The following is a 56,164-nucleotide window of genomic DNA, read 5'->3' on the forward strand; positions in this document are numbered from 1 at the left end:
CAGGATGACGATCTTCGTGAACGGGTGGCTGACGATGCCCGCGAAGTGGGCGAACGAGATCTCGGAACGGAGGCTCTGTTCGAACAGGTACAGCAGGAACGGCAGGAACAGGAACAGCACGAAGCCGCTGATGCGGTGCAGGATCGAGACGATCGCCGACGGCGGCTGCCTGTAATTCATCGTGATGTCCGTAATGCTCACATTACGGATCGGCTGCCCTCTTTTTTGCACGTTTTTCACGGCTTCAGACATTGGAGCGACTTCCTTCTTGGGTGGGTGATGGGACCGGTTTCATGCAACCGCAATGCGGCACGCATGACCGCCTACCGGATTATCGTAAAGATCTTCTATACTGTCCAATATATGGATCGTTTTGAATCCATATTTAAAACAGATACCGGCAATGGAATTACGACATCTACGCTACTTCGTCGCGGTCGCGGAAGAAGGCAACGTCACGCGGGCGGCGGAAAAACTGGGCATCGGCCAGCCGCCGCTGAGCCAGCAGATCCAGGCCCTCGAACGCGAGCTCGAGGTGCAGCTTTTCCACCGCACGGGCCACGGCGTCGTGCCGACCGAAGCCGGCAAGGCGCTGCTGGTCGACGCCAAGCGCCTGCTGGACGATGCGCAGCACGCGGCGCAGAACGCGCAACGCGCCGGCCGCGGCGAGACGGGCCAGCTGCACCTCGGCCTGACGGCCTCGGCGTCGTTCCACCCGATCGTCCGGGCGCTGATCCGTGCCTACCGCAACACCTATCCCGGCATCGCGCTGACGCTCACCGAGGACACGACGGCGCAGCTGCTGGCCCGGCTGGACGAAGGCCGGCTCGACCTGGCCCTGCTGCGCCCGGGCACGCATACCTTCGCGGGCGTCGCCCTGCACCAGATCGCCAGCGAGCGGATGAAGGCCGTGCTGCCGGTCACGCATCCGCTGGCGACACGCCGCCGGATTCCCCTGTCGGCCCTTGCCGAAGATTCCTTCGTCCTCATCCCCCGGGTCGCGAGCCCCATGCTGCACGACGAGATCGTCTCGGCATGCCGGCAGGCCGGATTCGATCCCATCCACGGCCAGCAGGCGCCGCAGCTGTCGTCCGTCGTGAATCTGGTCTCGGCCGAATTCGGTGTGTCGATCGTGCCGGCGTCGGTCAGCCAGATCCATGCCGAAGGCGTCGCGTTCGTCGACATCGCCGATGCGAAAGCCGTCACCAAGCTCGCGCTGGCGTCGCGGGTTGCGGATCGGTCGCCCAAGGTGATCAATTTTTTAACAATTGCCAAACAGGTAAGCACGGACGCCCTGCGCCGTTGAAAGTGCCTGCGTCAAGCGCATAAATTCTGCCGATTGTTGCGTTTTTCCGTCTTATGTCTTATATAAGAGTTGAGGTACAATAGCGCCCAGCACAGGCGGCGACCCCGCTTTCCTGATTTTCAAACCGACTGAAAGAGCATGTCATGTTAGCTGCATACCGCGACCACGTTGCCGAACGCGCACAACTCGGCGTTCCCCCGCTCCCCCTCTCGGCCGCCCAGACCACGGCGCTGGTCGAACTGCTGAAGAACCCGCCGGCGGGCGAAGAAGCATTCCTGGTGGACCTGATCACCAACCGCGTTCCGGCGGGCGTGGACGACGCGGCCAAAGTGAAGGCCGCTTTCCTGAACAACGTCGCCAAGGGCCTTGATACCAGCCCGCTGGTCTCGCGCGAACTGGCGACGCGCCTGCTGGGCACCATGCTCGGCGGCTTCAACATCAAGCCGATGATCGACCTGCTGGACGATCCGGTCGTGGGCAGCGTGGCCGCCGAAGGCCTGAAGAAGACCCTGCTGATGTTCGATTACTTCCACGACGTGAAGGAACTGGCCGACAAGGGCAGCGCCAACGCCAGGGAAGTGCTGCAGTCGTGGGCCGACGCCGAATGGTTCACGTCGCGTCCGGCCGTCCCGGAAAGCATGACGCTGACCGTGTTCAAGGTCACCGGCGAGACCAACACCGACGACCTGTCGCCCGCTCCGGACGCCACCACCCGTCCCGATATCCCGCTGCACGCGCTGGCCATGCTGAAGAACCCGCGCCCGGGCATCAACCCGGAAGAGCCGGGCAAGGTCGGCCCGATCAAGCAGATCGAGGCATTGAAAGCCAAGGGCAACCTGGTCGCCTACGTCGGCGACGTGGTCGGCACCGGCTCCTCGCGTAAATCCGCCACCAACTCGGTGCTGTGGTTCACGGGCGAAGACATCCCGTTCATCCCGAACAAGCGCTTCGGCGGCGTGTGCCTCGGCACCAAGATCGCTCCGATCTTCTACAACACGATGGAAGACGCCGGCGCCCTGCCGATCGAGCTGGACGTGACGAACATGGAAATGGGCGACGTCATCGAACTGCGTCCGTACGACGGCAAGGCCCTCAAGAATGGCGAAGTGAYCGCCGAATTCAAGGTCAAGTCCGACGTGCTGTTCGACGAAGTGCGCGCCGGCGGCCGCATTCCGCTGATCATCGGCCGCGGCCTCACCGCCAAGGCGCGTGAAGCGCTGGGCCTGGCCCCGTCGACGCTGTTCCGCCTGCCGCAGAATCCGGCCGAATCCAACCGCGGCTTCTCGCTGGCCCAGAAGATGGTCGGCCGCGCCTGCGGCCTGCCGGAAGGCCAGGGCATCCGCCCGGGCACGTACTGCGAACCGAAGATGACCACCGTCGGCTCCCAGGACACCACCGGCCCGATGACCCGCGACGAGCTGAAGGACCTGGCCTGCCTGGGCTTCTCGGCCGACCTCGTGATGCAATCGTTCTGCCACACCGCTGCGTATCCGAAGCTGGTGGACGTCAAGATGCACAAGGAACTGCCGACCTTCATCGAGAACCGTGGCGGCGTGGCGCTGCGTCCGGGCGACGGCGTGATCCACTCGTGGCTGAACCGCCTGCTGCTGCCCGACACCGTCGGCACCGGCGGCGACTCGCACACCCGCTTCCCGATCGGTATCTCGTTCCCGGCAGGCTCGGGCCTGGTGGCCTTCGCCGCCGCGACCGGCGTGATGCCGCTGGACATGCCGGAATCGGTGCTGGTCCGCTTCAAGGGCGAGATGAAGCCGGGCGTCACCCTGCGTGACCTGGTCAACGCGATCCCGCTGTACGCGATCCAGCAGGGCCTGCTGACCGTCGACAAGAAGGGCAAGAAGAACATCTTCTCCGGCCGCATCCTGGAAATCGAAGGCCTGCCGAACCTGAAGGTCGAACAGGCATTCGAACTGTCCGACGCATCGGCCGAGCGCTCGGCCGCAGGCTGCACGGTCCACCTGGACAAGGCACCGATCATCGAGTACATGAACTCGAACATCACGCTGATGAAGTGGATGATCGCCAACGGCTACCTGGACCGCCGCACGCTGGAGCGCCGCATCAAGGCCATGGAAGCCTGGCTGGCCAATCCCGAACTGCTCGCGCCGGACGCGGATGCGGACTACGCCGCCGTCATCGAGATCGACCTGGCCGACATCCATGAACCGATCGTCGCCTGCCCGAACGACCCGGACGACGTCAAGACCCTGTCGGACGTCGCCGGCGACAAGATCGACGACGTGTTCGTCGGCTCGTGCATGACCAACATCGGCCACTTCCGCGCGGCTTCGAAACTCCTGGAAGGCAAAACCGACATCCCGGTCCGCCTGTGGGTGGCGCCGCCGACCAAGATGGACCAGCAGGTGCTGACGGCCGAAGGCCACTACGGCACGCTGGGCCGCACTGGCGCGCGCATGGAAATGCCGGGCTGCTCGCTGTGCATGGGTAACCAGGCGCAGATCCGCAAGGGTGCGACCGTGATGTCGACGTCGACGCGTAACTTCCCGAACCGCCTCGGCATCGACACCCGCGTCTACCTGGGTTCGGCCGAGCTGGCGGCAGTATGCTCCACGTTGGGCAAGATCCCGACCCGCGAGGAGTACATGGCGCACATCGGCGTGATCAACGAGAACGCCGACCAGATCTACCGCTACATGAACTTCGACCAGATCAGCGAATTCCGCGAAGTGGCGGATTCCGTCGAAATCTGAGTCGGGTCTTCCTGACCTGACCAAACAGGGCTTCCCCGCGGGGAAGCCTTTTTTCATGGCCGCGTTCCAAATCTAACCCGGTAGAATCCCCCCTTTCGCGCGTTCGCCCATCGTCCCTTGCACAGTACCGTCCATTTTCCACCGTTCGGCTTTCGCCAGGACCTGCCCCGCTGGCGGCACCTCGTCGCGCCCGCGTGGGTGGCGGGGCTGACCGCCGGCACGCCCATCGCGGCGCAGCCGTCCGGCGCGTGGCGCCTGTTCGAAGTCGGCTACGGCGAGGCCGATGCATTCGCCGTCGGGCACATCCCGGGCGCCGGCTATGTCGATACCACCTGGTTCGAGCGCGAACCGCTGTGGAACAGGATTCCCGACGCGGAACTGGCACGGCTGCTGTCCGGCCTCGGCATCCGCCACGACGTCACCGTAGTGCTGTACGGACGGAACCTCCTCGCGGCCGCGCGCGTCGCGCATCTGCTGCTGGTTGCCGGCGTGGCCGACGTGCGCCTGCTCGACGGCGGTTTATCCGCCTGGAACCGCGCGGGTCTCGCGCTGGAACAGGGGCCGCAGCAACGCTACCCTGCCGCGCACGACTTCGGCACGGCGTGTCCGGCACGTCCCGACTACGTGGTCGACATGAACCAGGTCCGCAACCTGCTGGCGCGCGGTGACGGCGCGCTGGCCAGCATCCGCACCTGGGCCGAATTCGTCGGCAAGACCTCAGGCTATTGCTACATCGACGCGCGCGGCGACATCCCGGGCGCGCTGTGGGGCCGCGCCGGCGACGACGGCGACGTCAACAGCATGACGGCATACCTCGACGGCGATGGACGCATGAAGCCCGCGGCGGCCATCCGCCGGATGTGGCACGCCGCCGGCATCCATGGCGACCGCCGCACGGTGTTCTTTTGCGGCACCGGCTGGCGCGCGTCGCTGGCATTCTTCCATGCCTGGCTGATGGGCTGGGAGCACATCGCCGTGTACGACGGCGGCTGGTGCGAATGGAGCCGCGACGGCGGCAATCCGGTCGTGTGCAGGATGGATTGCCGGGCAGGCTAGTCTTGCCGTATCCAGCGCTGCGTGCGTCCGATCCACGGCATACCGATATATCCCCGCACGTTCATCGCCCTGCCTCCCTCGGCCAGCGTGAGCTTGCAGTTGTACTTCTTGCCGTTCTTGGGATCGACGATATAGCCGCCATCGAAATCGTTCCCTGCGGCGTGCAGACCACCCATGATTTCCATGCCGATCACCGGCTTGTTCCTGAGCGCCCCTTCGCATCGATCGCACACGGGATTCGCGTTTTCCCCCGGTTCCGGAAAAAGCCGCTCGATACGTCCGCTGAACTCGCCGTCGCGCTCCACGATCCGGATGAGCGCGCGCGGCTTGCCGGTTTCATCATCAATATTGCGCCACAGTCCGGCCGGCGACGAATGCTGCGCCGACGCGCCGACCGAGATCACAACGCTCACCAGCAACATCCCCCAATGTCCATGTTTCATCATCTGTCCTTCGTTCATCAGAGCGTGAAGCGCAACTGCGCAAAGATCAGACTGTTCTTTGCCAACGCACCATACAGGCTGTGATGTGGTCCAAAAAAATAATCGCTCCCGGCAAGTACGCGCCAACGATCGCTGATTTCGTAATTGAATTTCGTCCGCCAGAGTCCGCCACCGGAATCGCTCATGAGGACCGCACTGGTTTCGGCGGCCAACTGGTCGTTCCACCAGCGCGACGCGAGGCGCAGCGTCATGCCGCGCTGCAGGTCGGCGACCTGGTTGCTGGTGCTGGCCTGGCGCCAGACGACTTCGCGTACGAGCGGCTCGGCAATACGATCCGGACTGAGGAATCCCCGCACTTTTTGCACGACCAGTTGCACACCGACCGTCGTTACCTCGCCAACGCTCAATTCGGGCCCGGCAACCAGTGAGAGCTGGCCTTTCTTGTGGTTCCAGTCGGTGGCGCCCGTGCTCGCGGTTTTCGTGTACGCGCTTTCGGCGCGCCAGACCATGCCGTTTCCCGTCACGTTCAGGTCCGCGCCCAGCACCCGCATGGGACTGTTATGGAGTGTCACGACCGCGCCATGCGCGTCCACGCCCGTCAGTGCAAGGTCGGGCAACAGGTCGGCCCCTTTGAAGTAGGAGATGGAACCGTCGACCGGTCCCCTCGTGACGTCCCATTTGATGGCCCATTGATGGTCCCGCGGCGGCGCCAGCGTCGCGTACCGGACCCCGGCAATCGATTCGAGTGGAATCACATGGCTGGACGCATGCGGCATGAACACCCCGGACAGGCGGCCACTCTCCGATTTGAGGATGACTTGCACCGCGTCGGCCCCGGAACGCTGGTCGCCGTCTTCCGGCGTCAACATCGTGAAATCGCGCGGGGTCAGGTTATCGGTCGGATTGATGCCGTCCGCCCTTCCCCATGCCATGATCTGGCGCCCAATCTTGACCTGCGCCGGACCGGTCCTGTAGCTCCAGTAAAGCTCGCGGACACGGCCATCGCGGCCCGTCGCATGGTCTTGCGCACGCAGCCATCCGTCCGCGACGACGGTTCCGAGCGCCGCGGTGCCCAGCTCCGTACGCACCCAGGCGCTGGCCTGCCCCGCGCCGCTGCGTCGATCGAGCTGGCGCGAGCCGCTGGCGCCATCGGCGCGGAGCGAAACCGTGGTGTCCTGTGACACGGCACTTTCCTGCGCGACGGCCGAACCGGCGATGCCAAGCACCGCCAGGACGGAAGCGACCGGCCTCATTTCTCCAGCTCGCCCGGCGTGAACAGTCGCGCGGACACACCCTGGTCGGCCTTGAACGCATTCAGCTGGATACTGGTGCGGTGCCCGGTCTGCAGATTTTCCGCTTCGGCCAGCTTGGCTTGCCAGCGTCCTTCCTTGCCCACCTGTTCGATCTGGCTGAACTGCATGCGTTTGAGCGGTTGCATGCCGAGGTCCCACGTCTCCACGCGACTGGCCACGTAATTATCCGTCCTGATCCACGACACCCGCCGGGAGTAGCCGGAGTTGTTGCGCACGGCCTCGTTCGCGGGTACCGATTCGATCACGTAGTGCGGCACGGCGCCGATGGTTTCCTCCCTGAGCAGCTTGTGATTCCATTCGTCGGTCTTGTAGCCGATGACATCGCCATAACTGAAATCGGTGCCGACGAAACTGTCTTTTTTATTGGCGGCGGACAGCCTGCGCACCTTGCCCAGTGCGGGCAGGTAGATCCACATGTCGTCTTCACCCTTGTCGTGTTCGATCATCAGTGAAGCCGTCCCCTTGATGTCCGCGGGGGCGAGGAAGCGTACCAGGCGCATATTGTCCTGGCCATTTTCCTGCAGCAGCGTGGCGCCACTCGTGGTGCGCACCCGCTTGCCCCCGTCGCGACTGATCAAGGTAAACGTGGCATCGCTGACCGAATCCTTCAGCCTGGTCGCGGCCGCATTCTTTTGCATGATGGACAACGCGCCGGACGGCTCGGCGCGGGCACCGGCGGCCACCAGCAGCATCGCACCCGCCCCGATCACCAGTACGCTGACGAGCTGCCACAAGGGCCGGCGCCGAGCGTCGTTGAAGATGAAGCGCGGCTGCAGGTACAACACCATCGCCGGAACCAGCGTCAGGGATGCCATCACGCTCACCAGCATGGCCAGCACGATGAACAGCGAGAGCCACAGGTGAATGTTATAACCCAGCGACAGCGCCAGCACGCCGTAGCCCCCGGCAACCGCGGTGGCCACGAACAGGGCCGCCTTGCCGGCGGTGGCAAACGTATTGCGCATCGCCACGTAGCGGTTTTGGCCCGACCGGATCTGTTCGCGCAGGCGATACAGGAAATAGATGGCGTAATCCGCTCCGATGCCGACGGCCATCGCCGAGATCAGCGAGTTGGGAATATTCAGCGGTATGCCCAGTGCGCCCATCACGCCGAACACCGCCAGCACGGCCATCGCGAGCGGCAGCAGGACGATGAATCCGGCCAGCAGCGAACGGAACGCCAGTGCCGAGATGACGAAGATGGCCAGCGCGATCTGGATGATGTTGAGGATCTTCCCCTTCACCATCGTATCGGTCAGCGCGATGGTCTGGACGATGTCGCCCCCCAGGCTGATCTTCACGGACGTCCCGAATACCCTGGTCATATGGGCGGTAAGCCCGTCGAGCAAGCGCTTGACTTCCGCGTTGCTGCCGGTCTTGAGCAGGATCGTGATCTTGGCGCGGCGGTAATCGGAATCGACGTACGAGTCGAAGTCGCCGGGCTCGCCCGACATCGAATAGAGCAGCAGATACTGGGCGACCGTCCCGGTATCGCCGGGCAGCACGCCAAATGCCGGCGCGTCGCCGTGGACGGCCAGGTTCATGCGCTTGATGTAATCCACGATCGATACGGTCTTGCCGACAATGGCGTCCCGCTCGGCGACATGCTGCGTGCTCTCGATGGCGGCAAGGACCGCCGGCTGCTTGATGCTGTCCGGGGCACCGCCGTCGACCATGATGTAGAGGCTGTTCGTACCGCCCAGCTGGCGGTTCAGGAAGGCATCGTCTTCCTGGATGTCGAGCTTGCTGGAGAAGTAGTTCTTGCCCGCATTATCGATGACGATGCCCTGCGTACCCACCAGGAAAAACACCGTCAGCACCCCGCTCACGAGCATCAGCCGGCGCCTGTTGGCGGGCACGATGACCTGGGTAGCGATCCATTCCGGAATGCGGTCCCAGATGCGGTTGCGTTTTTCGGTCAGGCGTTCGGTGTCCGACGGCGGCGCCAGCAGGGAGCGCACGGCGGGTATGAAGGTCATCTCCAGCAACACGGCACTGACGATACCGACGCCGGTAAAGAATCCGAATGTGCGAATGGCGGCGATCTTGAAAGCCAGCAGCGAGAAAAAGCCGAGGGCGGCGACGCCGCCGGCAATGATCATCACGGGACCGGTGCCGACCAGCGAATTGATCACCGCCTGGCGGTTCGCTTCGACAGGATTGAGCGCGCCCGTGCGGCGCAGCGCTTCGTATTCCTCGTAATAGCGCTTGAGGAGTTGTACCGCGTGTCCCGCCGCCACCGCGAGAATGAGGATCGGCGTGGGTGAATTGAAGATGTCGAACGACTGCCGCAGCATGCCCATGAAGCCGGCGCCCCACACGACCGCCATGAGGGCCGTGACGAGCGGCAGGATCAGGCCCTGTCTCGTGCGAAAGGCTTCGAAATGCAGCAGTCCGATCACGAGTAGCGCGATCGGAAACAGGAAGTTGATACGCGCCGCGTATTGCTCGGTCTTGTCGAGATACACCGGGCTGCCGCCCAGATGGATGCGAACGTCCGGCCCGGCTTCGGCGTCGACGATGTCCTTGACCGGCTGGACCATATTGCGAAACCCGTCGGGCCGTTCCTTCATCTCCACCAGGATGGCGGCGGTGCGCCGATCGGCCGACACGGCCGTGTCGAGGTAGACGGGATTGGCGGCCAGCGCGGCTTTCAACTGGGCGATGGCGGCCGCGTCCACGGCACCGCCGGACAGCAGCGGTTTCGCCTCGAAGCCATCGGCGGTGCCTTTGATGCCTTTGGCCTGCCGGGCCGCCAGGCTGACCAGTGTGGAACGCACGACACCGTCGGAAGCCTCGAGCTTGCGCGTTATCCGGCTCACCCGGTCAAGCACCGCGGGCTGAAAAATGTCGCCCTTTACCGGCGTGATGCCGATCAGGATGAGGTACTTGGAACCGAACATCTTGTCGATGAGGCGGCTCTGCTGAATATAGGGATGGCCTTGCGGCGCGATGGTGGCGGGGTCGATTGCCACGCGCAGGTTGGACGCGAAGAACGCCAGGGCGGCGGTTGCACACAGAGTCAGGGCAATGATCCATGACCGGAAGCGCAGTACGCCTTGTGCGTATTTGAGCATGATGGTTATTTCTTGTGTTGTGAATTCGTGAGAAAGGCGTCAAGCGGAGATCGCCTGTTCCTGCTCGATGGCCTTGAACAGATCGACGATCTGGCGCACCAGCTGGTGCTGGATGTAAAGGCTGGCGGGCGTACGCACGACGGGCGGCACGTTCAGCGGCAGCACGGTAGCGATCTCGCCCGTGACGCTGACGCCGCCATCGATCTCCTCGATCCGGTAGCAGCCGCTGCTTTCCATGTTGCCGCTCACGGTGGTCCAGCTGATCCTGCCCTCTTCCTCTTCCATCACGTGCTGGGTCACGTACTCGCCCGCCATTTCCAGTCCAAACGCGCTCTGGCGCTCGAGCGTCCAGGCAAAGCGCGCCTGGCCCAGCGCCTTGATGTCGGCCACACCCGGGGCGAATACGCCGGTGCGCGCGATATCGCTGGCGGCACGAAACACATCCGCCGCGTTGCCGCGAATGGTCATTTTCTTCTTGATACTTACACTGATGCTCATGCTGTGTTTTCCAGGGTTGAAAGTTGAACTGCGAGCTTGCGCAACATCGCAGCGACGATACGTCGATGAAATGGTTCAATCAGCTTGATGTAGCACTTCCCCAGCCCGTTGTGCACGTCGACGATGGTGCTGACCGTGATGCTCAACCCATCCGCTTGCGGCTGGCGCAATAGCGACAAACGCACGTCGAGATGGCTGTCGTCGATCTTGAGCACCAGTTCGTCCTCGCCGATGCTGTCGATGACGAACAGGTCGAGCTTGTCGCCGGCCTTCCAGCCGACGTTGTCGTGCACGTGGTCGAGCGCGCCGAACCGGCCCACGTCCTTCAGGCCGGCCAGGCGCGCCAGGCGATTGCGGATATCGAGCAGGACGTTAATCCAGCGCGGGGCCTGCGATACCGAGAGGTGGTACAGTTCGGCCATGTTGCGCCGGGTCGATCCGATGCGAATTTCGTAGGCGTCGGCAAAATAGGCGTGCGCCGCCCGCCGGCCCAGCGCACACTGGGCCGGCACCGTGCATTCCCGGGCTTTCACGCCGCGTCCCGCGTCTGTGCCAGCATTACGCGGCCAGTTCCGCGTGGCGGGAAAACAGGGCGTCCATCGAAGCGTTGACGAACTCCTCGTGATCGCGCAGGTTGTCGATATCGCGCTTCAGCACGCAGCGCAGCATCGCTTGCGTGGAGGCCGCAACCTCCTCGTCGTCGGCGATCACCGAACGATAGAAACAATGCGGCGCCAGGTAAGTCGCGCCGATATACGCGGCCGTTTGCTGGAAAGGCCGCAGGAATTCGTCGACCGAGAAGTTGGCGTAGCGGCCAGCGCCATAACCGTCCATCGGTCCGCCGACCGACGTCGACACCATCCACTCCTGGCCCTTGAGCTTGTCGCCACCATAGGCGTAGGCAAAACCGGGCTGCAGCACCAGGTCCAGCCACTGTTTGAGAATCGCCGGCGACGAATACCAGTACAGGGGAAACTGCAGGACCACACGCTGATGTTCCTGCAGGACGATCTGTTCTTCCAGGATATCGATGTTCATGTCCGGATAGAGGGCAGTCAGGTCGCGTACGGTCACATCCGGCTGCTTCGAGAGCGCTTCCGCCCACGCTTTATTGACACGCGAATTCGCAAGATCGGGATGAGCCACGATGACCAAAGTTTTCATACGTTCCTTCTGATGAGATTGATAAATGCCACGACCACCGCATTGCTCAGGCGGCCGCCAACGCCGCGCCGAGCGTGCGCATCTCGACGAATTGACCGCTGCCGATCCTGCTTTTGTAATCGCCCCACAACAGGGCGCACATCGTGCTTGCCCGCTCGCCGGCGGACAACATGTAGCCGGGCGCCGCCGCGCGCTCCCTGAGCATGGCGATTTCCGGGAAATCTCCCTCCACCGGCAACATCGCCGCGTTGCGGCTGAGGCGGGTATCGACGAGGCACAACCCGAGCACCGCGAAGAAGACCTCGGGGTGTTCGAGCGCGTACAGTTGGGCGAGCATGAGCAGCGTCGCTTTCGACAGGCCATATGCCCCGTTGCCCGCCCGCGCGCGCACGCCCGCGATCGAGGCCGAGAACACGCAGGTGTCGATGCGCACTCCTCGCTGCAACAAGGCGTCGAGCACAGCCTTGTTACCCCATACGTTCACACGCATCAGATGGTCGATCTCGTGCCGGGAAAGCGCCGACGCGGCCTTGATGCTGCTGCCATACTGACCGGCATTCAGGAAGAGAAACCGCACTTCGTCCAGCGTGGGCAACAGGTCGAGCATGCGTCCGATCGCCTCCTCCAACCCGGCCGGTGAGGCCAGGTCCAGCGCATGGAACACGAAATTGGGATGAGCGACCAGGTCGGCCGGGGCCGTGCGGCTCAGGCCGATGACCCGGAATCCACGTTCGAGGTGCTGCTGTGCCAGGGCATGGCCGATGCCGGCACTCGCACCGGTGATGATGACGTTTTCCACTGTCGACATCAGAATTTACCGGCCGTCGCGCCGCCGTCGACCGGCAGGACCACGCCCGTGATATAGGACGCCGCGTCCGAGAGGAGCCAGGCGACCGTGCCCGCCACTTCCTCGGGCTGGCCGAAACGTCGCATGGCGGTGGCGCCGATCTTGCGTTGGGTACGCTCGGGATGCGCAGCGAGGCTGGCGGCGTCGTTCATGCCGCCGCTAATCGGGCCGGGCGCAATCGCGTTGACGCGGATCGCCGCCCCGCCGGAAGCCTGCGCATACTCGATCGCGGCCGCCTGGGTCAGGCCGGAGATGGCGAACTTGCTGGCCACGTAGGCGGCCTGTCCCGGGATGGCCATCACGCCGGCCACGGAGCTGTTGTTGACGATCGCCCCGCCGTTGCCCGCAGCCATGACGCGCAGCTGATGACGCATGCAGAAATAGGTGCCGTGGAGGTTCACGTCGATGACCTGCCGCCATTTTTCCGAGGAGCTGTCGCCCAGACGAGCATGCTCGGCCGACAGGCCCGCATTGTTGAAGGCGCCATCGAGCCGGCCATATTCGGCCACGATCGCGTCGATCATGGCCGCGACTTCTTCCTCGCGCGCGACGTCGCAACGGATGAAGCGCACGCGTTGCCCTGCATCCTTCAGTTCTTCCACGGTGCGCTGGCCCTGCTCGCCGTTCCGACCGCAGATGATGACGGTTGCGCCCTGGTCGGCCAGGAATGCGGCGGTCGTCCGGCCCATGCCCGCAGTGCCGCCGGTCACGAGAATGATCTTGTTTTCGAGTTGTTTCATGTGGTTCTCCTTGATGCGGTCCGCTCGCTGCGGACCGGCGTTGTCATGAGGGACGTAGGTACTTCGGGTTCACGCAGCAGTAGACGCGGTCGTAGCGCGGGTTGTATTTGTCCTTAAAGCATTTGCCATCCCACAAGCATCTGGTCACGCTCGCGCTGCCCTGCTCGACCGTCTTGACGATCAGGTCGTTGTCGGCAAACAGCGCACGCGCCATGCCCACGAGATCGGCGGTGCCGGCGGCGACCAGGCGCTCGGCCATGTCCAGCCCGTCGACCAGGCCGGCAAATCCGACGGGCACCCGGCTATATCGCTTGATCTGCGCAACGCCGGCCAGCACGTCCGCTTCCATCTCCCGGGTGCGGCCCGACAGTTTATGAAAGGTCTCGGCGGTGCCCATCGAGACCTCGATCAGGTCCATGCCCGCCTCTTCGAGCATTGGTATCACTTCCTCGAAATGCTCGGGCAGGCTGCCGGCACTGCCCAGGAAATCGTCGACACCGAGGCGAACGCCGATGCTGACGCCGTTGCCAACCCTGGCGCGAATGGCGGCGATGACCTCGGCCAGCAAACGGCCGCGCCTGACCGGGTCACCGCCGTAGCCGTCGTCGCGTCGATTGGTGTGGGGCGACAGGAAACTACTCAGCAAATAACCGTTCGACGCCTGCAACTGAATGAGCCGGGCACCGGCAGCGACGCTCAGTGCGGCGGCATCCGCGAACTGCTCGATCACGAGCGCGATGTCATCGCCGTTCATTGCCCTGACCCGATAACGCGGGTCGAGCTTCATCAATGCCGGGCTGGGCACGCCGCTTGGCGTCAGCATGGGCTGGCCGCGCGTGTATTTGGTCACGCCCTGCCCACCGTAATGCTGGAGTTGAACACCCACCACGGCGCCTTTGGCATGCTGTCTTGCGATGAAGGGCGCCAGCGCCTCGGCGTGCCGCGGCTCGAACATGCGCAGACCGCGTGGCTGCAGGATCGAATCGCGGGAAACCGTGGCGTTACTGAGGATCAGAAAACCGCATCCTCCATCGGCGATACCATCGTAAAACTCGGCCAGGGCCGGCGACATGCAGCCGTCGAGGCCCGCCAGGTCGATCCCCATCGCGGCGAAAAACAGACGGTTGGCAAGCTGGACGGCCCCAACCCGCAGCGGCGCCAGAACGGATGGAAACCGGTCCCTTCCGACCAGGACGCGCTCGACCGGCGCGAGCATCGCGGAACGCTCCATTTACAGCACCTCGCGCCGGGTAACCACGTGGGTATAGTTCTTGATGACGTCACGCAGGCGCGCATCGTCATGCTTGAGCAGCGTGACGATTTCCATCCCGACGACCGTGATGCCATTGCGAACCTCGCTCCAACGCGAGACGGCGTTGCCGTGAATGAAGCCGATGCCCTCGGTGTAAAAGCAGATATTGAGCGTCTGGCCGATCTCCACCACCTGATTCCCGGTGAGACCAATATTCATGCCGCCGATGGACAGGTCGTTGATGGTCGCCTCGATGCGCTCGCCGGCGGCATTCGTGATGCTGACCGTCGGGTTGATGCTCTTTACCGGGACAAAGCGGTGCTTCCGGTCGGCAGTGATCTTGCGCAGCCGCTTGAACAGGGCGATCTTGATCAGCGTCGCGCCCAGCTTCGCCACCGCCACCACCTTGTTGTGCTGATAGAAAGTGGTGACGCGGAAGTCGCGTTCGACCGAACGGGCGGCTTCCAGCGAACCGCTGGGCGTTTCGACGGCAATGCGGACCGGGTAATTGGCATCGACGAAATTCATGAATTCGACGCCGAACGAATCGATGGTCAGCGAGACCTGGTCGCGCTTGTGGCCGCTGAATTTGTAGAACTGGGCGTACATGGCCTGGCGCGCCACTTCGATCAGCATGATTCCGGGGACATGCTCATGGTGCTTACGATAGAAAAAATAATTCTTCGTATCGTTGAACATGGTGACGTACAGGATATGCGGGCGGTTCTTCAATCCAGGCAGTTTATCGATGACTTCCGATACCTCGTGACGCTGGGCGTCGCTCATTTGCGCCGACTTATTACCGAAATTCAAAAGCAGGTTGACTTCATCGATTTCGTGCACGTATTCGCGCTCGAGCATGAATGCGGCATCCTCTTCGCGATAATTTCGACGAACGCACTCGAGCACTTCCGGATCGGCCAGCGCCGCTGCGAAACGGGATTTGTCGATCATTCCAGGGACGCTGCGCAGATGCGCATGCGGCGCGCCATGATTGAGCCGGCACTCGGGCCGATCGCAGGCTGAAAAATGCGTGGCCAATAACACGCGGTCCGCCGGCGTCAGGCACGACAGCAGCATCGCACCCTCGTCCAGAAACGACGGCAGCGGCCCGCGTGCGTTACAGACCAGCAGGTCGTCATCGAAATCCTTGTGCACCAGATATTTGTCGAGCTTATTTACTTCACTTAGCACTGCATTCATGAGTTCCTCTGTTGGGGAGAACGAGTTTATTCACATTGCCGGCCAAGGCATTCCGACTGGACAACGTCATGCGCCATGCTTCCACCCGTGAAGCCCTCTCCAATGACGGACCATCGCTCCATTTTCCAGAGCGCCGCCAGTCGCGGGCAAACGGGGTTTGGAAACACTCCGATTCAATCGATTCCGTGAAAGACAATTCGCAAATCGTCGATCCGGAAAGCGTCCGACCTGAAAAACAAACAAGCCCGCGGCCTCGTGGAATGAGCGATCGGCGGTTCGCCTCGAACCCGACGCTATTAATATTTACGCAGATGACATTTAACAAATTATATCCAGTCACCCCACACTCCGGCAATAAAAATGCCTTAAAAATATCGAATATCGCGCGGATGCAGACGCCATTTTTTAAAAGCGCGTTTCCGGTTTTCTCAAATATATTTAATTATCTCGCCAGGGCCGCCGCACCATGAATAAACCACTGCTTCCCYGAGAATCCGACATTTTTCGCCATCATCCATCCCGAGGAGTGAAAAATGATTCTCTCCAAATAGCGCGCAGCAGATATCTGCAATGCGGGACCGCTTCCAGGAAGAGGAATTATTTCCACGAATTCAGGCGCGCGCCGTCCTCATGGCGGCGAAATTGCCTATTAATTCAGTATTTTTTTGCTGCACTGCACATAAATAAGATTTCACATTTTGATTTAGATCAAATGCCAAATCAATTTACGGCGTCCTTAAAGAATCCTGCGCATTGATATGTTCGGCCGATGAACTTATCGACAGCCAGTGAACAGGCGTGGGAAGGCATGAAGCCGGCGGCGGCCGTCGCCGGATGCGGCAGTCCGCCGGCCCTCAGGGCGAGCGCCGCGGTGTTTTATTGCATGCTGATGGGCTGGAAGCGTATTGCCGTGCACGACGGCAGGCAGCTGGTGCGAATGAAGCCGCGCCGGCGGCAAACCGGTCGTATGCCGGTGAAGTGCCGCGCCGGCGCGATGCGGCCGGACCTAGATCGTCCGCTTCGTGTGCCATCCGATCCTGTTCTGCAAGGAGGCCGACGCACTCCGGTCCGCCGGCATGCCGGCGCTGCCGACGGTATTCTACGTGCCACGGCGCCTCGCCGCGCTCGGCATCCCGGCCCTGGACGAGCAGGCCGCCGGATGGCTCGCCAGCGACGAGGCCCTGCAGCGGTTCGCACACGCCGCCATGCAGTTCCGCCGTGCGGCGCGGCCGGCGCGCCCCGCCATCCTGACCGACCACGCCCGGGTCGTCTTCGAGGGCGCACAGGGCCTGCTGCTGGACCAGGACCGCGGCGCGTTTCCCTACGTGACCCGCTCGCATACGGGCATCCGCAACGCGCTGAACGTCGCCGCCGAAGCAGGGATCGCCACGCTCGATGTCACGTACGTCACCCGCGCCTACCTCACGCGGCACGGCGCCGGCCCGCTGGCGAACGAACTGCCCGACAAACCGTATGCCGGCATCGAAGACCGCACCAATGTCCCGAACGAATTCCAGGGCACGTTGCGCTTCGCCCACCTCGACCTGGACCTGCTGGCGCGCACCGTCCGCACCGATTTTGCCGATGCGCCGGCCTGCCCCCGGCATCGCCGCGCGCCTGAACCTGTCGGTAAGCTGCCTCGACCAGGTCGGTGAAGCGGTCGCGTATATCGAGGACGGGATGCTGCAGACCGCGTCGCCCGGCACGCTGGTCGACCGCCTGGCCGGCCGGCTCGGTGCCGGCGTCGTGTACACGGTCTGGGGGCCGACCCGGAATGCCGTCAGGATCCGGTCGCGCTGACCTGACCGTGGCGCCCCGCCAGTTCCTGCTCGAGCTTCGCGTCGCGGCCGTAGATATCGGCGGCGAAATGCGGCCTGCCCTGGCTGTCGATGCTGGCGGTGGCATAGTAGATCACGACGGGAATCGCGCGGGGCAGATCGACGTGCCGGGTCGGACCCGGCTGCAGCGCGGCCTGGACGGCATCGGCGTTCCACTGGCGCTGCCCGCCGAGCACCCATCGCGCCAATGCGGCGGGATCCTCCACGCGGATGCAGCCATGCGACAGGTCGCGCCGGCTACGCGCGAACAGTTCGCGCGCCGGCGTCGAGTGCAGGTAAATGTCCATCGGGTTGGGCATCGCGAACTTGATCGCCCCCAGCGAATTCTTCGACCCCGGGCGCTGGCGCACGCGCGCGCGGCCCGCCCGCAGGTCGGCCATGCTCGCGCCGGCCGGCACGATCTCCATGTCGTTCTGGGCAAGGTAGGCCGGATTGCGCGCTATCTTCGGCAGCATTTCCTTCTCGAAGATGCTGCGCGGGACGTTCCAGTACGGATTGAATTCCAGGTAGCGCATCTGGCCGACGAACAGCGGCGTTTCCGTCTTGAGCGCGGTGCCGACCACGACCCGCATCTCGAGCGGCGGCTCCGCGCTGCCGTTGTTGAACGCCCACAGGCGGTAGGCCGGCAGGTCCACCACGATCACCGGGCCGGAGCCGATCTCCGGCAGCCAGCGCAGGCGCTCGAGCGTCAGTTCGAGCTGGCGCGCGCGCTTGCCGGGCGGGACGTTGAGCGCGGCGATCGTGCCGCGACCCAGCACGCCATCGTCGACCAGCCCGTGCCGCGCCTGGAAGCGCCGGACGCCCTCTTCCATCTGCGCGCTGTAGATGCCTGCGGCCGGCGTACCGGCGGCCGCCGGTGGCGCATCGGCCGGCAGGTCGCCCAGCAGCACCAGGCGCTCGAACAATGCCTGCGCGGCCGGATAGACGCCGCCGGGCAGGACCTTGGCGTCCGGTGTCGGCAGCGCCGGATACGGCTGCTTCGCCAGCTCGCGATAATGGGCCAGCGCCGTCTTGACCAGCCCGTACTGCGGCGCGGACGGCTCGGCCGCCTGCACGGCGGCCTGCAGCCTGCCGGCCGCGAGCCCGGCGCGCAGGCGCTCGACCGGATCGTACTGGCGCAGGCGCGCGTCCAGCTGGCGGGTGTGATATTCGGACCGCACGCGGCCGACGCGCAGGTCGGCCAGGTAGCGCAGCATCGCCGCCGTGAGGGCGACGTCGAAACGCGCGTCGCCTGCGCCGCCTGCGCGCAACTGCCGCGACAAGGCGTCGGCGCCGTAGTCGAGCGGGTCCAGGCCCTGCAGCGTGGCCCGGCGCAGCACCCACAGCGCGGCCGAGGCCGTTGTCGGGTTCCATGCGGGCGCATATTTACGCGGAGCGTAGAACCGGTCGATCCAGCCGCGTTCGTCATAGGGCCCCGTGGGCGGCGCGGACGACCGCGCGGCCTGCATGGCCAGGGCGTGAATGGCGGTGGCGACGGACTGCGCGAAGGCGGAACAGGGCACGAGGGCCGCGGCTGCGCAGAAAGCGAGCACGGCGCAAATTTTCAGGCTGGGCTTCATTGATGCTCTCAAACTTCGGCAACCGTACGTTGCCGATCCGCATCATACCTGTCGGGCCAGGCGCTGCCCAGCGGCGCACGATTGCCGGGAGTTCGTGTGGTACAGTATGCAACGCTGGCCCGCGCGCCAACGTCCTGATCCCCGCATTCAACAACCTTCCCTGAGCTTCATGAATCCCAATGCTTTTGCGCCGGCCGAAATCGACGGCGTGTACCGCGCCATTCGCGAACGGCGCGACATGCGCCATTTCCTGGCAACGCCCATCGATCCGGAACAGCTGGAACGCTTCATCGGGGCGGCCCACCAGGCCCCAAGCGTCGGCCTCATGCAGCCATGGCGCTTCATCCGCATCGTCGACCGCCAGCTGCGCCGGGACATCCATGCGCACGTGGACGAGGAGCGTGTCCGGACCGCGCATGCGCTCGACCAGCGTGCGCAGGAATTCATGCGCCTGAAGGTCGAGGGCATCCTGGAGTGCGCGGAACTGCTCGTCGTCGCGCTGATGGACAAACGCGAGCCCTACATCTTCGGGCGGCGCACCATGCCCCAGATGGACCTGGCCTCGGCCTCCTGTGCCATCCAGAATTTCTGGCTGGCCGCGCGCGCCGAGGGCATCGGCGTCGGCTGGGTGTCGCTGTTCGATCCACAGCGCCTGCGTGAACTGTGCAAGATGCCGGACGACAGCGCGCCCATCGCCGTGCTGTGCGTGGGCCATGTCGACCGGTTCTATCCGGAGCCCATGCTCCAGACCGAGGGCTGGGACAGGCGTCGCCCCCTGTCCGGCATGGTGTATGAAGACACGTGGGGTCAGCCTGCCTGAAGCTGCCCCGCGGCAGCGAACATCAGCGCATGCTCGCTGCGCGACAATGCCATGCGCACCCCGACGCCGCGCGCCTGCTTCGGCGACGAAACCCGGATGCGGCGGGTGTTCCAGAAAAAGCTCGGGATCTCGCCGACGTTGTATCGGGAACGTTTTGCCACCACCGGCGTGCACGCGTCAGGCATGCCCGATCCCCGCCGCACTGTAGCGATGTTCGAAGTCGTCGATCGGTAGCGGCCGCCCCAGCAGGAAGCCCTGCAGCGAGGAGCACCCGCCGTGGATGAGGAATCTGCGTTGGGATTCATGTTCGACACCTTCGGCGACGATGTCGAGCTTGAGCTTGCGTGCCAGCGCAATGATGGCCTCCACGATCGGTACGGCGTCGGGATCGGTGCCGACGTCGCGCACGAAGGAACGGTCGATCTTCAGGGCCGCCAGCGGGAAGTACTTGAGGTAGGCCAGCGACGAATAGCCGGTGCCGAAATCGTCCAGCGAAAAGCAGATGCCGTACGAGCGGAGTTCGTACATGCGTTGCGTGATCTCCTCCGTATCCTCGGCGAACACGCTCTCGGTCAGTTCCAGGCAGAGCCGCTCCGGCGGCGCGCCCGTGTCGTCCRGGATATCGGCGACCGCTGCGGGAAAGGCCGCATCGCGCATCTGGTGCGCGCTGACGTTGACGGCCAGCTTGAGGTGCCGGAGCGTGGGATCGCCGTGCCAGCGTGCGAGCGCGCGGCAGCTTTCCTTGAGGACCCATGCGCCGAAGGGCAGGATGAGCCCCGACTCTTCGGCGAAACCGATGAATTGCTCCGGGCCGATCACCTCGTGCTCGCCGCGCTGCCAGCGCACCAGTGCCTCGGCGCCGACCACGCTGCCCCGGCGGTCGAACTGCGGCTGGCAAAACAGGCGGAACTCACCCAGCGACAAGCCATCGCGCATCGCAGCCTCGAAGGCCGCGCGGCGGTCGGCCGCGTCCTGCATGCCGGGATCGAAGAAACAGGCGTTGTTGCGCCCGCCGGCCTTGGCACGGTACATGGCGAGATCGGCCTGCTTGAGCAGGGTTTCGGTGTTGCTTCCCTTGCCATTGAACAGCGTGATGCCGATGCTTGCCGAGCTCTTGAACAGCAGGGATCCCAGTTGGTAGGCCTGGCCAAGGGTCGACAGGATCTTGGCGACGACGCGGTCGGCCTCGGTCGCCGCACCGCTCGGCGAGTTGCCGAGCCCCTCCAGCACGACGACGAATTCGTCGCCGCCGAGCCGGGCCAACTGGTCGCTGTCGCGTACGGTAGACCGCAGCCTGTGGGCCACCTGGCGCAACAGCATGTCGCCCATGTCATGTCCCATCGTGTCGTTGAGCAGCTTGAAATTGTCCAGGTCGAGATAAAGCAGCGCGCTGCAATAGCCGGAGCGGCGGCTGCGCGCCAGTACGTGTTCCAGTTCCTCGATGAGGAAGCGGCGGTTCGGCAGTCCCGTCAGGTGATCGAAATACGCGAGTTCGTAGATGCGCCGCTCGGTACGCTTGCGCTCGGTGAGATCGGTGTTCACGCCCGACATCCGTACCGCCGTACCGCCGGCGTCGCGCAGGACGAAACCGCGCGACAACACGGGCACATAATGTCCATCGTGGTGACGCAGCCGGAACTCCAGGTTGAAACCGTCGCGGGTACTTGGCAGCAAGTCCGCGAGGTAGTCGTTGATCATGCCGTCATCGTCCGGATGGAGCAGGCGCCGCCACGCCTCGGCATCGTCGATGCCTTCCCCGCTGGGGTAGCCGAGCATGTTCCACCAGCGTTCGGAATAATAGACGTCACCCGTGACCAGGTCCCAGTCCCAGGACGCATCGGTCGACCCCTTCAGCACCAGCCGCAGCCTTTCTTCGGATTTCGCCAGGGATTGCTGGGCGTCCTTCAACGCCGTGCAATCGGTGAAGCACACCGCGACGTGCCGGACACGCCCGGCATCGTCGAGCTCCGGGTAGGCATTGCACAACAACCAGCGCGTCGGGCCCGCCCCCGCAATACCGGCGATGTGCCCGGACAGTTTCCGGCCTGTACGCAACACGATGCTCGCCGGGAACTCTTCCGGCGGCCGTGCCGACCCGTCCTCGCGCAGCACGGTCCAGCCGCCCGCGCCCGGATCCGCACCGATGAGGTCGGCTTCACTGCGCCCCAGCAATTCCTGCGCCAGACGGTTGGCGAAGACGATGCGGCCGTCCGCGGCATGCACGACGACGCCCGCCGGCAAATGGTCGTACAGCGCGTCGAGACTGCGCAATATGTCCGCTGAGGAAGTGGAACCCATGACGGCCCCAATTTGACGAACTATTTGAAGTGACAAGTTAATACTAGCAGTTTCCCTTCCGGATGATGCGTATTTACGCGAACCCGCGACGACGGCGTGCCACTGCTCGACGATCTTCGAACAGGCGGCACCCGAGAACGCTGAGTGCAATCGTTTGCATCAATACCGAAACTGTAGCGCAACTCTAGGCATGCTAACCAAAAATCTTTTGATGCAATCGTTTGCAATCGCTGTGGTTTTAGTAAATAATAATTGCGACACCACCAATGCGCGCACAGCCATTGCCATCCACCTTGATGCGAATTCCATGACCACGATGTCTTCCCCGTTTTCCGCCTTGCCGGACGCGCAGCACGCCACCCTGCAACGGCGCCTCGATCGCCACGAAGGCATCCTGCGCGAGCGCCTGCGGCACCTGTACGGCCACCTGCCCGGCCACGATGCGTGGTACGCCGGGCTGATGGCCGAAGTCGGGCGGTTGATGGCCGCGCGTCCTGCCGCACTGCAGGCGCTGGACAGTACGCGCGAAGACAACCCCGCATGGTTCTGCGCGCCCACGATGCTGGGCTACAGCACGTATGTCGACCGGTTCGGCGGCGACCTGGCCGGTGTCGCACGCCGCATCCCGCACCTGCGCGACCTGGGCGTGACCTATCTGCACCTGCTGCCCTTCCTGAAGCCGCGCGAAGGCGAAAGCGATGGCGGCTTCGCCGTGGCCAGCTTCGACGAGGTCGATCCGCGCCTCGGCACGATGGCCGACCTGGAAGCCCTCGCCGCGCAGCTGCGTGCCGCCGGCATCTCGCTGTGCTCGGACCTGATCCTGAACCACGTCGCCGACGACCACCCGTGGGCCATCGGCGCCCGCGCCGGCGACGAGCGCCTGCGCGGCTTCTTCCACGTCCTGCCCGGGCGGGCAGAAGCCGACGCCTACGAACGCACGCTGGGCCAGGTCTTCCCCGAAGCCGCACCCGGCAACTTCACCTACAACGAGGCGGTGAAGGGCTGGGTCTGGACGACGTTCTACCCGTTCCAGTGGGACCTGAACTATGCCAATCCCGCGCTGTTCGCCGCGGTGGCGGTGGCGATGCTGGGGCTCGCGAACCGCGGCATCGAGGTGTTCCGGCTCGATTCCACGGCCTTCCTGTGGAAGCGGCCCGGCACCGACTGCATGAACCAGCCGGAGGCGCACATGATCCTGCAGGCGCTGCGCGCCCTCGTCGGCATCGCCGCCCCTGGCGTCCTGCTGAAAGCGGAAGCGATCGTGCCGACGCGCGAACTCCCCGCCTACCTGGGCACCGCGGACTCGCCGGAATGCCACCTCGCCTACCACAGCACCCTGATGACGGCCGGCTGGGCCGCGCTGGCCGAACAGGACGCGGGGCTCGTGCGCGCCGTCGCCGCCGCGACCCCGGCGCTGCCGGCCGGCACCAGCTGGCTCACCTACGTGCGCTGCCACGACGACATCGGCTGGAAGCACCTCCTCCCCGAGGCGGGCCGCATCGAACGGCTGGCGGCCGTCGCCGCTTTCTATAACGGCGGGCGCGGCTTCGCGGACGGCGTCGCGTTCCAGGGCGGCCTGGCGACGAACGGCACGGCGGCCTCGCTGTGCGGCGTGGAGCGTGCCGGCACGGATACCGAGGCCGAGGCCGAGGCCGCGGTCCGCCGCGTGCTGCTGCTGCACGCGCTGGCGCTCGCGTTCGGCGGCCTGCCCATGCTGTACATGGGGGACGAGCTGGGCATGGTCAACGACCACGGCTACCTCCTCGACCCCGCCCGCGCGCACGACAGCCGCTGGGTGCAGCGCGCCGCGTTCCCCGTCGGCGCGATCGCGGCCGACAGCCCGGCCGGGCGCATCCACGCCGGGCTGCGGCGCCTGATCGCGCTGCGCGGCAGCCTGCCCGGCCTGGCAGCCGGTACAGCCTGCATGGTACTGGAGACGTCCGACCCGGCCCTGCTCGCGCTGGCGCGCGGCGACCGCTTCCTGGGCCTGTTCAATTTTTCGGACCGCGACGTCACGGCCGACGCCTGCGTCCTGAGCCCGTGGGAATGCGTCTGGCTCGATCGCGCGACCGGCGAGCGCCTGAACTGACAACGACAAGAGGAGGCACATGGAACATTCGAAACAAACGATCGCCGTGTTCGGCGAGGCGCTGGTCGACGATTTCGGCGACCGCCAGGTGCTGGGCGGCGCACCGTTCAACGTGGCGCGCCACCTGGCGGCGTTCGGCCCGGCCGTGCTGATGCTGACCCGCGTCGGCGACGATGCGAACGGCGGCCGCGTGCGCGCCGACTGCGCGCGCTTCGGCATGAGCCTCGCCGGCGTGCAGGTCGACGCGGACCGGCCGACGGGCCGCGTGCTCGTCGAGCGCAGCGCGGACGGCGGCAGCCACCGCTTCACGATCCTGGAAGACCAGGCCTACGACGTCATCGAGGCCGGCCCGGCGCTGGCCGCCGTCGCGGAGGCCGCGTCGGGCACGCTGTACTTCGGCACCCTGGCCCAGCGCGCGCCGCAATCGCAGCAGACCCTGGCCCGTCTGATGGAAGCGGGTGCCGCTCGCCGCTACCTCGACCTGAACGTGCGCACGGGCGTCACGGAGCGTTGCGTGTTCCGCTCGCTGCACGCGGCCGACGTGGTCAAGGTCAACGAAGAAGAATTGCAGGACCTGTTCGGCTGGTACACCCACCTGCGTCCCGCCACCGACGATATGCACGACACCGAAGTGCAGAGCGCGTGCGCGACCTTGCTGCGGATCTTCAACCTGCAAGGCATGATCGTCACGCTGGGCGCGCGCGGGGCCGTCTACTTCGGCGCCGACGGCACCTTCGCCGAAGCGCCGCCGGCCGCCATGCCCGGCACCCTCGTCGATACGGTCGGTGCGGGCGACGCCTTCTCCGCCGTCTTCCTCGTCGGCCGCGCGCGCGGCTGGCCGCTGGCGCAGACGCTCGCGCGCGCGAACGAATTCGCCGGCGCCGTGTGCTGCATCGCAGGTGCGGTACCATCCAGCCTGGACTTCTATCGTCCCTTCATCGAGTGCTGGCTCGCCTGACCTGAGGAGACACAAGGGATCGAACCACGACGACGCCGACCGACGAACCCGCGCGCCCCCGCCGATGAATGCCGACTTCCTCAGCGTGGCCTCGCACTTGCGCAGTAACGCGCGATGAACGCCGCGTGCGTCGGCATGGCCTCAGCCGCACGCACCATCGCCTCGCGCTGGCGCGCCAGCATCGCGGCGCCGTCGACGCCGCGCAGGTCCGCTAGCGGATCGTGGCGCTGCGGCCAGTTCAACTGCCCCACGTGCACGGCGAGCCAGCTGGCGTTGCCGAACAGCTCCGGCCCCTCGCTCATGAGGCGCCCGTAGCGCCTGAAGTGCTCGATCTTGCGCGCCAGCGTGTCCGGGATGTCCATCGCCGCGCAGGCCCGCCACAGCGGCGTGTCCGCCCGTTCCGTCAACTTGTAGTGCAGGATGATGAAGTCGCGGATGCGCTCATACTCGTTGGCGCCGATGCGGTTGTACTCGTCGATGACGAGCGGGTCGAAGTCGCGGTCGGGGAACAGCGCGAGCAGGCGCGAAATGCCCGATTGCACGAGGTGCAGGCTGGTCGACTCCAGTGGCTCCATGAACCCGCTCGCCAGGCCCAGCGCGACGACGTTGCGGTTCCAGAAGCGCTTGCGCCGTCCCGTGACGAAGCGCAGCGCGCGCGGCTCCGCCAGTGCTTCGCCGTCCAGGTTGGCGAGCAAGGTGGCCGCCGCCTCGTCGTCGGATACATATTTGCTGGCGTAGACGTAGCCGTTGCCGACGCGGTGCTGCAGCGGGATCTTCCATTGCCAGCCGGCCGCGCGCGCCGTCGAGCGTGTGTACGGGGCGGGCCCGCCGTCCGCCGCGCTGGGCACGGCCATGGCGCGGTCGCATGGCAGCCAATGGGTCCAGTCCTCGTAACCCGTGTGCAGCGCGCCTTCGATCAACAGGCCGCGGAAGCCCGAGCAATCAATGAACAGATCGCCCGCGACGGAGCGCCCGTCGGCCAGCCGCACCGCTTCGACGAAGCCATCCGCGCCGCGCAGGTCCACGCCGACGATGCGGCCTTCCAGCCGGCGCACGCCGCGCCCCTCCGCGACCTCGCGCAGCCAGGCCGCGTACAGGGCCGCATCGAAGTGGTAGGCGTAGTCGAACGTCGACGCGATCTGGCGCGGGTCGCGCGACGGCTTGTCGAACCGTCCGCGGCTGGCGGCGGCCCAGGCCATCGAATACTCGTCCAGTTCCAGCGCGCCGGGCGCCGCGCGGCCGCGCAGCCAGTACTGGTGCAGCGGCACGGCGTCGAACTGCATGCCGTGCGGGCCGAACGGGTGGAAATAGCGCCGGCCAACCTGCGCCCAGTCGACGAACTCGATGCCCAGCTTGAACGTACCCTGCGTGCGGCGCAGGAACGTGGCTTCGTCGAGGCCCAGCGTCTGGTTGAAGATCTTGATGGGCGGGATGGTCGCCTCGCCGACGCCCACCGTCCCGATCTCTTCGGACTCGACCAGCGTGATAGTGCAGCCGGCGCCGGCCACCGTGGACAGGGCGGCCGCCGCCATCCAGCCGGCCGAACCGCCGCCGACGATGACGATGCTTCTTAACCGACGATCATGATCCGTCATTGTGCGTTCTCCCGTTGCAGGCGCACGATCCATGCCGCTTCCGCCTGGCCGCGCGGCACCGGCAGGCCGGCTTGGGCGAGCCATGCGCCGCTGAACGATGCGCCGTCGGCGCTGGCGATCGCATCCAGCAGGGGTGCGCGGTGGTCCGTATCCCGAGCGCCCTCGGGCCGGATTTCGGTGACCCGATACTGCGCGGCCGCGTCCAGCATGGTCAACCGCAGCGGCGGCGTGTAGCGGTGCGTGCTCGGCTCGACGCGGTAAACGAACAGCAGCAGGTCGTCCGCATCGCCATGCGCCTGCCACGACAGGCCGTCCTGCCCCTCGCCCAGCCACACGCGCCCCGCATGCAGGCGGTCGCGCAAGCGCTTGTACAGCGCGATCCAGGCCGCGAGCTCGGATTTCTCCGCCACGCCCAGCGCGCGCACGTCGAGCTCCACGCCCAGGTGGCCCGGCAATGCGACGGCCGCGCGGAAGGCCATCGCCTGGCTGCGGCCCGTCGTGTGGGCGGGCGCCGTGCCCACGTGCGCGCCCATGATCTCGGGCGGGAAGAATTGCAGGAAGCCGCGCTGGATGGCTGTCCGCGACACGGCGTCGATGCAGTCGCTCGTCCAGACGCGGTGCGCGTGGCGCAGCACGGCGAAGTCGATGCGCCCGCCGCCGCCGGAACAGCTTTCGATTTCCACGTGCGGATGCGCGGCGCGCAGGCGCGCGAGCAGCGCGTAGAACGCGTGGACCTGCGCGCGGTAGCCCGGCCGGCCGTCAAGCAGGCCGGCCGTCGTGAGGTCGCGGTTGTGGTCCCACTTGATGTAGCGGATCGGATGCGCGGTCAGCAGGCCGGAKATCCTGTCGAACAGGTAGTCGGCCACCTCGGGCCGGGCAATGTCCAGCACGAGCTGGTTGCGTGCCGTGAGCATCGGCCGCCCCGCGAGCTGCAGGGCCCAGTCGGGATGTGCGCGATGGAGGTCGCTGTCCGGGTTGATCATCTCCGGCTCGAACCACAGGCCGAATTCCATGCCCAGGCCCGTCACGTGCGCGACGAGGTCGCCCAGTCCCTGCGGGAACCTGGTTTCGTCGGGCCACCAGTCGCCTAAAGCAGCGCGGTCGTGGTGGCGGCCGTGGAACCAGCCGTCGTCCAGGACGAAGCGCTCGATGCCGACTGCCGCCGCGGCGGTGGCCAGTTCCTTGACGGGTTCCGGACGCACGTCGAAATAAAAGCCTTCCCACGTGTTCAGGTGCACGGGACGGGGACGCATGCGGCCACCCGGCCAGTCGAGGCGCGCGCGCAGCTCGGCATGGAAGTTCGCGGCCAGGCCGTTCCACCCGGCGTTCGAGAACGACGCGACCACCTCGGGCGTCGCGAGGGTGATGCCCGGCGCCAGCCAGCCTTCGCCGGGCGCCAGCCATTCCCCCAGCTGCCACTGGTACTGGCCGTCATGCAGCCATTCGATGGTCTGCTGGTGATTGCCGGACCAGGCCAGGTGGGCACCGTAGACCGCACCGCTGTCCGCGTTGCCTCCCGGCGCACACACGACGGCGCCGGGAAAACAATCGTGCGACGTGCGCCCGCGCCGGTTCTCGCGCCGCCACAGGCTGCGCGACAGCGGGTCGACCTGCAGCATGAATTCGTGCAGGTGCTGGCCGGCGTACGAGCGCACCGTGGCGCAATCGCCGGGCAGCGGCAGCGTGAGCGCCGCGAGCCATTGCACATCCAGCGGCGTCGTGCCGAGGTTCGTCAGCGCCGTGCGCGCGACCAGCACGTCGCTGCCGGCGTCCAGACGCAGGGTGATATCGGCACGCAGCTGCGCCGCTTCATCCGTCAGGTGCAGGACGACGGCGCGCCCCGGCTCGGTCCACTCGACCGTGCAGGCCGTGAACGCCTGCGCGAACGCGGTGCCGGCGCGGTGCGCGAGGAGCGCGCTTTGCCCGAACCAGCCGACGCCGAACGTCGGCAGTACGGTGAGCGGCTGGTCGAAGTCGAGCATGAAGCTGGGCAGCGGCCGGCCGGCGCGCAACGGGGCGGCGGGCAGCGCATCGTCGGGCAGGCGCGGGCCCCAGTAGCGCCACAGCGGCGCTTCGTCCGCATGCAATTCCAGCACGAGCGAGCTGTGGGTGCCGTGCAGGACGAGGTAATCGGCGGGTAAGTCGGGTGTGTTCGCGTACATGATAGCCCTGTCCGAAAATGGAAATGCCGCCCGAGGTCGGATAACCGACGGCGGGCGGCGGGAAGCAGCGCGTGCGGCGCTTAGAATGCGTAACGTACCGAGACGCTGACCGTGCGGCCCGCTTCCGGACGCGACGACACGACGCCCTGCGCACCGATCGCCGCACCCAGCGTACGGATCTGCGCCAGCGAACCCTGGTCGACGCCGCCCGAGAACGCGACCTTGTCGAACAGGTTGTTCACATTCAGGCTCAGCGTGGTATTCGGTGCCACGTTGTAGTTGGCGAAGGCGTTGACGAGGCTGCGACCTTCCGCCTGCAGCGTGTCCGCGTCATCCGACCACACTTTGGTCTGGCCGACGACCGTGAAGCCGACCTGCGCGACGCCGAAATCGTAGCGCGGCGAGATCGAATACAGCCAGTGCGGCGTGCCGTGCGGCGTGTTGCCGACCGTGCTGTTGCCCGTCGCCTGGCCCACCAGGTCGGAGGTGATCTTGAGGTCCGTGTAGGTCGCGTTGGCGTTCAGCGCGAAGGCGCCGATGCGCAGCACGGATTCCAGTTCGACGCCGTTCGAACGGTAGCCGATCTGGTTCAGCTTCGGACCGATGGTGCGGGTCTGGTCGTAATCGAATTCGCTGACCGTCGTGTGGAACAGCGTCGAGAACAGGCCGAACGAACCCCAGTCGCGGCGGCCGCGGTATTTCAGGCCGACCTCGACCTGCTTGACCTGGGCGACGGCGGCGGCATCCGCGCCTGCGGCCAGCGCACCGGTCGCCGGATCGATGTTGTTCGAGAACAGCAGGCGGTCGGCGATCGCGCGGCCGCCGCGGCTGACGCGGGCGAACGTGCTGACGTCCTTGTCGAACTGGTAGTTGGCACCCAGCGAGTACGAGTTGTAGCCGACCTTGTAGTTGACCGGATGCGGATGCGCGGTGTCGATCACGTAGACGTTGCGTTCGGCACCCGTGATGCTGCCGTCGCCGTTGGCGTCCACGCCGCCCGCCACCTGCATCGGTCCCGCGTAGCTGCCGCTCGACTTGACGCTGTCGTGGCGCACGCTGGCGTCGATGTCGAGCGGGCCGTTCGCGTACGTCAGCCCAAGGTACGGCGCATCCGTCATGTAGTGCGCGTCGTAGTTGCGCGCGCAGCAGCCTCCCCACTGGTCGTTGTAGCCGGTCAGGCCCATCGTGGTCAGCGCGGCGCCGCCGGCATCGCGGATGTCGATCAGCGCGCCGTCGCGGGCGACTTCCATCAGGCGGCCGCTGATCGACCACTGCTCGACGATGTTCTGCTTCGAGTGGTAATAGCCGGCCTTGGCGCCCATGGTGGCACCGCCGACTTTCCAGTTGCGGCCGACGGACAGGTCGTTCGCGTAGTGGCCGATGTCCGGCGTGTGCACGTCGATGGCGGCGCCGTTCGAGATATAGCCCGTGGCGAGGTTCGCCTGCGTCACCGCCTGGCCGGCCTTCGGGCCGTTCGCATAGACGGCCGTGGCGCCCGTGCCGAAGCCGGCCAGGGTGCCGCCCAGCGTGTCGAGGCCCCAGAATTGCGTCTGGAACGCGCCGTTCTGCGACGTGTAGCGGAATTTGTCGTCGACCGTGTAGCCGTCGTCGAACTGGTTGTGGAATTCGAAGCCGATCGCATGCGACTTGACCGAGATGCCCTTCTTCAGGTCGGCCACGCCGGCTGCGGTGCCGGCCGGACCGACGCGGGATGCGCTCGTGTTGAAGATCGAGTTCTGCGAATCGCGCAGCACGTCGAAACCGGGGATGCTGGAAAAGCCCGACAGCGTGTTGCCGCTGATGTCCGCCTTCGCGGGCATGCTCGTGTAGGTGGGCGCGTGGTCGTCCAGCGCCTTGAAGCTGACGCGGAACCAGCCCTTGTCGTTATTGAAGGTCTTGGTGATGTTGCCCTTGATCTGGTAGCCGCGTTCCGTGTTGTACGAACTGGCGCGCGGGCCTTCGCCGGCGCGGTAGAAGCCGCCGATGTGGAAGCGCAGGTCCGGGCTGATATGGCCGCCGTATTCGAGGTCCGTGCGGTTTTCCTTGTAGTTCAGGCCATGCGACAGGGAGACCGCGCCGCCGTCCGTCTCGCCCGTCTTGCTGATGAAGTTGATGATGGCGCCCGGCGCGTGCGACGCGAATGTGGAAGCGGAGCCGCCGCGCACCGTCTCGACGCGCTCGACGTTGGCGTCGTAGCGCAGCCAATAGTCGTTGTTGGCGAAGTTCATGTCGCCGAATTCGACGACCGGCAGGCCGTCTTCCTGAAGCTGCACGTACTTCGAACCGCCCGACGCGATCGGCAGGCCGCGCACCGTGATGTTCGAGTTGCCGCCGGGGCCGGCCGAGCTTTCGGCGCGGATACCGGGGATCAGGTGCAGCACCTCGGCTTCGGAACGCGGCGCGAAATTCGTGATCTGTTCCTGGTCGATGTCGGTCACCGAGATCGAACTGCGCATCTTGCTCTTGCCGCCGGAGACGCCGGTCACCACCACCGTGTTCAGGCCCAGCGTGTCGCCCTGCTTCGCGGCCGGTGCGGTCGCAGCCGGCGCTGCCATTGCCTCGGCTTCCTGTGCCTGTGCCACCGGGGCCGTCAGCGCTGCCACGGCGGACGCGGCGAAGATGGATTGGACGGCGGCGCAGAGCGCACGCTTGTTGTAGTGCTTCATGAAGTCTCCTTCGTTCTCGGTTCTCTTATTCGGGTGTGGACGCCTGCGATGCTTCAGCGCTGAAACCATAGTAATCAAGACCGCAAACGATTGCAATCGATTGTAAGAAAATTTTTCCGTGCTCGGTATCGGTAGGGCGGGCACCCCGTGCCCACGCGTGACGCATGCGGCTTGTTTGCGTTTCGCATGGCACAGTGATGCATGTGGCTTGTCCGCGTTACGCGTGGGCGCAGGGGTGCCCACCCTGCAAGCGCGCGCGAACGCGACAAAATTACAACACTTCCGCCTCCGCCCGTGCTGGCAAAATGCACATACCAGAAACGGTTGCAAACGTTTGCAATCAAGGCTATCCTGATCGGCACAACAGGCGCGACGCGCCAGGGAGACACCCGCATGCACGACACCCCGCCGGCATTCCGCCCCGGCTACCATTTCACGCCCCGCCGCAACTGGATCAACGATCCAAACGGACTACTTTGGTTCGACGGCGAGTACCACCTGTTCTACCAATACAATCCGAACGGCGACACATGGGGCGACATCGGCTGGGGCCATGCCGTCGGCACCGACCTGCAGCATTGGGAAGAGCTCCCCGTCGCATTGCATGCGGACGAGCACACGATGATCTTTTCCGGCAGCGCGGTGGTCGACACGCACAACACGAGCGGCTTCGCCGGCCCCGGCGAGACGGCCCTCGTGGCGATCTACACGGCCGCCCGGCGCAATCCCGGCCTGCAGAACCAGCACATCGCGTACAGCACGGACCGCGGCCGCACGTGGACGAAGTACGCGGGTAATCCCGTCCTCGACCTGGGCATGGCCGAATTCCGCGACCCGAAGGTCCAGTGGTATGCCCCAGGCGGCTTCTGGCTGATGGCCGTGGTGCTGCCGGAACTGCACCGCGTCCAGTTCTACGCTTCGCACGACCTGAAGTCCTGGCGCCACCTGAGCGACTTCGGCCCGGCCGGCGCCACCCGCGGCATCTGGGAATGCCCCGACCTGTTCCCGCTGGCCTGGGCAGGCGGCACGGCCTGGGTGCTGAAAGTCGACGTGTTCGACGGCCACGTGAACGGCAGCATGGGCGGCCAGTACTTCGTCGGCGACTTCGACGGCGTGCGCTTCACGCCCTACCCCGGCCAGGCCGCGCGCTGGAGCGACCATGGCGCCGATTTCTACGCGGCCCTGTCGTGGAACGGCCTGCCCGAAGGCAGCGCCGGCCCCGTCTGGATCGGCTGGATGAACAATCACCGCTACGCGAAAGACACGCCCACGCTGCCATGGCGCGGCGCGATGTCGCAGCCGCGCCGGCTGTCGCTGCGCGCGGATGCGGATGGACTGCAACTCGTGCAGGAACCGCTGGCGCAGCTGGCCGCGCGCCGCACGAACCTCCGGCAGGTGGCCGGCATGCGGCTGGACAGCGGCGAGCCGGCATGGCCGCTCCCCGGCATGCAATGCGACATCGACGTCCGCTTCGCCCTGCGCGACGCCCGCGAATTCGGCCTGCGCCTGGGCGCCGCCGATGGCGAGCACACGCTGATCGGGTATGATGCCGGGACAGCGACCGTGTTCGTCGACCGCTCCCGCTCCGGCCTCATGGCGGACCACCCGGATTTTGCGGGCCGCCGCGCAGCGAAGGTCGAACCGTCGACCGGACTGCACCTGCGCATCCTCGTCGACACCTGCTCGGTGGAGGTGTTCGTGAACGACGGCGCGGCCGTGCTCACGGAACTCGTCTTCCCGACAGCCCCCGCCACCACCCTGGCGCTCTACACCGTCGACGGCGGCGTCGATCTCCTGTCCCTCGATCTCTGGCAGCTCGCATGAATAACGTCACCACCAAACCGCGCCTCGGCCTGCGCCAGATCCTCGAGATGAACCTGGGCTTCTTCGGCCTGCAATTCAGTTTCGGCCTCCAGCAAAGCAATGTCAGCGCCATCTACAGCTACCTCGGCGCCGACGAAGCCAGCATGCCGCTGCTGTGGCTCGCGGGCCCGATCACGGGCCTGCTCGTGCAGCCGCTGATCGGCGCCATGAGCGACCGCACCCATTCCCGGCTGGGCCGGCGCACGCCCTATTTCCTCATCGGCGCAATCATCTGCAGCCTGGGCCTGCTGGCGATGCCGTACAGCCCCACGCTGTGGGCCGCGGCCGCGCTGCTGTGGATGCTCGACGCCGGCAACAACATCACGATGGAGCCGTACCGCGCCTACGTCAGCGACCGCCTCGACAGCCGCCAGCACTCGCTCGGCTTCCTCACGCAGAGCGCATTCACGGGCCTGGCGCAGATGCTGTCCTACCTGACGCCGTCGATCATGGTCTACTTCGGCATGAGCCAGTACGCGGTCGACGGCAACCACATTCCCGTGATCACGCGCATCACGTTCCTGATCGGCGCCGTGCTGTCGCTGACGACCATCGTGTGGTCGATCGTGCGCGTGCCCGAGCTGCCGCTGCCGCCGGAAGAACGCGCGGCGCTGGCGGCCAGGCCGATGTCGTTCGGCGCCAGCGTGCGCGAGGTATGGGACGCCATCGTCGAGATGCCGCGCGCGATGCGCCAGCTCGCGCTGATGAAACTCCTGCAGTGGTACGGCATGGCCTGCTACTGGCAGTTCCTCACGCTGATGATCGGCCGCACGCTGTTCCATACGACGAACCCGAATTCGGACGGCTTCCGCGACGCCGTCCTCGTAAACGGCCAGATCGGCGGCTTTTCGAACACGATCGCCTTCCTCGGCGCATTCGCCATGATCCCGTTGACCCGGCGCTTCGGCCCCAAGATCATGCACTGCATCTGCCTGTGCGCGGCCGGCGTCGCGATGCTGGCGCTGCCCGCCATCACGACGAAGTCCATGCTGTTCCTGCCGATGATCGGCGTCGGCCTGGGCTGGGCCAGCATCATGGGCAACCCGTACGTGATGCTGGCCGGCTCGATTCCGCCCGAGCGCACGGGGGTCTACATGGGGATCTTCAACATGTTCATCGTGATCCCGATGCTGATCCAGGGCGTGACTCTGCCCTTCATCTACCACCGCTGGCTGAACGGCGATCCGGGCCACGTGGTGGCACTGGCCGGCGTGCTGCTGCTCGGCGCGGCCGTGGCGACGCTGTTCGTAGGGTTGCCGGCGAAGGCGTCGGTTTCAATCAATGCGCGTGCTGCCGCTCCAAAAGCTTCTCGAAGATCTCGCGGCTGACTGCCTGCGAATAGTAATAGCCCTGGATGTAGTCGCAGCCGATGGCCGCCAGGGCGTCACGCTGGGCGATGCTCTCGACGCCTTCGGCGATGGCCTCGATCCCGAGGCGATGGGCGAGGTCGACGATCGCCGCCGTCAGCGCCTTGTCGCTGCCGTCGCTGATCAGGTTGTTGATTAAGGCCGTGTCGCGAGGAATACGGCCCACCATTGCCCGTTCTGCGTCTGGACGAAATCGGCGTGGCCGGCCGTGGTGACGGGATGGGGGCGCTTCGGGTCCAGGTCGCGCTGCGTCAGGATCGGATTGACGGGTCCCGGCACATAGGGTCCCGTGATGGCGTTGGCGCGGAACACGACTTCGGAGTGGTTGTCGGCAGTGCCGCCCTCGGCGCAGGTGAGGTAGTAGTAGCCGTCCTTCTTGAAGATATGCGGTCCCTCGATCCAGATCGGCCGGTTCGCGGGGACCACGCCGCCATCGACGAGCACCCTGGGTGTGTCGGCGAACTGCAGCGTGCGCGGTTCCAGCTCCGCGATCCAGATCGCGCGATGCCCGTCGTAGCGCGGCTGACCTTCCGGGGCATTGTTGTACACGACCTAAACCTTGTCGCCATCCCAGACGAGGAAATGGCTACGCGCATTGGTGATTTTGAAAATTGCGGTGTACACGAGGAGCGCGCAGAATGTAGCTCATCCCCTGGAGACCATTCGTGCGACATCACGCCATCCCAGGCGCACTCTTGCTGGCACTGGCCCTTGGCCACTGGCGGAGGAGGAGGCTCGTCCACCAGAGCCCCGCCCCCCCAAGCCGACGCCGCCACTCGTCATCCCGGATCCCGTCGTTCCGCCGGCCCCGACACAGGCATCCGGCCGCTACAAGCACCGCCAGGACTTTGCCGCCGACATACGCCCGACTCCCGTTCGACAGCACACAACTATCTCTGTGCATATTTATTGTTGCAAATCTCCAAATCCGCAGCCAAACGAAACAATTTGTGAGTATTTGGAAACTTTCTGTCTGTAAAATGCAAAAAAATGTCTTGTTTTGTATCAAACAATCTTAGTTTTAAGACATTTTTTAGGAGCCAGCCGGTGCGAATCCGAGCGGGGTCCTGCGGTACATATGTTGCACCAATAACTAGACGAACCCCGGGCACGACCCGAGGGACCTGAAAGAACACGCTGCCCACCACGGCGGTCTGGAGAGAAACATGAGTTCGGATGTCGCGCTGCATTTGCTGGCGCAATTGCTGTGGGGCGCAGTCGCCATCTGTGCCCCGGTGCTCGCCAGCACCCTGATCGTCGGCCTCGCGGTGAGCGTGCTGCAAGTCGTCACGCAAGTCCAGGACATGTCGCTGACCTTCATTCCGAAAATGATCGCCACTGTCCTCGCGCTGACCTTGTTCGGCTCCTGGATGCTGCGCCGGCTGCTGCTGCTCGCCACCGACCTGATCGCGGGCATTCCAGGTTACTTCTGAGCTCATGCGCGCCGATTTTTCCACGGTCTGGGTGACTGGGGTGTTGCTGTGCGCACTGCGCCTCGCGACGGTCCTCATGCTGGCCCCATTCTGGCAGCCGCTCGGCCTGCCCGTACGCGTACGCGTGCTGATCATCCTTGCCCTGTCGGCGACGCTGGTGTCCGCGACGCATGCCGCCCCGCTCGCCGCACCCGCCAGCGTGCCTGCCCTGCTCGGCGCCGCCGTCAATGAACTCATGGTCGGCGCGCTGATGGCATTCGGCGTCTTCACGGCCTTCGCCGCCTTCGCCTTCGCCGGCAACGCGCTGGATTTGCAGATCGGCTTCAACATCGCGAACGTGTTCGATCCGGTCTCGCGCACCCAGTCGCCGCTGCTCGCGTCCTTGTTCGCCATGACGGCCGTCGTCCTGTTCTTCACCGCCGACGCGCATCACGCGGTCCTGCGCGGCATCGCCTATTCGCTGGAGCGCATCCCGCTGGGCGGTCCGGCACCGCGGCCGGACGTGAGGGCACTCGGCCGCCAGTTCGGCGTCGTGTTCACGCTGGGACTGGCGCTCGCGGCGCCCGTGCTGTTCTGCCTGTTCTTCGTCGAACTGGCGATGGCGGTCCTCTCGCGCAACCTCCAGCAGTTGAACGTGTTCGTGCTCGGCACGCCCATCAAGGTCGTCCTCGGCCTGACCTTGCTCGCCACGCTGGCGCCGCAGTTCGGCCAGGCGGCGCGGCGCATCTTCGACGCGATCTTCAGTTTCTGGGAAGCGGTGCTCTGATGTCAGAAGAAAGCGACGACAAAAGCCAGGCGGCGACACCGCACAAGCTGCGCGAGGCGCGCAGGCGGGGCCAGGTCGCCAAGAGCGTCGAGGCCAATTACGCCGCGATCCTGGCGACGCTGGCCGGCATCTGCTTCGCGGCGGGGCCCAGCATCGCGCTGCGCGTGGTCGCCGTCGCGCGGCGCGCGCTCGAACAAGGAGCCCGCATCGACTGGAACCACGACGACGTGGCCGCATGGCTGGTCGGCGTGCTGGCCGAGGGCCTGGGCACGCTGGCCCCGTTGCTGCTGGCGCTCGTGTGCGCGGCCGTCGCCGCCAACGTGGCGCAGGTCGGCGGCGTGTTCAGCTTCGATCCGCTGACGCCGGACTTCAACCGCCTGAACCCGGCCGCGGGCGCGGCGCGCCTGTTCACCCTGCGGCCGCTGTACGACGGCGTGCGCAGCATGTTGAAACTCGCGCTGCTGTCCGCCGTCGCGTGGCTCGCGCTGCGCCACACGATGCCGGAGCTGTTCCGGCTGTCGTTCGTCGACGCGCACGGCCACGCCGCCATCGCCCTCGCCGCTGTCGGCCCGCTGCTGTTCCGACTGTTCCTGGCCGTGCTCCTCATCGCGCTCGTCGACGTCGCCTACACGCGCTGGGACTACGCGCGCAGGATGCGCATGAGCCACCGCGACATTACGGACGAACACAAGCAGCGCGAAGGCGACCCGCGCATCCGCAGCCGCCTGCGCCAGCTTCGGGCCGAGATGCTCAAGCAGGCGCGCGCCGCGCGCAAGCTGCCGGAAGCCGACGTCCTGATCACGAATCCCACGCACATCGCGATCGCGCTGTCGTACCGGCACGGCGAGATGCCCGCGCCCAAGCTGCTGGCCAAGGCCAGCGGCAAGCTCGCGCTCAAGATGCGCGAGGCCGCGCGCGCCCATGCGATTCCCATCGTGGAAAACCGGCCGCTCGCGCGCGAACTGTTCAAGCGCGGCGAGACCGACCAGTACGTGCCGGAAGACCTGTACYCGCGCATCGCCCGCATCCTGTTGTGGGTCTACGCCATGCGCCGCGAGAACCAGCGGAGGGCCGCATGAACGCGCTGCGCCGCGCCCTCCACGGGCACAGCGACATCGCCATGGTGCTGCTGGTGCTGGGCATCCTGTTCATGCTGTTCGCGCCGATCCCGTCCGGGATGCTGGATTTCCTGATCCTCGCGAACTTCAGCTTCGCCCTCCTGATCCTGCTGCTCACGTTCTACATGGAGAAGCCGGTCGAGTTCTCGACTTTCCCGTCGATGCTGCTCGTGGCCACGCTGTTCCGCCTGGGTCTCAACGTGTCGGCCACGCGGCTGATCCTGCGCGACGGCGACGCCGGCCACGTGATCGGCGCGATCGGCTCGTACGTCGTCGGCGGCAATTTCGTCATCGGGCTGATCGTCTTCCTGATTCTCGTCGTCGTGCAGTACGTCGTCGTCACCAACGGCGCGCAACGCGTGTCGGAAGTGGCCGCGCGCTTCACGCTGGACAGCATGCCGGGCCAGCAGATGAGCATCGACGCCGACCTGAACATGGGATTCATCGACCAGGAAGAAGCGCAGCGCCGGCGCCGCAACATCAGCAAAGAAGCCGCGTTCTACGGCGCGATGGACGGCGCCAGCAAATTCGTCAAGGGCGATGCGATCGCCGGCATCATCATCATGCTAATCAACAGCGTCGGTGGCCTCATCATCGGCGTGATGCAGCAGGGCCTCCCCTGGGACCAGGCGCTGCAGACCTACACGCTGCTCACCATCGGCGACGGTATCGTGACCCAGGTGCCGGCCCTCGTGATCTCGGTGGGCACGGGCCTCATCGTCACGCGCTCGTCGGCCGACGCGAACCTCGGCACGGAAGCCTTCCGCCAGATCACCGGCTTTGCCAAGCCGCTCGGCCTCGTCGCGGCGGCGTTGTGCGGCCTGATGTTCCTGCCGGGGATCCCGGTACTGCCTGCGCTGCTGCTGGCCGCCTTGTACGTGACGGTGATGCTGCTGCGCCGCCGCGGCGCGGCCGCCGCCGACGCACCCGGCGCGGACGACGCGCAGGCGCCCGCCGGCCAACGCGAGGAAGATGCGTGGGCCGCGCCGCCGGTCGAGCCGATCGAGGTCCAGCTCGGGACGGCGCTACTGCCCATGGTCGAATCGGACCAGCCCATGCTGATGGAACGCATCGCCGCATTCCGCAAGCAGTTCGCGCTCGAATCGGGCCTCGTGATCCCGAGCGTGCGCTTCCGCCCCGGCGCCCGCCTCGGCGCGAACGCGTACGAGATCCAGATCTTCGGCGCCGCCGTCGGCCGCGGCGAGTTGCAGCGCGACCTCCTGCTCGCCATCCAGCCGGGTCCCGACGCGCCCAAGCTGCCCGGCATCGAAACGCGCGAACCGACGTTCAACCTGCCCGCCGTGTGGATCGAGCCGTCGCAGCGCGAGACGGCGCAGGCCCGCAAGTACACGCTGGTGGAACCGCAGACCGCGTTGATGACGCATTTGTGCGAAGTGCTGCGCCAGCAGGGCGCGAGCCTCCTGTCCCGCCCCGAGACCGAGCGCCTGCTGCGCCGCGTGCGCGAAACGCAACCGGGCCTGGTGGAAGAGATCGTGCCGACCGTCCTCGGCGTCGGCGACGTGCAGCGCGTGCTGCAAGGCCTGCTCAAGGAAAAGGTCTCGATCCGCCACCTCGATGCCATCGTCGAAAGCCTCGTCGACAACGCGAAGCACAGCAAGGACCCGGTCTGGCTGACGGAGGTCGTGCGCCAGCGCCTCGGTCCCCTGATCTGCCAGGCGATCACCGGCGGCGCCCCGGCGCTGCAGGTCGTAACCCTCGATCCCACCATCGAACATACGCTGCTGCAAAGCGTCAGCGCCGCGGAAGCGAACGGCATGATGGCCGTCGAGCCGAAATTCGCCGAGCAGGTCGTCAGCGGCCTCGCCAAGCAGGCGGACAAGATGAGCAAGGCCGGCGTCGTGCCTGTGCTGCTGTGCGCGCCGGAGCTGCGCCGCCATCTGCGCTCGCTGTCCGAGCGCATGGTCCCGCACCTGCGCGTGCTGTCGCTCGCGGAAGTGCCGGGCACGGTCGAACTGCGCGCCTTCGCCACGCTGACACTATAAGCCGAACCACCAGGAGAACCGGACATGAGCAACGCCCTCGTCACCGCCATCGACAGCATGCAGAACGACCTGCGCCGCATGGACACGCTGAGCCAGAACATGGTCAACGTGTCCACGCCGGGCTACCGCCGCACGATGCCGGCCGCCCCCGCGTTCGCGCACGCGCTCGCCGCCGCGCAGCCGGGCCGAGACGCCGCCGCGCCGTCCGGCGCCGCGCAACCGGCCGCCATCGCGGTCGACCTCACGCACGGCGCGATCAAGCCGACGGGCCGCGACTGGGACCTGGCCATCGACGGTGACGGATACTTCGAGCTCGCGACGCCCGCCGGCCTGGCATACACGCGTGCCGGCGACTTCGCGCTGGATGCGCGCGGGCGGCTCGTGTCGGCGACCGGCTACCCGGTCCAGGGCCTGCAGGGCGACATCATCCTCGACGGCCCGGCCGCGACCATTTCCCGCGACGGCCGCATCACGCAGGACGGGCGCGAGGTCGCGCAGCTGCGCATCGTGCGCTTCACCGACCCGAAGTCGCTGCAGCTGACCGCGACGGGCGCGCTGCAACCGGCGCCAGGCGCCGCGCTCGAGGCGGACACCCGCGCGCAGCTGCTGTCCGGCCACCTGGAAAGCTCGAACGTCGCGCCGATGCGCGAGATGGTGGCCATGCTGCAGACGACCCGCCACTTCGAATCGGCGCAAAAGCTGTACCAGGGCTATGACGAGATGCTCGGCAACGCCATCCAGAAACTCGGTCAATTCTGATCTTTACGGAACTCGCATGAACGACTCCCTCTACATCGCCGCCACCGGCATGCAAGCGCAGCAGACGACGATCGATTCGATCGCGAACAACCTCGCCAACGTCGGCACCACCGGCTTCAAAAAAGGACGCGTCGCGTTCCAGCAGATGATGCAGGCCGATCCCGCCACGGCGGCGCAGCCGCCGTCTGCGGGCCTCGGCATCGCCGTCGCCAGCATCACCCGCGACTTCACACCGGGCACGCTGGCACAGACGGGGGCGCAGATGGACGTCGCCATCGACGGCGCCGGCTTCATCGAAGTGGCGCTGGCCGACGGCAGCCTCGCCTACACGCGCGGCGGCACGCTGTCCGTCACGCCCGACGCCTATCTCGCGACCGCCGACGGCCACGTCCTCAAGCCCGCCATCCACATCCCGGCGAACGTGAGCGCGATCCACATCGCGGCCGACGGCAAGGTCAGCATCCAGACGGCGGCCGGCGGCGCGTCGTCGGAGGTAGGACAGATCGAACTGGCGACGTTCGCCAACCCGGCCGCGCTGACCGCGCTGGCCGGCGGCCTGTACACGCCGACGGAAGGCTCGGGCGAGGCGATGGTCGCCAAGGCGGGCAGCGCGGGCCTCGGCCGGGTGGCCCAGGGTTCCCTGGAAAACTCCAACGTCAACCTGACCGACGAAATGGTCACGCTGATCGTCGCGCAGCGCGCCTACGAGATGAGCTCGAAGGTGATCCAGGCATCCGACGAAATGATGTCGTTGACGAACAACCTGCGCCGCTGATCAAGCCATGCGCTCCCTGCTCGCCGCACTCATGCTGCTGCCGCTGCCCGTCCTGGGCGCGCAAGTCCTGACGCTCGCGCCCACCGCGCTGGCGGCCGGCGCGCGCGTGACGCTGGCGGACGTGGCGAGCGCGCCCGCGGGCGCCGCACCCGCCCTTGGCACGGTCGACCTGGCCCCGGCCCCGCTGCCCGGCTACACGCTACGCCTTACGCGCGCCGAGATCGCGCGCATCCTGCGTGCGCGGGCGCTGCCTTTCACGCTCGCGGACGACGGCCCGGCCGTCGTGCAGGTCGAGCGCCGCAGTCAGGCATACGACAACGCGCAGGTCACGCAGGCCGCCGGGCAGGCATTGCACGCATTGGCGGCGGCCGACGACATCCGCCTCGAATTGGCGCCCGGCGCGCCGCTGCCCGACCTGCCCCTGCCCACGGGCGTCGTCGACCTGCGCGTGCGCCCGCCCGCCCCGCATGTACTGCGCCAGCGCCATCCGACCGTGTGGGTCGACGTCGTCGTGGCAGGCGCGTTCTACCGCACGGTGCCGGTCGGGTTCGAACTGCACGCGTGGCGCCCGGCGCTCGTCGCCGCGCACGCGCTGGATGCGGGCAGCGAGCCTCGTTGCGGCGACTTCGCCGCGCGCGACGTCGACCTGACCGCGCTCCCCGGACCCGCCATCGACGACTGCCGCGCGCTGCGCGGACGTCTCGTGCGCGCGCTCGGGCGCGACGAGCCGCTGTTGCAGGCACAACTCAGGCAACCGGCCGCCGTCGCCCAGGGCGACACGGTCACGCTGCAATTCATCGAAGGCGCGATCGTGCTCGAATCGCGCGCCACCGCGCTGGCCGACGGCGCCGTCGGCGACCAWATCGACGTACGCCCGTCCGGCGCGCGCCAGGCCGTGCGCGCGGACGTGGCGGGCGCCGGCATCGTCAGGATCAACGGAAAGTGAACATGAAACCCTTTGCCCCCACCTGCATCGCGCTGGTCCTCGCGGCCGCGGCCACCCTGCCCGTCCACGCGGACGATCTGTACAGCGAAAAGACCTTCCGCCCGCTCGCGTCCGACAAACGCGCGCACCTGCCCGGCGACGTACTGACGGTCCTGATCTACGAAAACTCGAGCGCCGTCACGAGTGCCGACACGACGCTGCAGCGCTCCAACGACGTTGCCGTGCGGGCGAGCGCCGACCAGCACGCGCATGCGGCCGCGATCGGTGCCAGCAACGATTTCAACGGCGGCGGCACCGTCCAGCGCCAGGGCAAGCTGCTCGCGCAGATGAGCGTGAGCGTCAGCGGCGTGGCGCCGAACGGCGACCTGCTGGTGGCGGGCGAGCAGCGCCTGGAAATCAATTCGGACCGCCAGATGATCCGCGTGGAAGGCCGCGTGCGTCCGCTCGACATCTCGGAAACGAACACGGTGCTGTCCTCGCGCCTGGCGGACGCGAAGATCAGCTACCTGGGCGACGGCGATCTGTCCAGCCGTCAGCGTCCGGGCTTCTGGTCGCGCCTGTTCAACTGGGTGGGCCTGTGATGCGCCGCCTGTTTGCCGCTCTGCTGTGCGCCGTGGCGCTGGCCGCGCCCGCCCATGCGGACACCGCGCGCCTCAAGGACCTCGGCAAGTTCGCCGGCTGGCGCGACAACGCCCTCGTCGGCTACGGCATCGTCACGGGCCTGGCCGGCAGCGGCGATTCGCCCGGCAACAAGGCGACGCGCCAGTCGATCGCCAACCTGCTGGCCCAGTTCGACGTGGCCGTGCCGCCCGACGACATCCTGAGCCGCAACGCCGCCGCCGTCATGGTCACCGCGCGCCTGCCCCCGGTTGCCCGCACCGGCGACACGCTCGACGTCACCGTGACGTCGCTGGCAGACGCGCGCAGCCTGGCCGGCGGCAACCTGCTGCTCGCGCCGCTCAAGGGCCCGGACGGCAAGGTCTACGCGCTGGCCCAGGGCGCGCTGTTCGTCGGCGGCTACAAGTACGACATGAACGGCAACGTGGCACAGAAAAACCATCCAACCGTCGGCTCCATCCCGGCCGGCGCGACCGTCGAATCCCCGGTCCGCGCGAACGTCCTGCGGCCCGACGGCACGATGGTGTTCACGCTGGCCGAAGCCGACTTCACGACGGCGTCGCGCATCGCCGACGCGATCAATGGCGCGTTCGGCCAGCCGCTGGCGCATGCGGCGGATGCCGAGGGTGTCGAGATCGCCGTGCCGGAAGCGTCGCGCGTACGCCTGGTGGACTTCGTCACGCGCATCGAGCGCTTGTCGGTGGAACCGGACAGCCGCGCGCGCGTCGTCGTCGACGAGCGCACCGGCACGGTCGTCTCGGGCGGCGACGTGCGCATCGCCCGCGTCGTCATCTCGCACGGCGACCTGAAGCTGTCGATCGTCACCGACAACCTCGTCTCGCAGCCGCTCGTGATCGGGCGCGCGGGCGACGGGATCCGTACCGAAGTCGTCTCGAACTCGCGCATCCACGTGGGCGAGCGCGACGAAACCGGCTACGTGAGCGCCTCGAACAACACGGTGGCGGACCTGATCCAGGCGCTCACCCGCATCAAGACCAGCACGCGCGACATCATCTCGATCCTGCGTGCCGTGAAGGCCGCGGGCGCGCTGCACGCCGACCTGGTCATCCAGTAATTCTCACGTATCCACAGGAGCACTCATGTTCGGAAACACGGAAGCCATCACCGTCGAGATGGCGAAACTGGCCCTCGATGCGGCGAGCCTGCGGCACCAGGCGATCGCCCACAACATCGCGAACGCCAACAGTCCCGGCTTCACCCCCGTGCGCGTCAGCTTCGAAGACCAGCTGGGCACCGTGCGCGCGGCCCTGCGCGACGGCGCGCCCGTGCAGCACGCGATGCTGGCGCAGGTGCGCCCCGTGATGACGCGCGACGCGGTCGTCACCGACACCGACCGCACCGCCCTGCTCGACATGGAAGTGGCCGACATGGCCCAGAACACGGTGCAGTACGAAGCCCTGTTGAAAGCACTCGGCAAGCACCTGGCGATCCTGGGCAGCGCCATCAATGAAGGGAAACGCTGATGGATTACCGTAACGCCTTCGCCATCAGCGCCAGCGGCATGACGGTCGAGAAGATCCGGCTCGACACCACCGCGGCCAACCTGGCCAACATCCACAGCACGCGCGGCGCGGACGGCAAGCCGTTCCAGCCGCTGTCCGTCAAGGTCACGGAATCGCCCGCCGGCTTCGCCGCCGGCTTCGAGCGCCAGGCGGGCGCCGCCGGCCTGCGCGGCGCCCACGTCGTGCGGATCGAGCCGGCCAACGTCGCGCCGAGGCGCCTGTACGAACCGGGCAATCCGGACGCGGACGACAAGGGCTTCGTGTCGCTGCCGGGCGTGAACCAGGTCACGGAGATGGTCAACATGGCGGGCGCGCTGCGCGCCTACGAAGCCAACGTCGTGGCCATGAACGCGGCCAAGACCATGGCCCTCAAGGCGCTCGAACTGGGAGGCGGCCAATGAGCGTCGACGCCATCGGTTTCCTGCCGCCGCTCGGCGGTGCACTGCCCGTCGTGCCGGGCGAAGCGGCGACGCCGGCGCCGACGTCCGCGTTCGGCACCTGGTTCACCGAACAGCTGGCCGGCGTGAACAATCAGCTCGCGGTGGCCGACCACGGCGTGCAACGGCTCGCGGCCGGCGACGCGTCCAACCTGCACCAGGTCATGATCGACCTCGAACAAGCAAAGGTGTCCCTGCAGCTCGTGATGCAGGTCCGTAACCACCTGCTCGATGCGTACCACGAGCTGATGCAGATGCAAATGTAAGGGTTTTACCGTGACCGTCATCCAAGAATTCTGGGGCCGCTTCGACCGCAGTGCGCGCGCCGGCCTGCTGTTGGGCTTCGTCGTCATCGTCGGCGTCGCCGTCGCCCTCGGCGTCGTCCTGCTGCGCACCGATTACCAGGTCCTGTTCGCCGACCTGGCACAGCAGGATGCCGCCACCATCACGTCCGAACTGGACAAGATGAAGATGCCTTACCGGCTCGGCAACGACGGCAACACGATCCTCGTGCCCGCCGACCAGGTTCACAAGACCCGCCTGAAGCTGGTCGGCAAGGAGCTGCCGCTGCGCGGTGCCGTCGGCTTCGAGCTGTTCAACACGAGCGAAGTCGGCATGACCGAGTTCGCGCAAAAGGTCAATTACCAGCGCGCGCTGCAGGGCGAGCTGACGCGGACGATCCTCGCGCTCGACGAGGTGCAGTCCGTGCGCGTGCACCTCGTGCTCGCGGAACAGGGGCTGTTCAAGAAAACCGCGCACCAGGCCAAGGCATCGATCTCGATCGCGCTCAAGCCGGGCTTCACGCAGGATGTGGCGCAGATCCAGGGCATCCAGCGCCTCGTGAGCGCGGCCGTTCCCGACATCCGTCCGGACGACGTCACCGTCGTCGACCAGCGCGGCGTCGCCCTGACCCGCCGCGCCCCCGAGGGAGAAGATGCCGCCGGTACGGACAACCTGGACGACAAGCGTGCCCTCGAGACCTACCTGCAGAAGAAGGTGACCCAGGTGCTGGACCGCACCTACGGCGCCGGCCAGGCGATCGCCAGCGTCGACGTCACGCTGGGCCATGCGCACAGCAGGGTCACGACCGAGAGCGTGCTGGGTAACCGTGCGGACGGCGACGGCGTCGCCGGCGTGAAGGTGCGCGAACGCGTCACCACGCGCGACGCGACCGCCGAGGGGGATGCCGAGCATCCGGCGCCGACGAGCCGCGAAGCGGATTACCAGGTCGGCCGCCGCGTCGAGCAGGTGGTGTCCGGCGCCGGCGGCGTGGCCCGCGTGAACGTGGCCGTGGTCGTACGAGGCAACCAGGACCAGGCGCAGCTCGACCGCCTGCGCGACGTGGTGGCACTGGCCGCCGGTATCGACCGCCAGCGCGGCGACGGCGTGTCCGTGTATGCGATGGACCAGCTGGCCAATCCGACGCCCGTCGCGCCGGTCACGTCCGCCGCGCCCGCCGCTGCCGCCCCGGTCGCGGACGACGTACCTCCACCCGTGCCCATACCGGCAGCCGGCACGCGCCTCGTCGCGCCGTTGCTGTTGCTCGCCGCGCTCGCCGTGGCGCTGGTCGCGGCTGCCGTTGTGCTGACGCGGCGCGGCCGCGATCGCGCGCAGCTGCGCCAGCTCAGCGTCGACGAGCGCCGCGCCGTGCTGGCCCAGGTGAACGCCTGGCTGGAAGCGCCGCGCCAGGCCGTGCGGGAGGACGCCTGATGCCGGCCCACCGCCAGTCGGCGCTGCTGCTGCACGGCCTCTCCGCGGCCGACCAGCGCTGGGTCCTTGCGCGCGTGGACCCGGCCGACGCGGTCGTGCTGCGCGCCCACCTGCGCGAGTTGCGCGAACTGGGGATCCCGGCCGATCGGACGCTGGCGCCTTCGGCCGCGCCTGCCGCGCCGGGCGCCGATCCGCATGCGGCCATCGTCGCGCGGGCATCCGCGGCCGGCCTGCAGCTCGCCCTCGGCGACGAACCGGCCTGGTTTGTGGCGCAAGTGCTGGCCCTGCGTGACTGGCCGTGGCACGTGGCCTTCCTCGACGGCTTGCCGGACGAACGCCGCGCGGCCGTCGCTAACGCCGAGCCGGCCGCGCTGGCAACCCATGCCGAAGCGGCGCTGCTGGCGGCGCTCGCCGTACGGCTGGCCGGCGACGGGCCGGCGGCCGCGTCGTCGGTCTGGAACAAGCTGCGGAGGCGCGCCTGATGCAGCGCTACGTCGACGCCGTCCGCACCGCGCAATTCGTGCGTAAACTGGGGCACGTGCGCCAGCTGGGCGGATTGGGCATCGAATCGACTGGGCCCGATACCGTGATCGGCGAGATCTGCGAGGTGCGTCCGCGCGACGGCGCCCCCGTCCTGGCCGAGGTCGTGGGCCTGCGCGAAGGCCGCGCGATCCTGATGCCCTACGGCGACATCCAGGGCCTCGGCGTCGGCTGCGAAGTGCTGGCCACGGGGCGTATGCCGCGCGTGCCCGTGGGCCCTGGCCTGCTGGGCCGCGTGATCGACGCGTTCGGCGCGCCGCTCGACGGCAAGCCGGCGCCCGCGGCCGAACAACAGCGGCCGCTCAAGGCGGCGCCGCTGAATCCCCTGTCGCGCCCTCCCGTCGACGAAGTGCTGGAGACGGGCGTGCGCTGCATCGACGCCCTGCTCACCATCGGCCGCGGCCAGCGCATCGGCATTTTCGCCGGCAGCGGCGTCGGCAAGAGCACCCTGCTCGGCATGATCGCGCGGAACACGCTGGCGGAAGTGAACGTGATCGCGCTGATCGGCGAGCGCGGACGGGAAGTGCGCGAATTCATCGACAAGCAGCTCGGCCCCGAAGGCCTGGCGCGCTCGGTGGTCGTCGTGGCGACTTCCGACCAGCCGGCGCTGGCCCGCGCCCGTGCCGCATATGCCGCCACGGCGATCGCCGAATATTTCCGTGACGCGGGACGCCAGGTTTTGCTGACGATGGATTCCGTCACCCGCTTCGCCATGGCGCGGCGCGAGATCGGACTCGCGGTCGGCGAACCGCCCACCGCGCGCGGCTACACGCCGTCCGTGTTCGCCGAACTGCCGGAACTGTGCGAGCGCTGCGGCACGGCGGCGGGCGGCGGCGCCATCACCGCGCTCTACACCGTGCTGGTCGAGGGCGACGACTTCAACGAACCGGTGTCGGACATGCTGCGCGCCACGCTGGATGGCCATGTCGTGCTGGCACGGCGCCTGGCGCAGCAGGGCCACTATCCCGCCATCGACGTGCTGCACAGCGCCAGCCGCCTGCTGGGCGACCTGGCCGGCCCCGACGAGCTGACGCTGGTGCACGACACGCTCGAACTGCTGTCGACGTACGAACGCAACCGCCAGCTGATCGAGATGGGCGCATACAAGGCCGGCAGCAGCGCCGCCATCGACGCCGCGATCTCGTTATGGCCCGCGCTCACGCGCTTCCTGCGCCAGCGCGGCGCGCGCGGCAACAGCCGCGCCGAGGCGTTGGCCGACCTGCGCACGGCGCTGCGCTCGCCCGCCGCGCAAGGAGCGGCGGCATGACGCGCGACCGCCGCGGCTTCCGCTACGCGCTCGATGGGGTGCGCAGCGTGACGGGCTGGAAGATCGACGAGCTGACCCTGGAACTGGCGCGGCGCCAGGGCGAGGCCGACGACCAGCAAGACCGCGTGGACGCGCTCACCGGCGAATTCCGGACCGCGCGCACGCAGCTGCTGGCCCGGCGCGAATCGCAGGCCCTGCTCGACATCGGCACCGAGCGCGGTACCCATGCCTACCTGATCCGCCTGCAGCAGACCCTCGCCGCCGCGTCCGCCGAGCTGCGCACGCTGCGGGAACGATGCGACGAGACCCGCGCCGCGCTGCTGGAGGCCCGCCGTTTCGCCGACAGCCTGGAACGCGACCGCGAAGCGGCACTGGCCGAACACGACCTCGTAATCGCGCGACGCCTGTTCGCCGACGCCGACGACAACTGGATGCAACGCCACCCCCGGAGGAACCCATGACAACGATCGCCGCTAGTGCGGCCGGCCCGGACGACTTGTCGGCCGGCACGCGCCGCGTGGACGCCGCCAACCAGCGCGAGGCCTGGCTGCGCCAGATGGAACTCGCGCAGCTGGCCGGCATGGGCGGCACGCCCGCGCATGCCGCACCGGCCGCGCCGCAACCCGCACGCGCCGCCGGTACGCTCGCGCCATCCGCCGCGCAGGTCGTGACCCGGCCGGCCACGCCGGATGCCGCCGCAGACACGGACGCCGTGCGGGACGGTACGCCGGCTGCCGGCATGCGCCGCGCGGACGCTGCCGGCACCGACACGGACACGGAAGCCGACATCGCGGCGCAACGGCCGGACAACGACACCGCCGCCACCGGCGCAGCGCTCACCGCGGCCGCACCGGTGCGGCCCCTGCAAACAGAGGTCGTGCGCGTTGACGACGCCGGCCCGGACGCCGCGGCTGTGCCGCCGGCAGCGCTGCAGGCGATGGCAAGTCCCGCGCAAGGGGCGGTCGCCGCCGCCGACGTGCTCCAATCCGCGACGCCGGCCGTCACGCCCGCCCTCGCCGCCACCCTGCCGCTGCGCCCGAACCTGCCCGCCGCGCCGGCAGCGGAGGCGTCGGCGCCGCACGCTGCTCCCGAGGCCGGCGAAGCGCCCGACTGGCAGAAGCGCGTGATGCATCTGACCGGCGACGGCGACGACGTCAAGCTCTGGATCCGCGACGGCGAGTTGTCGCCCGCCCAGGCGCAGCAACTGGTCGCGCGCCTGGCGGGCGACGTCGCCGCCATGGGCCTGCGCCTCAAGGAAGCCACCGTCAACGGCAAGCCGGCGCTGCGCGCACCGGCGGCCGAAGAACCCGAAGCGTTCGTAGCACCGATCACCCATCCGACCACGGAGCGATAAATGTCCCTCGATAGCGTCACCCCGGTCAATACCTCGACCAACAACCATATCAACCAACAGGACTTCCTGCGCATCCTGCTCACCCAGCTGAATGCACAGGACCCGCTCAAGCCGATGGACAACGGCGCCTTCGTGGCCCAGCTGGCGCAATTCTCGCAGCTCGAATCGGCCCAGCAGGCCACCGCCTCGCTCAACCAGCTGGTGGCCCTGCAGACCGCGACGCAGTCCGTCGCCCTGCTCGGCAAGTCCGTGGACGTGCTGAGCAACACGGGCTTCACGAGCGGCCAGGTGACGGGACTGTCCGTGAGCGGCAACACCCAGACCCTGACCGTCCATCCGGCCAGCGGCGCCGACGTCACCGGCGTCGCCCGCAGCTCGGTCTACAACATCCGCTGACGCGGCGAGGAATCCATGACGCTTTCATCCATCAACATCGGCACGTCCGGCCTCGTCGGCTTTTCCAAGCAACTGGAAACGATCAGTAACAACGTCGCCAACCTGAACACGCCCGGCTTCAAGGGCGCCAACAACCAGTTTTCGGCACTGTTCTCCGGCGGCGACGGCGCCGGCGGCAACGCGAGCGCACGCAGCGGCGCGGGCCTCGCCACGCTGCCCAGCAGCGTCGATTTCGCCCAGGGCCAGGTCAGCCAGACGGGCAACGACCTCGACGTCGCCATCGACGGCCACGGCTTCTTCGTGCTGAAAGACGACGGCGGCAACCTGCTGTACACGCGCGACGGCCGTTTCAACTTCAACGCGGACGGTGCGCTCGTCAACAACGAAGGCGCGCACGTGCAGGCCCTCGGCACGGACGGCGCGCTGCACGACATCAGCCTCGACGGCGTGCGCACGAACCCGGCGTCGCCCAGCACGACGATCAAGTTGAGCGGCACCCTGTCCACCGCCGACACGACGAAGGTCGTCAACGGCATCACGGTGACGGATGCCGCCGGCGGCAGCCACACGCTGTCGATCGAATTCAAGAACGACACGGCGACGACGGACGGCAGCTGGACGGTCACCGTCAAGGAGGACACCACGTCCGTCGCGACGGGCGAGGTGCGCTTCGCCAACGGCGTGCTCGATCCGGCCCACGCCAAGGTCGCCTTCACCTACAGCCCGGCCGGCGTGGCACCGCTGGCGCTGACGGCCGTCCTCGACACGGGCGCCACCAGCGCCGCCAGCGGCGCATCGACGCTGGCCTTGGCGTCCGTCGACGGCTGGGGCGTGGGCACGCTCGGCACCACCACGTTCGACGCGAACGGCAAGCTGTCGCTGAGCTATTCGAACGGCCAGAAGGCCACGCCGCAGACACTGGCGCTGGCGACCTTCGGCGCCGCCGGCGACCTCGAACAGGGAACGGGCACGAGCTTTCGCGCCAAGCGCCCCGACGCGGGCGTGCTCGGTGTGGCCGACGGCAAGGGGTCGACGATCGCGCCGGAATCGCTGGAAGGGTCGAACGTCGACCTGTCGCGCCAGTTCAGCGCGATCATCGTCACCCAGCGCGGCTACCAGGCGTCGTCGGAGCTGATCAGCACCGCCAACCAGATGCTCGACACGCTGATGCACATGAAGGGTTGATCGCGCGTGAACGTCACACCCTACCTRCTGCCCGGCCGCGGCGTCACCACCGGACTCGCGCAACGCGCGCTGGCCGCGCTCGAAAGCTGGGCGCGCGACTGGGCCGCCTTGCCCGACCATGCGGTCGCGTGCGGCGACGCCTGCGAAGCCGCACCGGCCGCGCTGGATACGGCGTGGCAGCGGCGCACGCTGGCCGCCGGCGCCTACGTCTTCATCGCGCTGCCGTGGGATGGCCAGCGCTGGATGGAGCAACTCGTCTTCGGCCTCGACGAGGGCGCGCCCGCCTCCGCGCTGGCCGGCGGCGTCGCGGCGGGCGCGCTGGAGGCGCTCGCCGCGCGGCTGGTCGACGCGCTGACGGGCCAGGCGTCCACGTCCGCCGAACGCGCCGCGCCGGCCCCGGCGCTGCTGCGGCGCGGCGCCGGCACCATCCTGTGCACGATTCAGCTGGGCGCGCGCACCGTGCGCGTGCTGGTGCCCGCCGGCGCGTACGCCGCACCTGCGCGGACGGCGCGCGCCGGCGCGCCCGTCGTGCCGCTGCAGCGCGCACTGGCGGCCCTGCCCGTGCCGCTCACGGTCGAATTGTGCCGCGCCGAGCTCACCCTCGGCTATCTGCGCACCCTCGCGGTGGGCGACGTGCTCGGATTGCCGATGACGCTCGACGCGCCGCTGCGCGTACACGGACCGGATGCCGCGCCGCTGTGCGCGGCCCATCTGGGCGGCACCGACGGCCGGCGCGCGGTCGAGCTGACCAGCCTCACCGGCGCCCCGGGCGCCGCCAACGAAACAAGGAACGCAACATGAAAGACAGCACAACCAGCGCCGCGCAAGTCATCGAACTGCCGGAGCTCCCGCACCACGGCCATGCCGGCACCGGACCGAATATCCTGAGCGGCAACCTGGACGTCATCGGCAGCGTCAAGGTCGCGCTCACGGTGCGCGTGGGCGGCGTGGTCGTCAGCGTGGACGAACTGATGAACATGAAGGACGCGCACGTGCTCAAACTCGACGCGGCACTCGACGCGCCCGTCGACGTGCTCCTCGAAGGGAACGTGGTCGCGCGCGGCCAGCTGGTGGCCGTCGACGACAATTTCGGCGTGCGCATCACCGAACTGCCGAAGGCGGGCCAGGCGTGACCGCGTCCGCCCGCCGGCATCTTGCCGCCGCCGTACTGGGTACGGCCTGCGCCGTCGCGGCCGTGCCGGTACTGGCGCAGGTCGCGTCCGCGCCGCCGGCGAAAACGGCAATCCCGTTCAAGCAGGACAAGGAATCCGGTGCCGACCTGGCTGCGCGCGCCGCCGGCGTGCTGGCGCTGGGTGCGCTCGCGGCCTACGGCGGCGCCGTCGCCCTCAAGCGTTCCGGCCTGGCCGGGCGCACGCTGCCGGGCAAGACGCGCCGCGTACGGGTGGCAGAAACCGTGCGCCTGTCGCGGCGCAGCGTGCTGCACGTGGTCGAGTATCGCGGCGAAGAACTGCTGTTGGCGGAAAGCGAGCACGGCCTGCAGCTCATCAAGAGCCGCGCTGAAGGAGCGGGCGATGCGTAAGCTTTCCGTTCGCGGCGTCGGCCTCGGCCTGGCGCTGGCGCTCGCCGCGTCCGCCTCTGCCGCCACCGATGTCACCCTGCCCGGCGTCGACATCACGGTCGGCGGCGCGGGCGGTGCGACCCAGGTGTCGGCCGCGCTCAAGGTGCTGCTGGGCCTGACGGTGCTCAGCATCGCGCCGGCCTTGCTGGTGTCGGTGACGTCGTTCATCCGCATCACGGTGGTGCTGTCGATGCTGCGCCACGCGCTGGGCATGCAGGAAACGCCGCCCAACACGGTGTTGATGAGCCTTGCGCTGTTCCTCACCTTTTTCACGATGGCGCCGACCATCGAGGCCGTGAACAGCCAGGCGTTCCAGCCTTTCATGAACAACAAGCTGGCCGCCGGTCCCGCGTTCGACAAGGCCTTGCACCCGATCCGCGCCTTCATGGTGCGTCAGACGCGCGAGCAGGACCTGCGGCTGATGGTGGACATCGCCAAGGCACCCATGCCCGACAGCGTCGACGACATCTCGACCGTGCAGCTGATCCCGGCGTTCATGCTGTCCGAGCTGCGCGCGGGTTTCCAGATCGGCTTCGTGATCTTCCTGCCGTTCGTGCTGATCGACCTGATCGTCTCGACGATCCTGATGTCGCTCGGGATGATGATGGTGCCGCCGGTGACGATCTCCCTGCCGCTCAAGATCCTGATGTTCGTGCTGATGGACGGCTGGAACCTCGTCATCCGCGCCCTGCTCGGGACTTTCCAGTAGCGCCATGGGACTCGCCGTCGAGACCTCCGGCCGCCACGCCGCCCTCCCTCGCCCGCTGCCGGAGGAACTGTCGGTGTGGGCGGCTGCGCGCGCGGGCGACCCGCTGGCGCGCGGCCGCCTGATCGAGACCTACCTGCCGTTCGCGCGCATCATGGCTGCGAAGCTGTACGCGGCGCGAGTCGACCACGACATCGAGTTCGAGGACTATCTGCAGTACGCGACGGTCGGCCTGATCGAGTCCGTCGACCGCTTCGATCCGGCGTTCGGGGCGCTGTTCAAGACTTTCGCGGCCCACCGCATCCAGGGCGCGATCTCGAACGGGCTGGAACAACTGAGCGAGAAGCGGACCCAGGTCGCGACGCGCCGCCGCCTCGCAGCCGAACGCCGCGAGTGCGCGGCGGCCGCGCTCGACGCCGGCGGCGTCGACCTGTTCCAGCAACTGGCCGACGTCGCCGTCAGTCTCGCACTCGGCTTCGCGCTGGAAGGTGCGCGCGACGATGGGCTGGCCGCCGACGATGGTCCCGAACAGCCGTACGGCGCGCTCGAGATGGCACAGCTGCGCAACCGGTTGCATGCCCTGGTGGCGGATTTGCCGCAGCGCGAGCGTTTGGTGATAAAGTCTCACTACCTGCACCACGTTCCGTTCAACCTCATCGCCGACACCATGGGTATCACCAAAGGCCGGGTCTCGCAGATCCACCGCAACGCGCTCGACCAGCTGCGCAAGGCCATGCGCGCGATGCGCGCGTGCGACGTGGCATGGTAGCCGCGCTCGGCCCGGTCCAGCAGATCGTCGCTGCGATCCGCGCCGAAATGGCCGGTCGCGTGCAGGCCGGCAGCCCGCGCAAGCCGGCGGATGCGAAACCGGCGCGGCGCCCGCCCTCGCGTGCCGGCGTCCTGGTCGCCGAACGCGTACGCGCGCTCGATCCCGCCGACCCCGAACGCGGGCGCAAGGCGTTCCGGATTTTCCTCGAATCGGTGCTCCTCGCCGAACTGGGCGAGGAACTGATCAACGACCACGGGTTCTACGAACTCGTCGACCAGGTGCAGCGCACGATGGAGTCTAGCCCGCAGATCTCGGCCGCGATAGCGAAAGCGGTGGCGCGGCTGCTGGAGCCGGCCTCGAACCCGACCCGCTAGCCGCCGGCAGCGCGCGCAGCCAGCAAGGCGGCACGCAGGCGACCGACCTGTGTCTCGAGACGGGCGTCGAGCGTGCCGCCGTCGGTCTCGACCACGCAACCACCCAGCTCGATCGACTTGTCCGCCGCCCACTGCACGCTTGCACCCGACACCAGCGCCGGCTCCAGGCTGCCGGCCGACTGCAGGGTCGCGAGGTCGCCGGGATGCAGGCGCACGGTCACCCGCTGCGCGCCGGCCGCGTGCTCCACCGCCTCGTGCACGAGCGCGCGGATGCCGTCGCGGCTTACCGCCGCGGTTCCCAGCATCTTGCAGACGGCTTCGAAGGCGATCGCCACCGCCATCTCCTCGAGCCCCCGGATCCCCGTGTCGAGCGCCGTCTGGAGGCCGGCGGCGATCGAGCGGATCCTGGCCAGTTCCGCCTCGGCGCCGCGGTGCACCTCCTCGGCTCCGGCGGCACGGCCTTCCTGCAGGCCGCGCTGGCGGCCCAGTTCGCGCGCCGCCTCGGCCTCCTGCTTGAACTGCGCCAGCACGGACTCGCGGGCCTGGGCGAGCAAGGCCTCGACGTTCGGCATCCGCACGTCCTGCGGCTGCGGCTCGGCGGGCGTTGGCGGCGCGGCCGCCTCGACGGGCGCTACCGGCCGGTTCGCCTGTCGTGTGGCGAGCTTGCGGGTTTCGGATGAAATGACGGGAGATCGAAGGATGGAAGTCATGCGGCGTTCCAGGCAGGATGGGCGCGTTGGCGCCGACACGCCACTATGTCATAGAGCCTGATGTTTGCAAAGGCCCGGCCGATTCGGTTTGCGCTCGTGTGGGAAGCGGCCTACAATCGTGCGGCCCTCGACCATTTCTACGCTTCGCATGCAAACGCTTCCCCCCAACCTCCAGAGCGCAACCTCTGATGCCATCGCCCGCATGGACGATTACGCCGGCACCATCGTGCAATCGTTCACCGGCGAGATCGAGCAGTTCGGCTACAACGCCCCGTCCGTCCGCTTCCTCGCGCAGGTGATCGACGATCACCGCACCACCTACACCGCTGGTGCCGCGGCCAAGATCGCCGAGC

Annotated in this window: 56 protein-coding genes (1 of these 56 cut by a window edge); 36 read left to right on the forward strand and 20 right to left on the reverse strand. The window is 67.2% G+C overall.

Annotated features, from left to right (window positions below; translation table 11 throughout):
* A partial coding sequence (gene sdhC / locus AC1DYX_RS00005) for a succinate dehydrogenase, cytochrome b556 subunit (RefSeq protein WP_477254989.1) occupies positions 1-180 on the reverse strand: 180 nt, incomplete at its 3' end.
* 223 nt (positions 181-403) lie between these two features.
* Between sdhC and AC1DYX_RS00010 the strand changes: the two genes are divergently transcribed.
* From AC1DYX_RS00010 to AC1DYX_RS00020, 3 genes are all read left to right on the forward strand, one after another.
* Positions 404-1,306 carry a LysR family transcriptional regulator gene (locus AC1DYX_RS00010; RefSeq protein ID WP_477254991.1) on the forward strand — a complete coding sequence of 301 codons (903 nt, stop codon included), beginning with the start codon at positions 404-406 and terminating at the stop codon, positions 1,304-1,306.
* A gap of 143 nt (positions 1,307-1,449) precedes the next feature.
* Positions 1,450-4,035, forward strand: coding sequence for a bifunctional aconitate hydratase 2/2-methylisocitrate dehydratase (locus AC1DYX_RS00015; protein WP_477254993.1), 2,586 nt, complete (start codon positions 1,450-1,452; stop codon positions 4,033-4,035).
* 117 nt (positions 4,036-4,152) lie between these two features.
* Positions 4,153-5,091, forward strand: coding sequence for a sulfurtransferase (locus tag AC1DYX_RS00020; RefSeq protein ID WP_477254995.1), 939 nt, complete (start codon positions 4,153-4,155; stop codon positions 5,089-5,091).
* On the opposite strand, the gene AC1DYX_RS00025 is transcribed toward AC1DYX_RS00020, so the two are convergent.
* The 10 genes from AC1DYX_RS00025 to AC1DYX_RS00070 are packed head-to-tail and all read right to left on the reverse strand — an operon-like array spanning position 5,088 to position 15,628.
* Complete coding sequence (locus AC1DYX_RS00025; RefSeq protein ID WP_477254997.1) at positions 5,088-5,552, reverse strand: DUF2147 domain-containing protein; 465 nt, start codon at positions 5,550-5,552, stop codon at positions 5,088-5,090. The two genes, AC1DYX_RS00020 and AC1DYX_RS00025, sit on opposite strands and share 4 nt — an antisense overlap.
* Positions 5,552-6,787, reverse strand: coding sequence for a hypothetical protein (locus tag AC1DYX_RS00030; protein ID WP_477254999.1), 1,236 nt, complete (start codon positions 6,785-6,787; stop codon positions 5,552-5,554). The genes AC1DYX_RS00025 and AC1DYX_RS00030 overlap by 1 nt, the downstream gene beginning before the upstream one ends.
* Positions 6,784-9,924, reverse strand: a complete 3,141-nt coding sequence (locus AC1DYX_RS00035; protein WP_477255001.1) for an outer membrane lipoprotein-sorting protein — start codon at positions 9,922-9,924, stop codon at positions 6,784-6,786. The genes AC1DYX_RS00030 and AC1DYX_RS00035 overlap by 4 nt, the downstream gene beginning before the upstream one ends.
* A 39-nt stretch (positions 9,925-9,963) precedes the next feature.
* Positions 9,964-10,422 (reverse strand): SRPBCC family protein, encoded by a 459-nt coding sequence (locus tag AC1DYX_RS00040; protein WP_477255003.1) that lies wholly within the window; start codon positions 10,420-10,422, stop codon positions 9,964-9,966.
* Positions 10,419-10,955: a DUF2867 domain-containing protein gene (locus tag AC1DYX_RS00045; protein ID WP_477255005.1), complete on the reverse strand. Its 537-nt coding sequence runs from the start codon at positions 10,953-10,955 to the stop codon at positions 10,419-10,421. The genes AC1DYX_RS00040 and AC1DYX_RS00045 overlap by 4 nt, the downstream gene beginning before the upstream one ends.
* Positions 10,956-10,980: 25 nt before the next feature.
* Positions 10,981-11,586: an NAD(P)H-dependent oxidoreductase gene (locus AC1DYX_RS00050; protein ID WP_477255007.1), complete on the reverse strand. Its 606-nt coding sequence runs from the start codon at positions 11,584-11,586 to the stop codon at positions 10,981-10,983.
* Positions 11,587-11,632: 46 nt separating this feature from the next.
* On the reverse strand, positions 11,633-12,394 hold the full coding sequence (locus AC1DYX_RS00055; RefSeq protein ID WP_477255009.1) for an SDR family NAD(P)-dependent oxidoreductase: 762 nt from the start codon (positions 12,392-12,394) through the stop codon (positions 11,633-11,635).
* Entirely contained in the window at positions 12,394-13,173 is a 780-nt protein-coding gene (locus tag AC1DYX_RS00060; protein ID WP_477255011.1) for an SDR family NAD(P)-dependent oxidoreductase, read from the reverse strand. Before AC1DYX_RS00060 ends, AC1DYX_RS00055 begins: the two co-directional genes overlap by 1 nt.
* Positions 13,174-13,216: 43 nt before the next feature.
* Entirely contained in the window at positions 13,217-14,404 is a 1,188-nt protein-coding gene (locus tag AC1DYX_RS00065) for an oxidoreductase (RefSeq protein WP_477255013.1), read from the reverse strand.
* Positions 14,405-15,628 carry an AfsA-related hotdog domain-containing protein gene (locus AC1DYX_RS00070; RefSeq protein ID WP_477255015.1) on the reverse strand — a complete coding sequence of 408 codons (1,224 nt, stop codon included), beginning with the start codon at positions 15,626-15,628 and terminating at the stop codon, positions 14,405-14,407.
* A gap of 68 nt (positions 15,629-15,696) precedes the next feature.
* Here AC1DYX_RS00070 and AC1DYX_RS00075 point away from each other — a divergent pair, with 68 nt between their 5' ends.
* Both AC1DYX_RS00075 and AC1DYX_RS00080 read left to right on the forward strand, forming a co-directional pair.
* Positions 15,697-16,098 carry a hypothetical protein gene (locus AC1DYX_RS00075; RefSeq protein WP_477255017.1) on the forward strand — a complete coding sequence of 134 codons (402 nt, stop codon included), beginning with the start codon at positions 15,697-15,699 and terminating at the stop codon, positions 16,096-16,098.
* A gap of 552 nt (positions 16,099-16,650) precedes the next feature.
* A complete protein-coding gene (locus tag AC1DYX_RS00080) occupies positions 16,651-17,283 on the forward strand; it encodes an adenylosuccinate synthetase (protein WP_477255019.1) in 633 nt (210 codons plus the stop codon).
* A 125-nt stretch (positions 17,284-17,408) separates the two neighbouring features.
* Here AC1DYX_RS00080 and AC1DYX_RS00085 read toward each other — a convergent pair whose 3' ends face one another.
* Positions 17,409-19,025, reverse strand: coding sequence for a L,D-transpeptidase family protein (locus AC1DYX_RS00085; RefSeq protein WP_477255021.1), 1,617 nt, complete (start codon positions 19,023-19,025; stop codon positions 17,409-17,411).
* A 169-nt stretch (positions 19,026-19,194) separates the two neighbouring features.
* Here AC1DYX_RS00085 and bluB point away from each other — a divergent pair, with 169 nt between their 5' ends.
* Complete coding sequence (bluB, locus tag AC1DYX_RS00090) at positions 19,195-19,845, forward strand: 5,6-dimethylbenzimidazole synthase (protein WP_477255023.1); 651 nt, start codon at positions 19,195-19,197, stop codon at positions 19,843-19,845.
* Here the strand turns inward: bluB and AC1DYX_RS00095 are convergent.
* Positions 19,833-20,030 carry a hypothetical protein gene (locus AC1DYX_RS00095; protein ID WP_477255025.1) on the reverse strand — a complete coding sequence of 66 codons (198 nt, stop codon included), beginning with the start codon at positions 20,028-20,030 and terminating at the stop codon, positions 19,833-19,835. The genes bluB and AC1DYX_RS00095 overlap by 13 nt on opposite strands.
* Complete coding sequence (locus AC1DYX_RS00100) at positions 20,023-22,143, reverse strand: putative bifunctional diguanylate cyclase/phosphodiesterase (RefSeq protein WP_477255027.1); 2,121 nt, start codon at positions 22,141-22,143, stop codon at positions 20,023-20,025. The genes AC1DYX_RS00095 and AC1DYX_RS00100 overlap by 8 nt, the downstream gene beginning before the upstream one ends.
* A 307-nt stretch (positions 22,144-22,450) precedes the next feature.
* Here AC1DYX_RS00100 and AC1DYX_RS00105 point away from each other — a divergent pair, with 307 nt between their 5' ends.
* Positions 22,451-24,232 (forward strand): alpha-amylase family glycosyl hydrolase, encoded by a 1,782-nt coding sequence (locus AC1DYX_RS00105; protein ID WP_477255029.1) that lies wholly within the window; start codon positions 22,451-22,453, stop codon positions 24,230-24,232.
* Positions 24,233-24,251: 19 nt separating this feature from the next.
* Positions 24,252-25,190 carry a PfkB family carbohydrate kinase gene (locus tag AC1DYX_RS00110; protein WP_477255031.1) on the forward strand — a complete coding sequence of 313 codons (939 nt, stop codon included), beginning with the start codon at positions 24,252-24,254 and terminating at the stop codon, positions 25,188-25,190.
* Between the two features lie 80 nt (positions 25,191-25,270).
* On the opposite strand, the gene AC1DYX_RS00115 is transcribed toward AC1DYX_RS00110, so the two are convergent.
* The 3 genes from AC1DYX_RS00115 to AC1DYX_RS00125 all read right to left on the reverse strand — a co-directional run bounded on the left by AC1DYX_RS00115 (position 25,271) and on the right by AC1DYX_RS00125 (position 31,613).
* The gene (locus tag AC1DYX_RS00115) at positions 25,271-26,785 is read right to left on the reverse strand and encodes a tryptophan halogenase family protein (RefSeq protein ID WP_477255033.1); all 1,515 of its coding nucleotides are present in this window, start codon (positions 26,783-26,785) and stop codon (positions 25,271-25,273) included.
* Complete coding sequence (locus AC1DYX_RS00120; protein WP_477255035.1) at positions 26,782-28,947, reverse strand: alpha-galactosidase; 2,166 nt, start codon at positions 28,945-28,947, stop codon at positions 26,782-26,784. Before AC1DYX_RS00120 ends, AC1DYX_RS00115 begins: the two co-directional genes overlap by 4 nt.
* Before the next feature lie 80 nt (positions 28,948-29,027).
* The gene (locus tag AC1DYX_RS00125) at positions 29,028-31,613 is read right to left on the reverse strand and encodes a TonB-dependent siderophore receptor (RefSeq protein ID WP_477255037.1); all 2,586 of its coding nucleotides are present in this window, start codon (positions 31,611-31,613) and stop codon (positions 29,028-29,030) included.
* Positions 31,614-32,006: 393 nt separating this feature from the next.
* Here AC1DYX_RS00125 and AC1DYX_RS00130 point away from each other — a divergent pair, with 393 nt between their 5' ends.
* Together AC1DYX_RS00130 and AC1DYX_RS00135 are read left to right on the forward strand one after the other, a co-directional pair.
* Positions 32,007-33,437: a glycoside hydrolase family 32 protein gene (locus AC1DYX_RS00130; protein ID WP_477255039.1), complete on the forward strand. Its 1,431-nt coding sequence runs from the start codon at positions 32,007-32,009 to the stop codon at positions 33,435-33,437.
* Positions 33,434-34,804, forward strand: a complete 1,371-nt coding sequence (locus AC1DYX_RS00135; protein WP_477255040.1) for an MFS transporter — start codon at positions 33,434-33,436, stop codon at positions 34,802-34,804. Before AC1DYX_RS00130 ends, AC1DYX_RS00135 begins: the two co-directional genes overlap by 4 nt.
* Here AC1DYX_RS00135 and AC1DYX_RS00140 read toward each other — a convergent pair.
* On the reverse strand, positions 34,755-35,012 hold the full coding sequence (locus AC1DYX_RS00140) for an EAL domain-containing protein (RefSeq protein ID WP_477255042.1): 258 nt from the start codon (positions 35,010-35,012) through the stop codon (positions 34,755-34,757). The genes AC1DYX_RS00135 and AC1DYX_RS00140 overlap by 50 nt on opposite strands.
* The gene (locus AC1DYX_RS00145; RefSeq protein ID WP_477255044.1) at positions 34,979-35,392 is read right to left on the reverse strand and encodes a family 43 glycosylhydrolase; all 414 of its coding nucleotides are present in this window, start codon (positions 35,390-35,392) and stop codon (positions 34,979-34,981) included. Before AC1DYX_RS00145 ends, AC1DYX_RS00140 begins: the two co-directional genes overlap by 34 nt.
* Before the next feature lie 617 nt (positions 35,393-36,009).
* Here AC1DYX_RS00145 and AC1DYX_RS00150 point away from each other — a divergent pair.
* The 25 genes from AC1DYX_RS00150 to AC1DYX_RS00270 are packed head-to-tail and all read left to right on the forward strand — an operon-like array spanning position 36,010 to position 55,101.
* Positions 36,010-36,276: a flagellar biosynthetic protein FliQ gene (locus tag AC1DYX_RS00150; RefSeq protein WP_477255046.1), complete on the forward strand. Its 267-nt coding sequence runs from the start codon at positions 36,010-36,012 to the stop codon at positions 36,274-36,276.
* A 4-nt stretch (positions 36,277-36,280) separates the two neighbouring features.
* On the forward strand, positions 36,281-37,042 hold the full coding sequence (locus AC1DYX_RS00155) for a flagellar biosynthetic protein FliR (RefSeq protein ID WP_477255048.1): 762 nt from the start codon (positions 36,281-36,283) through the stop codon (positions 37,040-37,042).
* Positions 37,042-38,121, forward strand: a complete 1,080-nt coding sequence (locus AC1DYX_RS00160) for an EscU/YscU/HrcU family type III secretion system export apparatus switch protein (RefSeq protein ID WP_477255050.1) — start codon at positions 37,042-37,044, stop codon at positions 38,119-38,121. Before AC1DYX_RS00155 ends, AC1DYX_RS00160 begins: the two co-directional genes overlap by 1 nt.
* Entirely contained in the window at positions 38,118-40,163 is a 2,046-nt protein-coding gene (locus AC1DYX_RS00165; RefSeq protein ID WP_477255052.1) for a flagellar biosynthesis protein FlhA, read from the forward strand. The genes AC1DYX_RS00160 and AC1DYX_RS00165 overlap by 4 nt, the downstream gene beginning before the upstream one ends.
* A gap of 24 nt (positions 40,164-40,187) precedes the next feature.
* Positions 40,188-40,922, forward strand: a complete 735-nt coding sequence (locus AC1DYX_RS00170) for a flagellar hook-basal body protein (RefSeq protein ID WP_477255054.1) — start codon at positions 40,188-40,190, stop codon at positions 40,920-40,922.
* 16 nt (positions 40,923-40,938) lie between these two features.
* Positions 40,939-41,697 carry a flagellar basal-body rod protein FlgG gene (flgG, locus tag AC1DYX_RS00175; protein ID WP_477255056.1) on the forward strand — a complete coding sequence of 253 codons (759 nt, stop codon included), beginning with the start codon at positions 40,939-40,941 and terminating at the stop codon, positions 41,695-41,697.
* Positions 41,698-41,704: 7 nt separating this feature from the next.
* On the forward strand, positions 41,705-42,643 hold the full coding sequence (gene flgA / locus AC1DYX_RS00180; protein ID WP_477255058.1) for a flagellar basal body P-ring formation chaperone FlgA: 939 nt from the start codon (positions 41,705-41,707) through the stop codon (positions 42,641-42,643).
* 2 nt (positions 42,644-42,645) lie between these two features.
* Positions 42,646-43,224: a flagellar basal body L-ring protein FlgH gene (locus AC1DYX_RS00185; RefSeq protein ID WP_477255060.1), complete on the forward strand. Its 579-nt coding sequence runs from the start codon at positions 42,646-42,648 to the stop codon at positions 43,222-43,224.
* Positions 43,224-44,336, forward strand: a complete 1,113-nt coding sequence (locus tag AC1DYX_RS00190) for a flagellar basal body P-ring protein FlgI (RefSeq protein ID WP_477255062.1) — start codon at positions 43,224-43,226, stop codon at positions 44,334-44,336. Before AC1DYX_RS00185 ends, AC1DYX_RS00190 begins: the two co-directional genes overlap by 1 nt.
* Before the next feature lie 25 nt (positions 44,337-44,361).
* Positions 44,362-44,745, forward strand: coding sequence for a flagellar basal body rod protein FlgB (locus AC1DYX_RS00195; protein ID WP_477255064.1), 384 nt, complete (start codon positions 44,362-44,364; stop codon positions 44,743-44,745).
* On the forward strand, positions 44,745-45,185 hold the full coding sequence (gene flgC / locus AC1DYX_RS00200; RefSeq protein WP_477255066.1) for a flagellar basal body rod protein FlgC: 441 nt from the start codon (positions 44,745-44,747) through the stop codon (positions 45,183-45,185). Before AC1DYX_RS00195 ends, flgC begins: the two co-directional genes overlap by 1 nt.
* The gene (gene fliE, locus AC1DYX_RS00205) at positions 45,182-45,487 is read left to right on the forward strand and encodes a flagellar hook-basal body complex protein FliE (protein ID WP_477255068.1); all 306 of its coding nucleotides are present in this window, start codon (positions 45,182-45,184) and stop codon (positions 45,485-45,487) included. Before flgC ends, fliE begins: the two co-directional genes overlap by 4 nt.
* Positions 45,488-45,497: 10 nt before the next feature.
* Positions 45,498-46,931, forward strand: a complete 1,434-nt coding sequence (gene fliF / locus AC1DYX_RS00210) for a flagellar basal-body MS-ring/collar protein FliF (protein WP_477255070.1) — start codon at positions 45,498-45,500, stop codon at positions 46,929-46,931.
* Complete coding sequence (locus AC1DYX_RS00215) at positions 46,931-47,413, forward strand: hypothetical protein (RefSeq protein ID WP_477255072.1); 483 nt, start codon at positions 46,931-46,933, stop codon at positions 47,411-47,413. The genes fliF and AC1DYX_RS00215 overlap by 1 nt, the downstream gene beginning before the upstream one ends.
* Complete coding sequence (locus AC1DYX_RS00220; RefSeq protein ID WP_477255074.1) at positions 47,413-48,738, forward strand: FliI/YscN family ATPase; 1,326 nt, start codon at positions 47,413-47,415, stop codon at positions 48,736-48,738. The genes AC1DYX_RS00215 and AC1DYX_RS00220 overlap by 1 nt, the downstream gene beginning before the upstream one ends.
* Positions 48,735-49,199, forward strand: a complete 465-nt coding sequence (locus AC1DYX_RS00225) for a hypothetical protein (RefSeq protein ID WP_477255076.1) — start codon at positions 48,735-48,737, stop codon at positions 49,197-49,199. The genes AC1DYX_RS00220 and AC1DYX_RS00225 overlap by 4 nt, the downstream gene beginning before the upstream one ends.
* Positions 49,196-50,092, forward strand: coding sequence for a hypothetical protein (locus AC1DYX_RS00230; protein ID WP_477255078.1), 897 nt, complete (start codon positions 49,196-49,198; stop codon positions 50,090-50,092). Before AC1DYX_RS00225 ends, AC1DYX_RS00230 begins: the two co-directional genes overlap by 4 nt.
* The gene (locus AC1DYX_RS00235; protein ID WP_477255080.1) at positions 50,093-50,488 is read left to right on the forward strand and encodes a flagellar hook assembly protein FlgD; all 396 of its coding nucleotides are present in this window, start codon (positions 50,093-50,095) and stop codon (positions 50,486-50,488) included.
* 15 nt (positions 50,489-50,503) lie between these two features.
* Positions 50,504-51,673: a flagellar basal-body rod protein FlgF gene (gene flgF, locus AC1DYX_RS00240; protein ID WP_477255082.1), complete on the forward strand. Its 1,170-nt coding sequence runs from the start codon at positions 50,504-50,506 to the stop codon at positions 51,671-51,673.
* A 6-nt stretch (positions 51,674-51,679) separates the two neighbouring features.
* Entirely contained in the window at positions 51,680-52,474 is a 795-nt protein-coding gene (locus AC1DYX_RS00245; RefSeq protein WP_477255084.1) for a FliM/FliN family flagellar motor switch protein, read from the forward strand.
* A complete protein-coding gene (locus AC1DYX_RS00250; RefSeq protein WP_477255086.1) occupies positions 52,471-52,806 on the forward strand; it encodes a FliM/FliN family flagellar motor switch protein in 336 nt (111 codons plus the stop codon). Before AC1DYX_RS00245 ends, AC1DYX_RS00250 begins: the two co-directional genes overlap by 4 nt.
* Positions 52,803-53,213 (forward strand): flagellar biosynthetic protein FliO, encoded by a 411-nt coding sequence (locus AC1DYX_RS00255; RefSeq protein WP_477255088.1) that lies wholly within the window; start codon positions 52,803-52,805, stop codon positions 53,211-53,213. The genes AC1DYX_RS00250 and AC1DYX_RS00255 overlap by 4 nt, the downstream gene beginning before the upstream one ends.
* Entirely contained in the window at positions 53,206-53,961 is a 756-nt protein-coding gene (gene fliP / locus AC1DYX_RS00260; RefSeq protein WP_477255090.1) for a flagellar type III secretion system pore protein FliP, read from the forward strand. Before AC1DYX_RS00255 ends, fliP begins: the two co-directional genes overlap by 8 nt.
* A 4-nt stretch (positions 53,962-53,965) precedes the next feature.
* The gene (locus AC1DYX_RS00265; protein ID WP_477255092.1) at positions 53,966-54,727 is read left to right on the forward strand and encodes a sigma-70 family RNA polymerase sigma factor; all 762 of its coding nucleotides are present in this window, start codon (positions 53,966-53,968) and stop codon (positions 54,725-54,727) included.
* Positions 54,721-55,101 (forward strand): hypothetical protein, encoded by a 381-nt coding sequence (locus tag AC1DYX_RS00270; protein WP_477255094.1) that lies wholly within the window; start codon positions 54,721-54,723, stop codon positions 55,099-55,101. Before AC1DYX_RS00265 ends, AC1DYX_RS00270 begins: the two co-directional genes overlap by 7 nt.
* Here the strand turns inward: AC1DYX_RS00270 and AC1DYX_RS00275 are convergent.
* Positions 55,098-55,811, reverse strand: coding sequence for a FliH/SctL family protein (locus AC1DYX_RS00275; RefSeq protein WP_477255096.1), 714 nt, complete (start codon positions 55,809-55,811; stop codon positions 55,098-55,100). The two genes, AC1DYX_RS00270 and AC1DYX_RS00275, sit on opposite strands and share 4 nt — an antisense overlap.
* A gap of 148 nt (positions 55,812-55,959) precedes the next feature.
* Here AC1DYX_RS00275 and AC1DYX_RS00280 point away from each other — a divergent pair, with 148 nt between their 5' ends.
* Positions 55,960-56,164, forward strand: partial view of a hypothetical protein gene (locus AC1DYX_RS00280; protein WP_477255098.1) — the 5' end (the start) only. Its footprint extends 230 nt past the window's final position; the window shows 205 of its 435 coding nt (coding positions 1-205); the start codon lies at positions 55,960-55,962; its stop codon lies beyond the right edge, outside the window.

Source organism: Massilia sp. P2_C2, from assembly GCF_056404615.1.

Excerpts from the sequence above, each read along its gene's own strand:
- AC1DYX_RS00065 (WP_477255013.1), bottom strand. The coding sequence starts at position 14,404 with ATGGAGCGTTCCGCGATGCTCGCGCCGGTCGAGCGCGTCCTGGTCGGA.
- AC1DYX_RS00010 (WP_477254991.1), top strand. The coding sequence starts at position 404 with ATGGAATTACGACATCTACGCTACTTCGTCGCGGTCGCGGAAGAAGGC.
- fliE (WP_477255068.1), top strand. The coding sequence starts at position 45,182 with ATGAGCGTCGACGCCATCGGTTTCCTGCCGCCGCTCGGCGGTGCACTG.
- AC1DYX_RS00030 (WP_477254999.1), bottom strand. The coding sequence starts at position 6,787 with ATGAGGCCGGTCGCTTCCGTCCTGGCGGTGCTTGGCATCGCCGGTTCG.
- AC1DYX_RS00055 (WP_477255009.1), bottom strand. The coding sequence starts at position 12,394 with ATGTCGACAGTGGAAAACGTCATCATCACCGGTGCGAGTGCCGGCATC.
- AC1DYX_RS00135 (WP_477255040.1), top strand. The coding sequence starts at position 33,434 with ATGAATAACGTCACCACCAAACCGCGCCTCGGCCTGCGCCAGATCCTC.
- AC1DYX_RS00195 (WP_477255064.1), top strand. The coding sequence starts at position 44,362 with ATGTTCGGAAACACGGAAGCCATCACCGTCGAGATGGCGAAACTGGCC.
- AC1DYX_RS00185 (WP_477255060.1), top strand. The coding sequence starts at position 42,646 with ATGAAACCCTTTGCCCCCACCTGCATCGCGCTGGTCCTCGCGGCCGCG.
- AC1DYX_RS00215 (WP_477255072.1), top strand. The coding sequence starts at position 46,931 with ATGCCGGCCCACCGCCAGTCGGCGCTGCTGCTGCACGGCCTCTCCGCG.
- AC1DYX_RS00230 (WP_477255078.1), top strand. The coding sequence starts at position 49,196 with ATGACAACGATCGCCGCTAGTGCGGCCGGCCCGGACGACTTGTCGGCC.
- AC1DYX_RS00250 (WP_477255086.1), top strand. The coding sequence starts at position 52,471 with ATGAAAGACAGCACAACCAGCGCCGCGCAAGTCATCGAACTGCCGGAG.
- AC1DYX_RS00105 (WP_477255029.1), top strand. The coding sequence starts at position 22,451 with ATGACCACGATGTCTTCCCCGTTTTCCGCCTTGCCGGACGCGCAGCAC.
- AC1DYX_RS00115 (WP_477255033.1), bottom strand. The coding sequence starts at position 26,785 with ATGACGGATCATGATCGTCGGTTAAGAAGCATCGTCATCGTCGGCGGC.
- AC1DYX_RS00095 (WP_477255025.1), bottom strand. The coding sequence starts at position 20,030 with ATGCCTGACGCGTGCACGCCGGTGGTGGCAAAACGTTCCCGATACAAC.
- AC1DYX_RS00225 (WP_477255076.1), top strand. The coding sequence starts at position 48,735 with ATGACGCGCGACCGCCGCGGCTTCCGCTACGCGCTCGATGGGGTGCGC.
- AC1DYX_RS00190 (WP_477255062.1), top strand. The coding sequence starts at position 43,224 with ATGCGCCGCCTGTTTGCCGCTCTGCTGTGCGCCGTGGCGCTGGCCGCG.
- AC1DYX_RS00050 (WP_477255007.1), bottom strand. The coding sequence starts at position 11,586 with ATGAAAACTTTGGTCATCGTGGCTCATCCCGATCTTGCGAATTCGCGT.
- AC1DYX_RS00235 (WP_477255080.1), top strand. The coding sequence starts at position 50,093 with ATGTCCCTCGATAGCGTCACCCCGGTCAATACCTCGACCAACAACCAT.
- AC1DYX_RS00220 (WP_477255074.1), top strand. The coding sequence starts at position 47,413 with ATGCAGCGCTACGTCGACGCCGTCCGCACCGCGCAATTCGTGCGTAAA.
- AC1DYX_RS00110 (WP_477255031.1), top strand. The coding sequence starts at position 24,252 with ATGGAACATTCGAAACAAACGATCGCCGTGTTCGGCGAGGCGCTGGTC.
- AC1DYX_RS00270 (WP_477255094.1), top strand. The coding sequence starts at position 54,721 with ATGGTAGCCGCGCTCGGCCCGGTCCAGCAGATCGTCGCTGCGATCCGC.
- AC1DYX_RS00085 (WP_477255021.1), bottom strand. The coding sequence starts at position 19,025 with ATGAAGCCCAGCCTGAAAATTTGCGCCGTGCTCGCTTTCTGCGCAGCC.
- flgG (WP_477255056.1), top strand. The coding sequence starts at position 40,939 with ATGAACGACTCCCTCTACATCGCCGCCACCGGCATGCAAGCGCAGCAG.
- AC1DYX_RS00025 (WP_477254997.1), bottom strand. The coding sequence starts at position 5,552 with ATGAACGAAGGACAGATGATGAAACATGGACATTGGGGGATGTTGCTG.
- AC1DYX_RS00035 (WP_477255001.1), bottom strand. The coding sequence starts at position 9,924 with ATGCTCAAATACGCACAAGGCGTACTGCGCTTCCGGTCATGGATCATT.
- AC1DYX_RS00150 (WP_477255046.1), top strand. The coding sequence starts at position 36,010 with ATGAGTTCGGATGTCGCGCTGCATTTGCTGGCGCAATTGCTGTGGGGC.
- AC1DYX_RS00075 (WP_477255017.1), top strand. The coding sequence starts at position 15,697 with ATGCGCCATGCTTCCACCCGTGAAGCCCTCTCCAATGACGGACCATCG.
- AC1DYX_RS00265 (WP_477255092.1), top strand. The coding sequence starts at position 53,966 with ATGGGACTCGCCGTCGAGACCTCCGGCCGCCACGCCGCCCTCCCTCGC.
- bluB (WP_477255023.1), top strand. The coding sequence starts at position 19,195 with ATGAATCCCAATGCTTTTGCGCCGGCCGAAATCGACGGCGTGTACCGC.
- AC1DYX_RS00165 (WP_477255052.1), top strand. The coding sequence starts at position 38,118 with ATGAACGCGCTGCGCCGCGCCCTCCACGGGCACAGCGACATCGCCATG.
- fliP (WP_477255090.1), top strand. The coding sequence starts at position 53,206 with ATGCGTAAGCTTTCCGTTCGCGGCGTCGGCCTCGGCCTGGCGCTGGCG.
- AC1DYX_RS00140 (WP_477255042.1), bottom strand. The coding sequence starts at position 35,012 with ATGGTGGGCCGTATTCCTCGCGACACGGCCTTAATCAACAACCTGATC.
- flgC (WP_477255066.1), top strand. The coding sequence starts at position 44,745 with ATGGATTACCGTAACGCCTTCGCCATCAGCGCCAGCGGCATGACGGTC.
- AC1DYX_RS00070 (WP_477255015.1), bottom strand. The coding sequence starts at position 15,628 with ATGAATGCAGTGCTAAGTGAAGTAAATAAGCTCGACAAATATCTGGTG.
- AC1DYX_RS00275 (WP_477255096.1), bottom strand. The coding sequence starts at position 55,811 with ATGACTTCCATCCTTCGATCTCCCGTCATTTCATCCGAAACCCGCAAG.
- AC1DYX_RS00125 (WP_477255037.1), bottom strand. The coding sequence starts at position 31,613 with ATGAAGCACTACAACAAGCGTGCGCTCTGCGCCGCCGTCCAATCCATC.
- AC1DYX_RS00060 (WP_477255011.1), bottom strand. The coding sequence starts at position 13,173 with ATGAAACAACTCGAAAACAAGATCATTCTCGTGACCGGCGGCACTGCG.
- AC1DYX_RS00130 (WP_477255039.1), top strand. The coding sequence starts at position 32,007 with ATGCACGACACCCCGCCGGCATTCCGCCCCGGCTACCATTTCACGCCC.
- AC1DYX_RS00155 (WP_477255048.1), top strand. The coding sequence starts at position 36,281 with ATGCGCGCCGATTTTTCCACGGTCTGGGTGACTGGGGTGTTGCTGTGC.
- flgF (WP_477255082.1), top strand. The coding sequence starts at position 50,504 with ATGACGCTTTCATCCATCAACATCGGCACGTCCGGCCTCGTCGGCTTT.
- AC1DYX_RS00170 (WP_477255054.1), top strand. The coding sequence starts at position 40,188 with ATGAGCAACGCCCTCGTCACCGCCATCGACAGCATGCAGAACGACCTG.
- AC1DYX_RS00040 (WP_477255003.1), bottom strand. The coding sequence starts at position 10,422 with ATGAGCATCAGTGTAAGTATCAAGAAGAAAATGACCATTCGCGGCAAC.